Source organism: Stenotrophomonas sp. Steno-Z10-BAI, assembly GCF_056393115.1.
In genome coordinates this window covers 275,761-327,452 of the sequence record NZ_JBWJOZ010000004.1, presented here as the reverse complement: position 1 = coordinate 327,452, position 51,692 = coordinate 275,761, and the positions used below count along the sequence as shown (strand labels likewise).

Annotated in this window: 67 protein-coding genes, 1 tRNA gene, 1 other RNA gene and 2 pseudogenes (2 of these 71 only partly in view); 30 read left to right on the top strand and 41 right to left on the bottom strand. The window is 65.7% G+C overall.

Annotation, left to right across the window (positions count from 1 at the left end; translation table 11 throughout):
• Together tgt and queA are read right to left on the bottom strand one after the other, a co-directional pair.
• Positions 1-108 carry the beginning of a tRNA guanosine(34) transglycosylase Tgt gene (gene tgt / locus AC06E9_RS12910; RefSeq protein WP_121042085.1) on the bottom strand. 1,023 nt of this gene lie to the left of the window's left edge, so the window shows 108 of its 1,131 coding nt (coding positions 1-108); its start codon is at positions 106-108; the stop codon falls past the left edge of the window.
• Between the two features lie 66 nt (positions 109-174).
• Positions 175-1,206, bottom strand: coding sequence for a tRNA preQ1(34) S-adenosylmethionine ribosyltransferase-isomerase QueA (gene queA / locus AC06E9_RS12905; protein WP_478056182.1), 1,032 nt, complete (start codon positions 1,204-1,206; stop codon positions 175-177).
• 247 nt (positions 1,207-1,453) lie between these two features.
• Here queA and AC06E9_RS12900 point away from each other — a divergent pair, with 247 nt between their 5' ends.
• Both AC06E9_RS12900 and AC06E9_RS12895 read left to right on the top strand, forming a co-directional pair.
• Complete coding sequence (locus AC06E9_RS12900; protein ID WP_121042081.1) at positions 1,454-2,950, top strand: aminotransferase class III-fold pyridoxal phosphate-dependent enzyme; 1,497 nt, start codon at positions 1,454-1,456, stop codon at positions 2,948-2,950.
• Between the two features lie 281 nt (positions 2,951-3,231).
• On the top strand, positions 3,232-3,825 hold the full coding sequence (locus AC06E9_RS12895) for an LOG family protein (protein ID WP_019183145.1): 594 nt from the start codon (positions 3,232-3,234) through the stop codon (positions 3,823-3,825).
• A gap of 21 nt (positions 3,826-3,846) precedes the next feature.
• Here AC06E9_RS12895 and AC06E9_RS12890 read toward each other — a convergent pair whose 3' ends face one another.
• Positions 3,847-6,708, bottom strand: a complete 2,862-nt coding sequence (locus AC06E9_RS12890) for an EAL domain-containing protein (RefSeq protein WP_478056181.1) — start codon at positions 6,706-6,708, stop codon at positions 3,847-3,849.
• 224 nt (positions 6,709-6,932) lie between these two features.
• Between AC06E9_RS12890 and AC06E9_RS12885 the strand changes: the two genes are divergently transcribed.
• The 5 genes from AC06E9_RS12885 to AC06E9_RS12865 all read left to right on the top strand — a co-directional run bounded on the left by AC06E9_RS12885 (position 6,933) and on the right by AC06E9_RS12865 (position 11,138).
• Positions 6,933-7,487: an RNA polymerase sigma factor gene (locus AC06E9_RS12885; RefSeq protein ID WP_121042227.1), complete on the top strand. Its 555-nt coding sequence runs from the start codon at positions 6,933-6,935 to the stop codon at positions 7,485-7,487.
• Positions 7,484-8,464 (top strand): hypothetical protein, encoded by a 981-nt coding sequence (locus AC06E9_RS12880; protein WP_461770380.1) that lies wholly within the window; start codon positions 7,484-7,486, stop codon positions 8,462-8,464. The genes AC06E9_RS12885 and AC06E9_RS12880 overlap by 4 nt, the downstream gene beginning before the upstream one ends.
• A gap of 44 nt (positions 8,465-8,508) precedes the next feature.
• The gene (locus AC06E9_RS12875) at positions 8,509-9,117 is read left to right on the top strand and encodes an IMPACT family protein (protein WP_152151615.1); all 609 of its coding nucleotides are present in this window, start codon (positions 8,509-8,511) and stop codon (positions 9,115-9,117) included.
• Positions 9,110-10,876: an ABC transporter transmembrane domain-containing protein gene (locus AC06E9_RS12870; RefSeq protein WP_282259322.1), complete on the top strand. Its 1,767-nt coding sequence runs from the start codon at positions 9,110-9,112 to the stop codon at positions 10,874-10,876. Before AC06E9_RS12875 ends, AC06E9_RS12870 begins: the two co-directional genes overlap by 8 nt.
• A 67-nt stretch (positions 10,877-10,943) precedes the next feature.
• A complete protein-coding gene (locus tag AC06E9_RS12865) occupies positions 10,944-11,138 on the top strand; it encodes a hypothetical protein (protein ID WP_121042071.1) in 195 nt (64 codons plus the stop codon).
• Positions 11,139-11,285: 147 nt separating this feature from the next.
• Here AC06E9_RS12865 and AC06E9_RS12860 read toward each other — a convergent pair whose 3' ends face one another.
• The 6 genes from AC06E9_RS12860 to hrcA form a co-directional block, all read right to left on the bottom strand.
• The gene (locus AC06E9_RS12860) at positions 11,286-12,398 is read right to left on the bottom strand and encodes a prephenate dehydrogenase (RefSeq protein ID WP_121042069.1); all 1,113 of its coding nucleotides are present in this window, start codon (positions 12,396-12,398) and stop codon (positions 11,286-11,288) included.
• Complete coding sequence (pdxY, locus tag AC06E9_RS12855; RefSeq protein ID WP_478056180.1) at positions 12,395-13,303, bottom strand: pyridoxal kinase; 909 nt, start codon at positions 13,301-13,303, stop codon at positions 12,395-12,397. Before pdxY ends, AC06E9_RS12860 begins: the two co-directional genes overlap by 4 nt.
• 189 nt (positions 13,304-13,492) lie before the next feature.
• Positions 13,493-14,626 carry a molecular chaperone DnaJ gene (gene dnaJ, locus AC06E9_RS12850; RefSeq protein WP_088433151.1) on the bottom strand — a complete coding sequence of 378 codons (1,134 nt, stop codon included), beginning with the start codon at positions 14,624-14,626 and terminating at the stop codon, positions 13,493-13,495.
• Between the two features lie 164 nt (positions 14,627-14,790).
• Positions 14,791-16,719 (bottom strand): molecular chaperone DnaK, encoded by a 1,929-nt coding sequence (dnaK, locus tag AC06E9_RS12845; protein ID WP_478056179.1) that lies wholly within the window; start codon positions 16,717-16,719, stop codon positions 14,791-14,793.
• Between the two features lie 175 nt (positions 16,720-16,894).
• Positions 16,895-17,410 carry a nucleotide exchange factor GrpE gene (gene grpE, locus AC06E9_RS12840; RefSeq protein ID WP_121042061.1) on the bottom strand — a complete coding sequence of 172 codons (516 nt, stop codon included), beginning with the start codon at positions 17,408-17,410 and terminating at the stop codon, positions 16,895-16,897.
• Between the two features lie 82 nt (positions 17,411-17,492).
• Positions 17,493-18,560, bottom strand: coding sequence for a heat-inducible transcriptional repressor HrcA (hrcA, locus tag AC06E9_RS12835; RefSeq protein WP_478056178.1), 1,068 nt, complete (start codon positions 18,558-18,560; stop codon positions 17,493-17,495).
• 125 nt (positions 18,561-18,685) lie between these two features.
• Between hrcA and recN the strand changes: the two genes are divergently transcribed.
• Positions 18,686-20,347, top strand: coding sequence for a DNA repair protein RecN (recN, locus tag AC06E9_RS12830; RefSeq protein WP_478049767.1), 1,662 nt, complete (start codon positions 18,686-18,688; stop codon positions 20,345-20,347).
• Positions 20,348-20,473: 126 nt separating this feature from the next.
• Here the strand turns inward: recN and fur are convergent, their stop codons facing one another.
• Positions 20,474-20,881: a ferric iron uptake transcriptional regulator gene (fur, locus tag AC06E9_RS12825; RefSeq protein ID WP_070470227.1), complete on the bottom strand. Its 408-nt coding sequence runs from the start codon at positions 20,879-20,881 to the stop codon at positions 20,474-20,476.
• A gap of 104 nt (positions 20,882-20,985) precedes the next feature.
• Between fur and AC06E9_RS12820 the strand changes: the two genes are divergently transcribed.
• Positions 20,986-21,378: an outer membrane protein assembly factor BamE gene (locus AC06E9_RS12820; protein ID WP_121042056.1), complete on the top strand. Its 393-nt coding sequence runs from the start codon at positions 20,986-20,988 to the stop codon at positions 21,376-21,378.
• A 16-nt stretch (positions 21,379-21,394) separates the two neighbouring features.
• Here AC06E9_RS12820 and AC06E9_RS12815 read toward each other — a convergent pair whose 3' ends face one another.
• The gene (locus AC06E9_RS12815; protein WP_121042054.1) at positions 21,395-21,655 is read right to left on the bottom strand and encodes an RnfH family protein; all 261 of its coding nucleotides are present in this window, start codon (positions 21,653-21,655) and stop codon (positions 21,395-21,397) included.
• Positions 21,656-21,658: 3 nt separating this feature from the next.
• The gene (locus AC06E9_RS12810) at positions 21,659-22,087 is read right to left on the bottom strand and encodes a type II toxin-antitoxin system RatA family toxin (protein WP_026069778.1); all 429 of its coding nucleotides are present in this window, start codon (positions 22,085-22,087) and stop codon (positions 21,659-21,661) included.
• 57 nt (positions 22,088-22,144) lie between these two features.
• On the opposite strand from AC06E9_RS12810, the gene smpB reads away from it, so the two are divergent.
• The gene (gene smpB / locus AC06E9_RS12805) at positions 22,145-22,648 is read left to right on the top strand and encodes an SsrA-binding protein SmpB (protein ID WP_088433158.1); all 504 of its coding nucleotides are present in this window, start codon (positions 22,145-22,147) and stop codon (positions 22,646-22,648) included.
• The gene (locus tag AC06E9_RS12800; protein WP_282259351.1) at positions 22,648-23,076 is read left to right on the top strand and encodes a GNAT family N-acetyltransferase; all 429 of its coding nucleotides are present in this window, start codon (positions 22,648-22,650) and stop codon (positions 23,074-23,076) included. Before smpB ends, AC06E9_RS12800 begins: the two co-directional genes overlap by 1 nt.
• Positions 23,077-23,085: 9 nt before the next feature.
• Here AC06E9_RS12800 and AC06E9_RS12795 read toward each other — a convergent pair whose 3' ends face one another.
• Entirely contained in the window at positions 23,086-23,385 is a 300-nt protein-coding gene (locus AC06E9_RS12795) for an ArsR/SmtB family transcription factor (protein WP_282259355.1), read from the bottom strand.
• Between the two features lie 155 nt (positions 23,386-23,540).
• Here AC06E9_RS12795 and AC06E9_RS12790 point away from each other — a divergent pair, with 155 nt between their 5' ends.
• Both AC06E9_RS12790 and AC06E9_RS12785 read left to right on the top strand, forming a co-directional pair.
• Positions 23,541-23,966, top strand: a complete 426-nt coding sequence (locus AC06E9_RS12790) for a YeeE/YedE family protein (RefSeq protein ID WP_259260385.1) — start codon at positions 23,541-23,543, stop codon at positions 23,964-23,966.
• Positions 23,963-24,358: pseudogene (locus AC06E9_RS12785) on the top strand (DUF6691 family protein); the annotation flags it as partial. The gene AC06E9_RS12790 and the pseudogene AC06E9_RS12785, both read left to right, overlap by 4 nt.
• A 19-nt stretch (positions 24,359-24,377) precedes the next feature.
• Here the strand turns inward: AC06E9_RS12785 and AC06E9_RS12780 are convergent.
• The gene (locus AC06E9_RS12780; protein ID WP_282259361.1) at positions 24,378-25,094 is read right to left on the bottom strand and encodes a hypothetical protein; all 717 of its coding nucleotides are present in this window, start codon (positions 25,092-25,094) and stop codon (positions 24,378-24,380) included.
• A 191-nt stretch (positions 25,095-25,285) separates the two neighbouring features.
• On the opposite strand from AC06E9_RS12780, the gene AC06E9_RS12775 reads away from it, so the two are divergent.
• The 5 genes and pseudogenes from AC06E9_RS12775 to AC06E9_RS12755 all read left to right on the top strand — a co-directional run.
• A complete protein-coding gene (locus AC06E9_RS12775; protein WP_123729003.1) occupies positions 25,286-25,639 on the top strand; it encodes a hypothetical protein in 354 nt (117 codons plus the stop codon).
• A 107-nt stretch (positions 25,640-25,746) separates the two neighbouring features.
• Positions 25,747-26,149, top strand: a transfer-messenger RNA (tmRNA) gene (gene ssrA / locus AC06E9_RS12770).
• A gap of 104 nt (positions 26,150-26,253) precedes the next feature.
• Complete coding sequence (locus AC06E9_RS12765; protein ID WP_336619081.1) at positions 26,254-26,373, top strand: integrase arm-type DNA-binding domain-containing protein; 120 nt, start codon at positions 26,254-26,256, stop codon at positions 26,371-26,373.
• A gap of 15 nt (positions 26,374-26,388) precedes the next feature.
• On the top strand, positions 26,389-26,610 hold the full coding sequence (locus AC06E9_RS12760; RefSeq protein ID WP_478056177.1) for an integrase arm-type DNA-binding domain-containing protein: 222 nt from the start codon (positions 26,389-26,391) through the stop codon (positions 26,608-26,610).
• A pseudogene (locus tag AC06E9_RS12755) lies at positions 26,565-26,756 on the top strand (phage integrase central domain-containing protein); the annotation flags it as partial. The gene AC06E9_RS12760 and the pseudogene AC06E9_RS12755, both read left to right, overlap by 46 nt.
• Positions 26,757-26,804: 48 nt before the next feature.
• Here the strand turns inward: AC06E9_RS12755 and AC06E9_RS12750 are convergent.
• The 8 genes from AC06E9_RS12750 to AC06E9_RS12715 form a co-directional block, all read right to left on the bottom strand.
• Positions 26,805-26,948, bottom strand: coding sequence for a hypothetical protein (locus tag AC06E9_RS12750; RefSeq protein WP_282259624.1), 144 nt, complete (start codon positions 26,946-26,948; stop codon positions 26,805-26,807).
• 225 nt (positions 26,949-27,173) lie between these two features.
• On the bottom strand, positions 27,174-27,512 hold the full coding sequence (locus tag AC06E9_RS12745; RefSeq protein WP_282259623.1) for a hypothetical protein: 339 nt from the start codon (positions 27,510-27,512) through the stop codon (positions 27,174-27,176).
• Positions 27,513-27,587: 75 nt separating this feature from the next.
• The gene (locus AC06E9_RS12740; RefSeq protein ID WP_478056176.1) at positions 27,588-27,824 is read right to left on the bottom strand and encodes a hypothetical protein; all 237 of its coding nucleotides are present in this window, start codon (positions 27,822-27,824) and stop codon (positions 27,588-27,590) included.
• Between the two features lie 2 nt (positions 27,825-27,826).
• Entirely contained in the window at positions 27,827-28,120 is a 294-nt protein-coding gene (locus tag AC06E9_RS12735; RefSeq protein ID WP_282259621.1) for a hypothetical protein, read from the bottom strand.
• Between the two features lie 485 nt (positions 28,121-28,605).
• A tRNA-Tyr gene (locus AC06E9_RS12730) sits at positions 28,606-28,690 on the bottom strand.
• A gap of 243 nt (positions 28,691-28,933) precedes the next feature.
• Positions 28,934-29,176: a hypothetical protein gene (locus AC06E9_RS12725; protein ID WP_282259619.1), complete on the bottom strand. Its 243-nt coding sequence runs from the start codon at positions 29,174-29,176 to the stop codon at positions 28,934-28,936.
• Positions 29,177-29,299: 123 nt separating this feature from the next.
• On the bottom strand, positions 29,300-29,707 hold the full coding sequence (locus tag AC06E9_RS12720) for a hypothetical protein (RefSeq protein ID WP_282259618.1): 408 nt from the start codon (positions 29,705-29,707) through the stop codon (positions 29,300-29,302).
• Complete coding sequence (locus AC06E9_RS12715; protein WP_282259616.1) at positions 29,697-29,933, bottom strand: hypothetical protein; 237 nt, start codon at positions 29,931-29,933, stop codon at positions 29,697-29,699. Before AC06E9_RS12715 ends, AC06E9_RS12720 begins: the two co-directional genes overlap by 11 nt.
• A gap of 428 nt (positions 29,934-30,361) precedes the next feature.
• Here AC06E9_RS12715 and AC06E9_RS12710 point away from each other — a divergent pair, with 428 nt between their 5' ends.
• On the top strand, positions 30,362-31,000 hold the full coding sequence (locus AC06E9_RS12710) for a hypothetical protein (protein ID WP_478056175.1): 639 nt from the start codon (positions 30,362-30,364) through the stop codon (positions 30,998-31,000).
• A gap of 2 nt (positions 31,001-31,002) precedes the next feature.
• Here AC06E9_RS12710 and AC06E9_RS12705 read toward each other — a convergent pair whose 3' ends face one another.
• Positions 31,003-31,146, bottom strand: coding sequence for a hypothetical protein (locus AC06E9_RS12705; protein WP_478056174.1), 144 nt, complete (start codon positions 31,144-31,146; stop codon positions 31,003-31,005).
• Between the two features lie 47 nt (positions 31,147-31,193).
• Between AC06E9_RS12705 and AC06E9_RS12700 the strand changes: the two genes are divergently transcribed.
• On the top strand, positions 31,194-31,868 hold the full coding sequence (locus AC06E9_RS12700; RefSeq protein ID WP_478056173.1) for a hypothetical protein: 675 nt from the start codon (positions 31,194-31,196) through the stop codon (positions 31,866-31,868).
• 104 nt (positions 31,869-31,972) lie between these two features.
• On the opposite strand, the gene AC06E9_RS12695 is transcribed toward AC06E9_RS12700, so the two are convergent.
• The 3 genes from AC06E9_RS12695 to AC06E9_RS12685 form a co-directional block, all read right to left on the bottom strand.
• Positions 31,973-32,398, bottom strand: coding sequence for a hypothetical protein (locus AC06E9_RS12695; protein WP_282259606.1), 426 nt, complete (start codon positions 32,396-32,398; stop codon positions 31,973-31,975).
• A 174-nt stretch (positions 32,399-32,572) separates the two neighbouring features.
• The gene (locus AC06E9_RS12690; RefSeq protein WP_478056172.1) at positions 32,573-32,767 is read right to left on the bottom strand and encodes a DnaB-like helicase C-terminal domain-containing protein; all 195 of its coding nucleotides are present in this window, start codon (positions 32,765-32,767) and stop codon (positions 32,573-32,575) included.
• Between the two features lie 32 nt (positions 32,768-32,799).
• The gene (locus AC06E9_RS12685) at positions 32,800-33,069 is read right to left on the bottom strand and encodes a hypothetical protein (RefSeq protein WP_478056202.1); all 270 of its coding nucleotides are present in this window, start codon (positions 33,067-33,069) and stop codon (positions 32,800-32,802) included.
• Here AC06E9_RS12685 and AC06E9_RS12680 point away from each other — a divergent pair.
• Positions 33,050-33,181: a hypothetical protein gene (locus AC06E9_RS12680; RefSeq protein ID WP_478056200.1), complete on the top strand. Its 132-nt coding sequence runs from the start codon at positions 33,050-33,052 to the stop codon at positions 33,179-33,181. The two genes, AC06E9_RS12685 and AC06E9_RS12680, sit on opposite strands and share 20 nt — an antisense overlap.
• Positions 33,182-33,413: 232 nt before the next feature.
• On the top strand, positions 33,414-33,674 hold the full coding sequence (locus AC06E9_RS12675) for a hypothetical protein (protein WP_478056171.1): 261 nt from the start codon (positions 33,414-33,416) through the stop codon (positions 33,672-33,674).
• Between the two features lie 17 nt (positions 33,675-33,691).
• On the opposite strand, the gene AC06E9_RS12670 is transcribed toward AC06E9_RS12675, so the two are convergent.
• Positions 33,692-34,375, bottom strand: a complete 684-nt coding sequence (locus AC06E9_RS12670) for a hypothetical protein (RefSeq protein WP_478056170.1) — start codon at positions 34,373-34,375, stop codon at positions 33,692-33,694.
• 228 nt (positions 34,376-34,603) lie between these two features.
• Between AC06E9_RS12670 and AC06E9_RS12665 the strand changes: the two genes are divergently transcribed.
• Positions 34,604-34,750, top strand: coding sequence for a hypothetical protein (locus AC06E9_RS12665; protein WP_478056169.1), 147 nt, complete (start codon positions 34,604-34,606; stop codon positions 34,748-34,750).
• 10 nt (positions 34,751-34,760) lie between these two features.
• Here AC06E9_RS12665 and AC06E9_RS12660 read toward each other — a convergent pair whose 3' ends face one another.
• A complete protein-coding gene (locus AC06E9_RS12660; protein WP_478056168.1) occupies positions 34,761-35,417 on the bottom strand; it encodes a hypothetical protein in 657 nt (218 codons plus the stop codon).
• 49 nt (positions 35,418-35,466) lie between these two features.
• Here AC06E9_RS12660 and AC06E9_RS12655 point away from each other — a divergent pair, with 49 nt between their 5' ends.
• Positions 35,467-35,676 carry a hypothetical protein gene (locus AC06E9_RS12655; protein WP_282259595.1) on the top strand — a complete coding sequence of 70 codons (210 nt, stop codon included), beginning with the start codon at positions 35,467-35,469 and terminating at the stop codon, positions 35,674-35,676.
• Between the two features lie 17 nt (positions 35,677-35,693).
• Here AC06E9_RS12655 and AC06E9_RS12650 read toward each other — a convergent pair whose 3' ends face one another.
• Positions 35,694-35,918, bottom strand: a complete 225-nt coding sequence (locus AC06E9_RS12650; RefSeq protein WP_282259593.1) for a hypothetical protein — start codon at positions 35,916-35,918, stop codon at positions 35,694-35,696.
• Between the two features lie 91 nt (positions 35,919-36,009).
• Here AC06E9_RS12650 and AC06E9_RS12645 point away from each other — a divergent pair, with 91 nt between their 5' ends.
• Positions 36,010-36,285 (top strand): helix-turn-helix transcriptional regulator, encoded by a 276-nt coding sequence (locus tag AC06E9_RS12645; protein WP_478056167.1) that lies wholly within the window; start codon positions 36,010-36,012, stop codon positions 36,283-36,285.
• Between the two features lie 139 nt (positions 36,286-36,424).
• Here AC06E9_RS12645 and AC06E9_RS12640 read toward each other — a convergent pair whose 3' ends face one another.
• From AC06E9_RS12640 to AC06E9_RS12630, 3 genes are read right to left on the bottom strand one after another with little or no spacing between them, the layout of a single operon-like run.
• Positions 36,425-36,736: a hypothetical protein gene (locus tag AC06E9_RS12640; protein ID WP_152151603.1), complete on the bottom strand. Its 312-nt coding sequence runs from the start codon at positions 36,734-36,736 to the stop codon at positions 36,425-36,427.
• Positions 36,737-36,791: 55 nt separating this feature from the next.
• The gene (locus AC06E9_RS12635; protein WP_478056166.1) at positions 36,792-37,343 is read right to left on the bottom strand and encodes a TetR/AcrR family transcriptional regulator; all 552 of its coding nucleotides are present in this window, start codon (positions 37,341-37,343) and stop codon (positions 36,792-36,794) included.
• Between the two features lie 3 nt (positions 37,344-37,346).
• Positions 37,347-38,852: an MFS transporter gene (locus tag AC06E9_RS12630; protein ID WP_478056165.1), complete on the bottom strand. Its 1,506-nt coding sequence runs from the start codon at positions 38,850-38,852 to the stop codon at positions 37,347-37,349.
• Between the two features lie 277 nt (positions 38,853-39,129).
• On the opposite strand from AC06E9_RS12630, the gene AC06E9_RS12625 reads away from it, so the two are divergent.
• Positions 39,130-39,333: a hypothetical protein gene (locus AC06E9_RS12625; protein WP_478056164.1), complete on the top strand. Its 204-nt coding sequence runs from the start codon at positions 39,130-39,132 to the stop codon at positions 39,331-39,333.
• A 4-nt stretch (positions 39,334-39,337) separates the two neighbouring features.
• On the opposite strand, the gene AC06E9_RS12620 is transcribed toward AC06E9_RS12625, so the two are convergent.
• Positions 39,338-39,673: a hypothetical protein gene (locus AC06E9_RS12620; RefSeq protein ID WP_226956590.1), complete on the bottom strand. Its 336-nt coding sequence runs from the start codon at positions 39,671-39,673 to the stop codon at positions 39,338-39,340.
• 127 nt (positions 39,674-39,800) lie between these two features.
• Positions 39,801-39,977, bottom strand: coding sequence for a hypothetical protein (locus tag AC06E9_RS12615; RefSeq protein ID WP_478056163.1), 177 nt, complete (start codon positions 39,975-39,977; stop codon positions 39,801-39,803).
• A 270-nt stretch (positions 39,978-40,247) separates the two neighbouring features.
• Between AC06E9_RS12615 and AC06E9_RS12610 the strand changes: the two genes are divergently transcribed.
• A complete protein-coding gene (locus AC06E9_RS12610) occupies positions 40,248-40,658 on the top strand; it encodes a g-type lysozyme inhibitor (RefSeq protein WP_478056162.1) in 411 nt (136 codons plus the stop codon).
• A 55-nt stretch (positions 40,659-40,713) separates the two neighbouring features.
• Positions 40,714-41,382, top strand: coding sequence for a hypothetical protein (locus AC06E9_RS12605; protein ID WP_478056161.1), 669 nt, complete (start codon positions 40,714-40,716; stop codon positions 41,380-41,382).
• On the opposite strand, the gene AC06E9_RS12600 is transcribed toward AC06E9_RS12605, so the two are convergent.
• The gene (locus AC06E9_RS12600; RefSeq protein ID WP_462090847.1) at positions 41,345-41,932 is read right to left on the bottom strand and encodes a GNAT family N-acetyltransferase; all 588 of its coding nucleotides are present in this window, start codon (positions 41,930-41,932) and stop codon (positions 41,345-41,347) included. The two genes, AC06E9_RS12605 and AC06E9_RS12600, sit on opposite strands and share 38 nt — an antisense overlap.
• A 186-nt stretch (positions 41,933-42,118) precedes the next feature.
• On the opposite strand from AC06E9_RS12600, the gene AC06E9_RS12595 reads away from it, so the two are divergent.
• Positions 42,119-42,991 (top strand): endonuclease/exonuclease/phosphatase family protein, encoded by an 873-nt coding sequence (locus AC06E9_RS12595; RefSeq protein WP_462090848.1) that lies wholly within the window; start codon positions 42,119-42,121, stop codon positions 42,989-42,991.
• A gap of 81 nt (positions 42,992-43,072) precedes the next feature.
• Here AC06E9_RS12595 and AC06E9_RS12590 read toward each other — a convergent pair whose 3' ends face one another.
• From AC06E9_RS12590 to AC06E9_RS12565, 6 genes are all read right to left on the bottom strand, one after another.
• A complete protein-coding gene (locus AC06E9_RS12590) occupies positions 43,073-43,345 on the bottom strand; it encodes a hypothetical protein (protein ID WP_265310040.1) in 273 nt (90 codons plus the stop codon).
• A 160-nt stretch (positions 43,346-43,505) separates the two neighbouring features.
• The gene (locus AC06E9_RS12585) at positions 43,506-44,936 is read right to left on the bottom strand and encodes an efflux transporter outer membrane subunit (protein ID WP_478056160.1); all 1,431 of its coding nucleotides are present in this window, start codon (positions 44,934-44,936) and stop codon (positions 43,506-43,508) included.
• Positions 44,930-45,667, bottom strand: a complete 738-nt coding sequence (locus AC06E9_RS12580; RefSeq protein ID WP_455898971.1) for an SDR family oxidoreductase — start codon at positions 45,665-45,667, stop codon at positions 44,930-44,932. The genes AC06E9_RS12585 and AC06E9_RS12580 overlap by 7 nt, the downstream gene beginning before the upstream one ends.
• 25 nt (positions 45,668-45,692) lie before the next feature.
• Positions 45,693-48,863 (bottom strand): efflux RND transporter permease subunit, encoded by a 3,171-nt coding sequence (locus tag AC06E9_RS12575; RefSeq protein WP_478056159.1) that lies wholly within the window; start codon positions 48,861-48,863, stop codon positions 45,693-45,695.
• A gap of 160 nt (positions 48,864-49,023) precedes the next feature.
• Positions 49,024-50,235, bottom strand: coding sequence for an efflux RND transporter periplasmic adaptor subunit (locus AC06E9_RS12570; protein ID WP_121041918.1), 1,212 nt, complete (start codon positions 50,233-50,235; stop codon positions 49,024-49,026).
• Positions 50,236-50,325: 90 nt separating this feature from the next.
• Positions 50,326-51,099, bottom strand: a complete 774-nt coding sequence (locus tag AC06E9_RS12565) for an SDR family NAD(P)-dependent oxidoreductase (protein ID WP_121041916.1) — start codon at positions 51,097-51,099, stop codon at positions 50,326-50,328.
• Between the two features lie 366 nt (positions 51,100-51,465).
• Here AC06E9_RS12565 and AC06E9_RS12560 point away from each other — a divergent pair, with 366 nt between their 5' ends.
• Positions 51,466-51,692, top strand: the start of a protein-coding gene (locus AC06E9_RS12560; protein ID WP_121041912.1) for a LysR family transcriptional regulator. Its footprint extends 796 nt past the window's final position; the window shows 227 of its 1,023 coding nt (coding positions 1-227); its start codon is at positions 51,466-51,468; the stop codon falls past the right edge of the window.

The window sequence follows — 51,692 nt, the reverse complement described above, 5'->3', positions numbered from 1 at the left end:
GCCCACCGGCATGAAGGCCGGGGTTTCCACGGTCCCGCGCGGGAAGGTCAGGCGGCCGCGGCGGGCGCGACCGTCGGTGGTCTGGAGCTGGAACTGGAGTCGGGACATGGAGCGGTCATTCGGGCAGATAGTCTGCCATTGTCGCCGAAAACGGCCGCGCCTGCCCTGCGGCCGTCAGTCCCCCTGCGGGAACAGCAGCATCGCATCGCCATAGCTGAAGAAGCGGTACTTCTCCGCGATCGCGGCCTGGTAGGCCTCGAACACCCGGGCCTGGCCGGCAAACGCCGAGATCATCATCAGCAGCGTGCTTTCCGGCAGATGGAAGTTGGTCACCATCGCGTCCACGCTGCGGATCCGGTAGCCCGGGGTGATGAAGATCTGGGTTTCCCCGGCGTAGGGCAGCAATTCGCCCTCGCGCATGGCGCTTTCCAGCGCACGCACCACGGTGGTCCCGACGCCGATCACCCGGCCGCCCGCGGCCCGGGTGCGGCGCACCTGCTGGACCAGCTCGGCGCCGACGTTCAGCCACTCACGGTGCATCACGTGCTCTTTCAGATCGTCCACGCGGACCGGCTGGAAGGTGCCCGCGCCCACGTGCAGGGTCACGTGGCCGAACGCCACGCCCTTGTCCTTCAACGTGGCCAGCAGGGCTTCATCGAAGTGCAGGCCGGCGGTCGGGGCGGCCACCGCGCCGATCTCGCGGGCAAAGACCGTCTGGTAACGCTCGCGGTCGTCCACGCCCGGCTCGCGCTGGATGTAGGGCGGCAACGGCAGCCGGCCGGCGTGCAGCAGCCACTGTTCCAGCGCCTCGGGCACATGGAACTGCAGCACGTAAAACTCGCCGTCGCGGCCCAGCACCTCGGCCTCGCCACCAGCATCCAGTGCGATCCGGCTGCCCGGCTTGGGCGACTTGCTGGCGCCAACCTGCGCGCGTGCCTGCTGGCCACCGAGCAGGCGCTCGATCAGGATCTCGACACGGCCGCCGCTGGCCTTCTGGCCGAACAGACGCGCCGGGATCACCCGGGTGTCGTTGAAGACCAGCAGGTCGCCGGGCTGCAGCAGGTCGGGCAGGTCGCGCACCTGGCGGTGCTCGAAGGCGGCCGGGGCCGGCGGCACCACCATCAGGCGGCTGGCCGAGCGTTCGGCAAGGGGCGCCTGGGCAATCAGTTCAGGCGGCAGGTCGTAGTTGAAATCGGACTTCTTCAAGGGAGCGCACGGCAACGTGTAGGCAATGTCGGCCATTGTACGACTGGCCCTCGGTGGCAACGAAGGATTCGCCAAACGTCGCGCAAAATGCTGCTTTGCAACAGTTTTTGACGGGGTTATCGCGCGAAAAACCGCGTGCTAGCATCGAGCCGGAAGTCTGATGCACGAGCAGGAATGCCCGAAGCGCGCGCGAATAGACGCGCGTTTTGCTTTTCCGCCGTGCCGCCATCGTTTCAGGAGATCTGCAATGAGCTTCATCGAACGTCTCGCCCCGCTCCGCGCCCAGCCCGGCACCCGCCTCACCTCCGGCCTGGATGACGCCACCCTCGAACGCCTGGCCGCCGGCCACCCCGCCCTGGTCGCCGCCATCGACGCCGCCGCCGTTGAATTCGAGCGCGTGCGCGCCGATCTTGGCGGCCTGCTGGCACTGGACGAGCGCGCCCAGATCGATGCGATGCAGGAGGGCTTCGTCAATTTCTATGCCGATGATGCGGTCACCCCGTACGTTGCCCTCGCCGCCCGTGGCGCATGGGTGGTCACCCTGAAGGGCGCGGTGCTGTACGACGCCGGCGGCTACGGCATGCTCGGCTTCGGCCATACCCCCGAGGCGGTGATGGAGGCCATGGCGGCCCCGCAGGTCATGGCCAATGTGATGACGCCCAGCCTGTCCCAGCAGCGCTTCATCCAGGCCCTGCGCAAGGAGATCGGCCACCGCCGCGGCGGCTGCCCGTACAGCCACTTCATGTGCCTGAATTCGGGCTCCGAAGCGGTCGGGCTGGCTGCCCGCATCGCCGATGTCAACGCCAAGCTGCAGACCGATCCGGGAGCCCGCCACGCCGGTGCGAAAATCAAGCGCGTGGTGGTCAAGGGCAGTTTCCACGGCCGCACCGACCGCCCGGGCCTGTATTCCGACTCCAGTCGCAAGACCTACATGCAGCACCTGGCCAGCTACCGCGGCGAGGACACGGTCATCGCGATCGCGCCCTATGATGAAGTGGCGCTCAAGCGCGTGTTCGCCGAGGCCGAACAGAACCACTGGTTCATCGAAGCGGTGTTCCTGGAGCCGGTGATGGGCGAAGGCGACCCCGGCCGCTCGGTGCCGCCCGCGTTCTATGCGCTGGCCCGCGAACTGACCCGCCAGCACGGCAGCCTGCTGCTGCTGGACTCGATCCAGGCCGGCCTGCGCGCGCACGGCGTGCTGTCGATCGTGGATTACCCGGGCTTTGAAGGCCTGGACGTGCCGGACATGGAAACCTACTCCAAGGCGCTCAATGCGGCGCAGTTCCCGCTCTCCGTGCTGGCCGTGACCGAGCACGCCGCGCAGCTGTATCGCAAGGGCATCTACGGCAACACCATGACCTCCAACCCGCGGGCGCTGGACGTGGCCTGCGCCACACTGTCGCTGCTGACCCCGCAGGTGCGCGAGAACATCCGCGTGCGCGGTGAGGAAGCCGTGCGCAAGCTGGAACAGCTCAAGACCGAGCTGGGCGGGCTGATCACCAAGGTCCAGGGCACCGGCCTGCTGTTCTCCTGCGAGCTGGCCCCGCAGTTCAAGTGCTACGGCACCGGCTCCACCGAAGAGTGGTTGCGCAACCATGGCATCAATGTGATCCATGGCGGTGAGAACTCGCTGCGCTTCACCCCGCACTTCGGCATGGACGGCGAGGAGCTGGACCTGCTGGTCGGCCTGGTCGGCCGCGCGTTGAAAGAAGGTCCGCGCCGGGAGCAGTCGCAGGCGGCCTGAGGCCGGCTTCCTTGCGGGTGTGAACCCGCAGGGGGTCGCCGACCGACGGTACGAGAAACGGCAGGCGACCAACGGCCGGCTCTGCCCCGGTGCGCCATCCCGGTGGAGCCGACCGTTGCTCGGCCGTCGTCACCGATGGCCGATTGGCCCCCGCGCCCGAAACGCGCGATAATCCGCCACCGCACCTGCGGAACGACACCCCGTCACGAGACCAGCGCACCGGTCATCGGCGGGGCTTTTTCGTTTCCGGTCGCTACAGATTCGGACAACAGGAAGATCCAATGAAGTCGATTTGCGTTTACTGTGGTTCCAACCCCGGCAGCAAGCCGGTCTACACCGAGCGCGCCATCGCGCTGGGTGACCGCATCGCCCGCGACGGCCTGCGCCTGGTCTACGGCGGCGGCAACGTCGGCCTGATGGGCACCGTGGCCAACGCCGTGCTCGCCGGCGGCGGTGAAGTCACCGGCGTGATCCCGCAGCAGCTGGCCGATTGGGAAGTGGCCCACCGCGGCCTGACCGAGCTGGAAATCGTCGGTTCGATGCACGAGCGCAAGTCGCGCATGTTCGACCTCTCCGATGCGTTCGTCGCCCTGCCCGGCGGTTTCGGCACCATGGAAGAAATCTTCGAGATGCTGACCTGGCGCCAGCTGGGCATCGGCAACAAGCCCTGTGCGTTCCTGGATGTGGACGGCTTCTATGCCCCTCTGATCGGCATGATCGATCGCATGGTCGAAGAGCGCTTCCTGCACCCGGCCCAGCGCGCGGATCTGTGGTATGGCTCGGACATCGATGAAATGCTGGCCTGGATGCGTGCCTACGAGCCGGCGCAGGCCTCCAAGTGGATCGACGAAAAGCGGGCCAACGCGCTGCGTTGATCCCTGCGGCGCCGCGACGGTTCAGGCCGTCGCGGTGGTTGCCATCGGGGCCGGCCTGCCGAGCAGATAGCCCTGGCCGTAATCGCAGCCGAGCTGCAGCAACGTGTCGTGCTGGGCCTGGGTTTCGATGCCCTCACCCACCGTTTCGATGCCCAGCGTGCGCGCCAGTGACAGCACGCCCTGCACCAGCGCATGCGTGCTCTGCATGTCCTGCCCGTGCAGGCCGGCGATGAAGGACTGGTCGATCTTCAGCGTCGAGATCGGGAACCGGTGCAGGTAGGACAGCGCCGAAAAGCCGGTGCCGAAATCATCCAGCTGCACCAGCACCCCACGCTCACGCAGGGTCTGCAGGATGCGCAGTGTCCGCGGGCCGTCATCGAGCAGCGCCACCTCGGTGATCTCCAGCCGCAACCGGTGCGGATCGGCACCGGCCGCTTCGATGAGGCCGAACAGGCGCGTGCTGAAATCGGCCGAGCGGAAGTGGCGCGGCGATACGTTCACCGAGAGATAGCCACGGCCACCGCGCGCGAGCTGGGTGATCACCTGTTCGTACAGCAGCCAGTCCACCTGTTCGATCAGGCCGCTCTCTTCGCCCAGATCCAAGAACGCACTCGGCAGCAGCAGCCCGCGGCGCTCATGCTGCCAGCGCAGCAGCGCCTCGTGGCCGACCAGTTCGCCGTCGCTGAGCCGCACGATCGGCTGATAGAACGGCATGAAATCCCGGTTGATGATGGCCCGCCGCAGGTCCGCCTCCAGATCCAGGCTGCGCAGGGCCTGCTCGCGCATCGCCTCATCGAATACGGCGCAGCGATCATTGCCCTGCGCCTTGGCGCGGTACATCGCCGCATCCGCATCGCGCACCAGTTCCTCGCCGTTGCGGTAGCGCGGGTTCCACATGGCGATACCCAGGCTGCCCGAGGGGAACAGCTCGCGCCCCTTCACCCACATCGACTCTTCCAGCGCCACCAGCATCCGCTGGGAAAACTCCAGCGCCGAGGCCAGGCCATCACCGCACTGGAGCAGGATCGCGAACTCATCGCCGCCCAGCCGCGCGACCACGTCCTGCGCGGAGATCATCGAGACGATGCGCTTGGCCACCTCCACCAGCATCTGGTCACCGGCAGCATGGCCGATGCTGTCGTTGACCAGCTTGAAGCGATCCAGGTCCAGAAACAGCACGGCAAAGCCCTGGCTCTCGTTGGTGCGCGCACGCACGATCGCGTCTTCCAGCCGATCCAGCAGATGCAGGCGGTTGGGCAGCCCGGTCAGCGCGTCGTGCATGGCCTGGTGGGTGAGGCGCTGTTCGGCACGCAGGCGCTCGCCGATCTGGCCCAGCAGTCTGTCGTTGACGTCGGCCAGCTCGCGGGTGCGCTCGTCCACGCGCTGTTCCAGATCGGCATGCGCATTGCGCAGCCGCTCCTGGTCACGCTGGCGGGACAGTCCGTTGCCGATGTTCTGTGCCACGAAGGTGAGCAGCCGCTGGTCGTGCACGGTGAACACCACCTCCGGCGAATAACTCTGCACCACGATCACGCCGACCACATCGTCATCGCTCAACAACGGCACACCCAGCCAGCAGTTCGAGCGCGCGCCGAACTCGCGCACCACGCCACTGTCGCGCAGCGCATCGATGCGCTCGCGCGTGGCCAGCAGCGGTTGCCGGTTGCGCACGATGAACTCGGTCAGGCCTTCACTGAAGGGGCGCGGTGCGCGCGAGGGGTTGTACTCATCCACCGAGTACACGAACTCCAGCCCATCCCCCCTTTCATTGACCAGCGCGATATAGAAGTTGCGCGCATCCAGCAGCGTGCCCACGACCCCATGCACCTGGCCGTAGTACTGCGACAGCGATTCAGCGCTCATCGCCAGCTCGGCGATGTTGAACAGCGCCAGCTGCAGTTTTTCGGCACGGCGGCGCTCGACCACCTCCTCCTGCAGGTTGCGGTTGGCGCGCTGCAGTTCGACCGTGCGGCGCTCGACCTGGCGCTCCAGCTGCACCTGCGCCTGGCGCCGGTCCATCGCGGTCAGGATGTGCTGGGCGACATAACCCAGCAGGGTGCGGTCGGCCTCGCCATAACGCGCCCGGTGCTCGTAGCTCTGCACCACGATGGCACCACAGACCCGCCCATCGCGCAGCATCGGCACGCCCAGCCAGTCCAGGCTTTCCGGCCCACGCTCGGGGTCGTGCTCGTCATCAAGGACGGCCAGCAGCTCCCGCGAGGGCCCGCTCAATGGCTCGCCATGCCGCAGCAGCGCGAAGGTGAGGCTGCGCGGCATTTCGTGTTCTTCGTAGCTGCGATCCGGGTCTGCAACGAAATCATCTTTCTGGTCGGCGAAATACAGGAAGCGGACCCTGTGGCGGATGTCGTCGTACTCGACGATGAAACAGTTCTGCGCGTACATCAGCGAATTGAGCACGCGATGGAAGTGGCGAAGCATCTCGGCCATTTCCAGATCCGCACCGGCCAGATCGGCGATTTCATAGAGCGCCTGCTGCAGGCGTTTGGACTCCTCCAGGGAGGCGATCTCGCGGCGCTGCCTCGCCAGCAGCAGGGTGCTCTGGAACAGGGAGCGCGCCAACGCCCACCACGTGTCCGGCGGTGTCGTCCCGGCGGCCAGGGTCACCTCCAGCGTCAGGTCGGCGCCGCTGTGGCTCCAGCGCTGCTGAAACGCCGTGCCGGCCGAGGCCGCCTGACGCCGCGCGGGAACAGCGTCCGCCGGCGGGGTGCGGCCCTGAGGGTGGTCCAGAGCGCCCTCGCCCAGCACCGGATCCGACCAGGCCAGCGTGATCGCCGCCCCGGCCGGCAACAGGGCGCACAACGCCGTGGCGACCGCGGCAGGGATCACCGCATCACCGTCCCGTTGCACTGAAGAGGTCACCATCTGGCTTGACACGTCGCTCGTCTCTCGGGCGCCGGCTGCCCGGCACCTCCCCTGTCCTGCGAGCATAACGCGCAGACCGGGGGGCAATGGAAGCGCTTCAACTCCATCCGGCGCTGCTGGACGTTGTTACTGCCGTGCCCCAGGTCATCGCCATGCCATCCCGCTCCGCCGCCGCGCGCGCCGTCGACTATGCGAACACCCCCGCAGCGCTTACTCTGTGCGGCGTGGACGCCCTTGCCCTGCCGACCGATGAAGCGCTGATGCTGGCCTGGGCCGGCGGCGACCTGCGTGCGTTCGAGGCGCTGTATGGCCGTCATCGCAGCCGTCTGTACAGCTTCCTGCTGCGCCAGCTGCGCGATGGCGCGCTGGCCGATGAGATGTTCCAGGATGTCTGGCAGCGCGTGATCGCCGCGCGCGCCGGCTGGCAGCCGGACGCCGCCTTCACCACCTGGCTGTTCCGGATCGCCCACAACCGCCTCAACGACCACTGGCGTGCGGCCAGGCACCGGCCTGCGGCCCCGATCGACGCCGATGAGCGGGTCGCGGCGATCGCCGATGCGCGCACCCCGGAAACGCAGCTTTCAGAGTTCGAACAACGCCGCCAGCTGCAGCTGGCAATGGAGCAGCTGCCGCCGGAGCAGCGCGAGGTCCTGCAACTGCGTCTGGAACAGGAATTGAGCCTGGAAGAGATCGCCGAGATTACCGGCGTCGGCCGTGAGACAGTCAAATCGCGACTGCGTTATGCCATGGACAAACTACGCGCGGGGTTGAGCGGATGAACCGCCCGGATTCGCTGACCCCGGAAGAACGCGAACTGGCCCGGCTGCTGGGTCGGCCGAGCGCGACCGGTCCCGCACCGGCGATCGACGAGGCCGTACTCGCGGCCGCGCGTACCGCCGTGGAAGCACCGGCTGCGGACGCTGCTACCTGGAAGCTGCCGCCGGCTGCGCCGGTGCGGGCAACGCGCCCGCGTTCGCGCCTGCCGGCGGTGTTCGGCCTCGCCGCCTCGGTGATCTTCGCGGTCGGCATCGCCTGGCAGCTCAAGCCTGAAGAACCACCCGCGCCACCGCTGGCCGAACCGGTTGCCGCACCCGTACCGGGCGCCGCCGCATCGAGCACGGCAAGGACGGAGGCTGCGCCGGCGCTGGACGCCGCACCGCCACCGGCCCCGGTCGCTGCACCGCCCGTGGTCCAGCAAGCGCGCATGGCGAAAGACACAGCGGCCGCCACCGCGCCAACCGCGGCGCCTGCGCCCGAGCATGCGCGGACGGCCGCCCCGCCCCGCCCGGAAGTGATCACGGCACCCGCGCCGCCTGTTTCCGCACCAGCGCCGGCCCCGGCCCCGGCGCCAATGATGCCGGCACCGGCACCGGAGGCGGCATCGGCGTATGCCATGGACACAAGCGAACCGGCGCTGGACAGCGTCGTGGTGACCGGCTCCACGATGGACCGCGAAGCACCACGTGCGGCGCTAAAAAGCGCAGCGCCAGCCAAACCCGCGCCCAGCGCTCCCGGCGTGATGCGCCGCGCCGCCGGGCCGATGGCGGCGCCCGCCTCGGCAGACGAGGCGGTACGTGCCCTTCACCAGGCCGTCGCTGCCGATGCCGGACTGCCGCGCAAGCAATGGCTCAAGCGCATCCGCGAGCGACGCGATGCCGGCGATGTGGATACCGCACGTGCCAGCCTGGAGCGTTATCTGCAGCAGTACCCGGAAGTGCGCATCCCGCGCGATCTCCGCCAGCTGCTCGAGAACTGACGCGGCGCGTACGGTGATCAGGCATCCCCACTAGAATGATGGGAATGCCCGATACGCTCGCCACCCCCGTCAGCCACAGCCTGGAGATCAAGCACAGCCGCTTCATCGCCCATGCCGCGCCGATCCAGAATGCGGCGGCCGCGCTGGAGTTCCTGCAGCAGGTCGCCGTCGCCGATGCCACCCACAACTGCTGGGCCTACCGCTACGGCAACGACTACCGCTCCAGCGACGATGGCGAGCCATCCGGCACCGCCGGCCGCCCGATCCTGGCCGCCATCGATGGCCAGGGCTTCGATCAGGTGATGGTGGTGGTGACACGCTGGTACGGGGGCATCAAGCTCGGTGCCGGCGGCCTGGTCCGCGCGTATGGCGGTACCGCCGCCGAGTGCCTGCGGCTGGCACCACGGCTGCCCCTGATCGCCATGGCCGAGCTTGACGTGCAAGCCGGCTTCGAGGATCTGGGCCCGCTGCATGCCGCCCTGGGCGCCCATCTGGCCGAGAAAGTGGACGAAGCGTTCACCGCCGACGGCGTGAACCTGCACCTGCGCTTGCCGGCCGATCAGGTCGAACCGTTGAAAAACCGCCTCCGCGACGCCACTCGTGATCGTGTCCGTATTGAATCCCGCATCGAACCAGGCCCATCGAATGACTGACGCACCCGTTCCGAACGACACGCCGATGCGCCGATTGGGCAGCTTGAACACCTTGTGGCCGTTCGTCCGCCGGCACGTCGGGCTGTTCAGTGCCTGGCTGGTGGCCTTGGCGGTGTCCTCGGTGGCCACCCTGAGCCTGCCGGTCGCGGTGCGCCAGATGATCGACCACGGCTTCACCAGTGGCGGCCAGATCAACAAGGCCTTCGCCCTGCTGTTCCTGGTCGCGGTGGTGCTGGCGCTGGCCACCGCCGCGCGCTTCTTCTTCGTCTCGCTGCTGGGCGAAAAGGTGGTCGCCGATCTGCGCAGCCGCCTCTACGCCCATCTGATCACGCTGGGTGCCGGCTTCCACGACCGCAGCCGCAGCGGCGAGCTGGTCTCGCGGCTGACCGCCGACAGCGAACTGCTGCGCAGCGTGATCGGCTCGACCATGTCGGTGGCCCTGCGCAGCAGCGTGACCGTGGTCGGCAGCCTGGTGATGCTGTTCGTGACCAGCCCGCATCTGGCGGCGTGGTCGCTGGTCGGCATTCCGCTGGCGGTATTGCCGATCATCATCGGCGCCCGCCGCCTGCGCAATATCGCGCGCGCCAGCCAGGACCGCATCGCCGATGCCAACAGCCTGGCCTCTGAAACCCTGGGGGCGGTACGCACCGTACAGGCGCACGCGCGTGAGCCGTATGAGCGCGGCCGTTTCAATGCCGCGCTGGGCGATGCGATCGGTGCCGCCCGCCGCCGCATCCGCGCCCAGTCGATCGTCACCGCCAGCGCCATCGTGCTGGTGTTCGGTGCCATCGTCGGCGTGCTGTGGCTGGGCGCGCACGAGGTGATCGACGGCAACATGAGCGCCGGTACGCTGGGTCAGTTCGTGCTGTATGCGCTGATCGGCGGCGGTTCGGTCGGTGCGCTGGCCGAGGTCTGGAACGAGCTGCAGCGTGCGTCGGGCGGCATGGGCCGCATTGCCGAGCTGCTGCAGGAAGACGTGGAGATCACCGCCCCGGCCCATCCCACCCCGTTGCCGCAGCCACTGCGCGGCGAGATCCGTTTCGAGGATGTGGTGTTCCACTACCCGCAGCGCCCGGATACCGCTGCGCTGGACCATGTGGATCTGCACGTGCGCCCGGGTGAAACGGTCGCGCTGGTCGGCCCGTCCGGCGCCGGCAAGAGCACCATCCTGTCGATGCTGCTGCGCTTCCACGATCCCGCGGCCGGTCGCATCCTGGTCGATGGCGTGGACCTGCGCGAGGTCGATCCGGCGCAGCTGCGCGAACAGCTGGCGCTGGTGCCGCAGCAGCCCACCCTGTTTGCCAGCAGTGCGTTCGAGAACATCCGCTACGGGCGCCTGGAGGCGACCGATGAGGAGGTGCAGCGCGCGGCCGAAGCCGCCGAGGCCGATGAGTTCCTGCAGGCACTGCCCGAAGGCTATGCCAGCGAGCTGGGCGAGCGCGGTGCGCGCCTCTCCGGTGGCCAGCAGCAGCGCATCGCGATCGCCCGCGCCCTGCTCAAGGACGCCCCGATCCTGCTGCTCGACGAAGCCACCAGCGCCTTGGATGCACAGAGCGAGCGCGCCGTACAGCAGGCGCTGGAGCGGTTGATGGCCGGCCGCACCACGCTGGTGATCGCGCACCGCCTGGCCACCGTGCTCAAGGCCGACCGCATCGTGGTCATGGACCACGGCCGCATCGTCGCCCAGGGCACGCATGCCGAGCTGCTGGCCGAGGGCGGTCTCTACGCCGAACTGGCGCGCCTGCAATTCATCGATTGATGACGGGCCGGTAACACCGGCCATCGCATCCTGCAGCCCTCACTGGATGCGCTGCAGGAGGTGTTTCATGTCGTTCCGACAGTTCCCCGCCACGGATGCCAACGGCGACGATTACGTCATCATCGAGTTCAAGGATGAGCAGGCCGATGCCGCTGCAGGCAGCGGCCAGAGTGCGCGTTACGAGCTGGCCGATGGCCGCCATCTGATCCGCGACGGCCGCGAGTTCCGCACGGCCGGCGGCGAGCTCACGCTAGTCACCTGAGGCGTTGAAAAAAAGTTACGCGGATGTTGGTCAATTTTTGACCAAGTATCTTGACAGCCTTTTGTCGCAAGGCGCGCCCACACTTATCCACACGTTTGTGCGCAGATCATCCACACCCCCTGTGGATGAATGCTGCAGCGCATCGTGTCAACGCACCAGCACGCGGCCGATACCGGAGGCATCGATCTCGATGGCCGCCGCCTGCAGTGCGAGGGCATCGCTGCCTGCCACGAAGCCCACCCGGAAGTGCACCTCACCGGCCGGCGTACGCGATGAATGGATCGAAGCCAGGCTGACCCGGTGCCGCTCGAACACGTGCAGCAACTCGCGCAACGAGCCGGGCCGGTCTTCGGGCAGGTGCACACTGATCGCGTTGCGTTCGGTGAGATCGGCCAGCAGGTAGCCGACCCGCTCAAAGGTGTAATTGCCATCGGCCAGCACCTCCGCGCCCAGGCTGTCGCGGTTGTCCAGCAGCAACTGCTGGCGGAACGCCGCGCGTGCCGCGTCATCGCCCTTCTCCAGCTGCGATCGCAGCTGCTGCAACTGGGCCAGCAACCGGTCCAGCATCGGCGCCACATGCGGGTTGCCGAACTGGATGTCTTCGTAGATCGCCGGATTGAGCGAAAGGATGCGCGCGATGATCGCGGTATCCAGCTCGAACGAGGCCGAGCGATACGGCATCAACGCCGGCAAGGCACCCAGGAGCGGCGCGTACTCACGCAGCACACCGGCCTGGGCCAGATGCGTGGCATGCACCATCGCCTGCACCAGCGCCATGACCTGGTCGTGGTGCTCGGGCGTGGCACGCACGCACTCCGCTTCCAGTGCCTCGCACAGCTGCTGCACGAACGGCTGCCACCGCGACAGGCGCGCCTCGCAGACCACCATCACCCTGCCCTTCAGCGTCGGCGCCTTGGGCGGGGCCGTCATCGGATGCAGGCCCACCACCTCGGCCTGCGAGGCGAGCATCGCCTCCACCGGGGCCGATTTCACCGAGGTGACATCCAGCCACAGGCGACCGGCTTCACGACCGGCCGAGCGGGCCACGTAGTCGGCGATCAGCGCGGGCGTGTGCCGGATCGGTGCCGAGAAGATCAATACCTCGGCGCGATCAAGCAGCGTTTCCGGATTGTCCGACGATGCGTCGGCCGGGTCATGGCCGATCACGTCCAGCCCGAGGCGCTGCTCCAGGAACCGGCGCAGCCAGCGCCCGTAGGCACCGTCGCTGCCGACGATGCCCACCACCGGCGTCAGACTCACGCCAGGCGCTCGGGAACGAAGCGATCCGGCAGTGCCAGCGCCGCCGGCGCCGCGGCCAGAACATCGAACTCTTCGTGGCCGTTGGCCAGCGTGGTCTCCAGCGCGACATGCACGCCGGCGATGGCGCGCGAGATCGCCTGTTCGAAGGTTTCTCCCCGCAGCAGGAACGCCACCAACAGCGACATCAGCACGTCGCCGGTACCCGCCACGTCCACCGGTAGATGCGGGGAGGACCAGCGCCAGATCGCGTCGCGGCTCACCGCGAGCGTGACCAGCTGGCCCGGATCGCCGCCGACGCTGTGCGCCAGCACCCACTCCGGGCCACGCGCCAGCAGCGCCTGCGACGCGGCGATCGCATCGTCCTGGGCCAGGCTTGGCATGCCGGTCAGTCGGCCGAGTTCAAAGGCATTCGGCGTGACCAGCCAGGCATGCGGCAGCAGACGTTCGGCGAAGACGTTTTCCAGGCCCGGCTCAACGTAAGGGCCGGTGTGGGTGTCGCCGATCACCGGGTCCAGGCAGTAGCGCAGCTGCGGCGAGGACGGCAGCACCGCATCGAGCCAGTCGGCGAAGGCCGCGCCGTTGCCGACGCTGCCGAAGTAGCCGGACACCAGCATCCGCGCCCGCTGTGGCAGGCCGCGCTCACCGGCGCCGAGCAGCAGATCGGCAAACCAGTCCGAGGGCAGCACGCGGCCGCGCGTGGTCTCGTAGAACGGCGCGTTGCTGAGCAGCGTGGTGGGGATTTCGGCCACGCGCACGCCCAGCGCACGCAGCGGCGGGACGGCCGCGCTGTTGCCGGCATAGCCGTACACCAGCTGGGACTGCACCGAAATGACGTCGACCGGCGACGGACCGTCCGGGCGCTGGCGGCGGCCGTGGACCAGGTGGCTTTCGAGGGATTCGTTCATGCCGACATTTTACGCCTGCGAGTCTCTCCAGGCGCGACGGAAGGTGGGTCGAGCGGTGGACCGTGTCGAGAGCACCGGCGGCCCAGAGAGACACGCTTTTCCGCGCGCGGACCACACACGTACCGCCGCGCACAAAAAAGGCCCCCTGTCGCCAGGGGGCCTTCGGTAGTTCACGGCAACACGTGACGCTTACGACGTCATGCGATCCCAGAAGCCCTTCACGCCATCGATGAACGTCGCCGACTTCGGCGAATGCTTGCGCGCTTCCTCACCGGTGAAGGTGGTTTCGAACTGTTCCAGCAGCTTGCGCTGCTCCGGGGTGAGATTGACCGGGGTCTCCACCACCACGCGGCAGTACAGATCGCCTTCGCTGCGGCTGCGTACCGAGCGCACGCCCTTGCCGCGCATGCGGAACAGCTTGCCGGTCTGGGTCTCGGCCGGGATGCGGATTTCGGCGTAACCGCCCAGCGTGGCCACGCGTACGGTATCGCCCAGCGCGGCCTGCGAGATGCGGATCGGCACTTCGCAGTGCAGGTCATCGCCGTCGCGCTGGAAGATCGCGTGCTCGCGCACCCGCACTTCCACGTACAGATCGCCCGCCGGGGTGCCAGCCGGACCGGCCTCGCCTTCACCAGACAGACGGATGCGGTCGCCGGTGTCGACGCCCGCGGGCACCTTGACCGACAACACCTTGTCTTCCTCGACACGGCCATTGCCGTGACAGGTCTTGCAGGGGTTCTGGATGATCTGGCCACGGCCGTTGCAGTGGTGGCAGGCCTGCTGCATCGCGAAGATGCCGCGCTGGATGCGCACCTGGCCCTGGCCACGGCAGACCGAGCAGGTCTCGACCTTGCCGTCTTCCGAACCGCTGGCGTTGCAGTCATCACACTCGACCAGACTCGGAATCTCGATGCGGCGCTCCACGCCCATCACCGCCTCTTCCAGGTCCAGCTCCATCACGTAACCGATGTCGGCACCGCGACGGGCCTGGCGCGGACCACCACCGCCGGCGCCACCGCCGAAGATGTTGCCGAAGATGTCACCGAAGATATCGCCCATGTCCGGGCCACCCGGGCCGCCACCGCCGCCCATGCCGTGCTCGAACGCAGCGTGGCCGTGGGCGTCGTACATGCGGCGCTTGTTGCCGTCGGACAGGGTTTCGTAGGCTTCCTTGCATTCCTTGAAGGATGCCTCGGCCTCGCTGTCACCCGGATTGCGGTCCGGATGGTATTTCATCGCGCAACGGCGATAGGCCTTCTTCAGTTCTTCATCGCTGGCGGTGCGGGACACGCTCAGCACTTCGTAGTAATCGCGCTTGCTCATAACTTGAATCGGGTTCCGGAAGTCGGGATTCGTCAAAGCGGAAGAGCGGCACCAGGTCCGCTCTTTCGCCGGGCGCCCCGACAGGCCGGGATACGGCTGTCAGGACCAGAAGGGGGATATGACAACGGGACGCTGCCTGCGCAACGTCCCGTGTCGAGTCCGGATCAGGACTTCTTGTCGTCCTTGACTTCGGTGAACTCGGCGTCGACCACATCGTCGTGCGCGCCGTTGTTGGCACCGGCATCCGGGCCCGGCGCCGCACCGCCCTGCTCTGCCGCCGCGGAGGCCGCGAACAGGGCCTGGCCGGCTTCTTCCAGCACCTTCGACTTGGCTTCGATCTGTGCCTTGTCATCGCTCTTCATCGCGATTTCCAGATCGGCCAGGGCCGACTCCACCTTGCCGATCACATCGCCACCGACCTTGCTGCCGTGTTCGGTGATCGCGGTACGGGTACCGTGGATCAGCGCGTCAGCCTGGTTGCGGGCCTGGACCAGCTCATGGAACTTCTTGTCTTCTTCGCGGTTGGCTTCCGCGTCGGCGACCATGCGTGCGATCTCGTCCTCGGACAGACCCGAACCGGCCTTGATCTCGACCTTCTGTTCCTTGTTGGTCTTCTTGTCCTTGGCCGACACGTGCAGGATGCCGTTGGCGTCGATGTCGAAGGACACTTCCACCTGCGGCAGGCCGCGCGGCGATGGCTCGATGCCGGAGAGGTCGAACTTGGCCAGCGACTTGTTGAAGCGGGCCTGCTCGCGCTCACCCTGCAGCACGTGCACGGTCACGGCCGACTGGTTGTCCTCGGCGGTGGAGAACACCTGCGAGGCCTTGGTCGGGATGGTGGTGTTCTTCTCGATGATCTTGGTGAACACGCCACCCAGGGTCTCGATGCCCAGCGACAGCGGGGTCACGTCCAGCAGCAGCACGTCCTTGACGTCGCCGCCCAGCACGCCGCCCTGGATCGCAGCACCCAGTGCCACGGCTTCGTCCGGGTTGACGTCCTTGCGCGGTTCCTTGCCGAAGAACTCGGTCACGGCCTGCTGCACCTTCGGCATGCGGGTCTGGCCGCCGACCAGGATCACTTCACCGATGTCGCTCGAACGCAGGCCGGCATCGTTCAGCGCGATGCGGCACGGCTCGATCGACTTCTTGATCAGGTCTTCCACCAGCGCTTCCAGCTTGGCGCGGGTCAGCTTGATGTTCAGGTGCTTCGGGCCCGACGCGTCAGCGGTGACGTACGGCAGGTTCACTTCGGTCTGCTGGCTGGTGGACAGCTCGATCTTGGCGCGCTCGGCGGCGTCCTTCAGGCGCTGCAGGGCGAGCGGATCCTTGCGCAGGTCGATGCCCTGGTCCTTGTTGAACTCGTCGACGAGGTATTCGATGACGCGGTTGTCGAAATCTTCGCCGCCCAGGAAGGTGTCACCGTTGGTGGCCAGCACTTCGAACTGCTTCTCACCGTCGACGTTGGCGATCTCGATGATCGACACGTCGAAGGTGCCGCCGCCCAGATCGTACACAACGATCTTGCGGTCACGGCCGTCACCCTTGTCCAGGCCATAGGCCAAGGCAGCAGCGGTCGGCTCGTTGATGATGCGCTTGACTTCCAGACCGGCGATGCGGCCGGCGTCCTTGGTGGCCTGGCGCTGGCTGTCGTTGAAGTAGGCCGGCACAGTGATCACGGCCTCGGTGACGGTCTCACCCAGGAACGCTTCGGCGGTCTTCTTCATCTTCTCCAGCACGCGGGCGGAGATTTCCTGCGGGGCCATCTTCTTGCCGTCGCTGGTCTGGACCCAGGCGTCGCCGTTGTCATGGGCCAGGATGCCGTAGGGCACGTGCGCGATGTCCTTCTGGACTTCAGCGTCGGTGAACTTGCGGCCGATCAGGCGCTTGACAGCGTAGAAGGTGTTCTTCGGGTTGGTCACCGCCTGGCGCTTGGCCGAGGCGCCGACCAGGACTTCGCCGTCCTTGGTGTAGGCAACGATGGAGGGCGTGGTGCGATCGCCTTCCGAATTTTCGATGACGCGGGCCTTGCCGCCGTCCATGATCGCCACACACGAGTTGGTGGTGCCGAGGTCGATACCAATGATCTTGCCCATGAGGGAGACTCCTGAAAGTTCTGGGTACATCCGGCAGCTGCCGGGTTATGAATGGGATGTGTGGGACGCTGCGGACACTTTCAAGCCGTCCATCAAACACAGTGTCCGATGGCGACCCAACGCGTTCAGCGTCCGGTCGAACCGCCGGGCCTGGCCCGGCGGACCGACCCGTGGGTCAGTCGCGGGCCACCACGACCAGCGCCGGCCGCAGCAGGCGGTCGTTGAGCAGGTAGCCCTTCTGGAACACCTGCACCACGCTGCCCGGTGCCGCGCCGGGCGCGTCGACCTGGCTGATGGCCTGGTGGTGGTCCGGGTTGAAGGTCTGGCCGGTCGGGTCGAGCAGGGTCAGGCCATTGTCGGCGGCGACCTTGAGCAGCTGCTTGTAGGTCAGTTCGAGACCTTCGCGCAGCGGGCTCGGCTCGCTGCCGGCGGCATTGAGGCCGGCATCGAGGCTGTCGAACACCGGCAGCAGCTCGCCAAGCAGCTTTTCGTTGGCGAAGCGGCGCGCCTGTTCCACGTCGCGGGCAACGCGCTTGCGTTGGTTGTCCAGGTCGGCGCGTTCGCGCAGCGACTCCGAACGCAGCAGGGCCAGCTCGTTGTGCAGGCTGTCCAGCTGCTGCTGCAGGGACGGCTCAGCGCCGGGCTCGCCGGCGGGATTCTGGGATGCGATATCTGACTGATCTTGGTTCATTTCCGGATCCTTGGCGGTGACTCTCCGCCTCCACCCACCCCTATGTGGGCGCGGCTACGGGATTCAAGAGTCCAGGGCCGCTTTATGCGCGATCGCGGGACAATCCGCCGCCAGCGGGCGAGCCCAGCGCGGCCCCCAGTACCTGGGCGGTGGCTTCCACCAGCGGGATCATGCGGTCGTAGGCCATCCGTTTCGGGCCGATGACCCCCAGCACCCCGAGCACCTGGCCATCGGCCGAGTACGGGGCGGTGACCAGCGAGACGCTTTCCAGCGGCATCACCCCGGTCTCTTCGCCGATGAAGATGCGCACGCCCGGGGCCTGGATGGTGCGCTCGAGCAGCTGCAGGATCTCGCGCTTGCTGGCGAACACATCGAACAGCTCGCGCAGGCGCTCCAGATCGGACAGGTCCTGCACGCCCATCAGGCGGGTCTGCCCGGACAGCACCATGTCATCGGCCGGCGGCACCATCGCCTGCTCGGCCAGCTCGATGCTGTGCGCCAGCAACTGCTCCATTTCCGACTGCGCATCGCGCAGCTCCAGCAGCAGGCGGGCCCGGATCTCGGCCAGCGGCCGCCCGGCGCAGTTGGCATTGAGGTAGTTGGCGACCTGCTCCAGCTCCCCGGGATTGAAGCCGCGGCGCGGCTCGATCACCCGGTTCTGCACCTCGTTGTCGGCGAACACCAGGATCGCCAGCACCCGGCGCGCGTCCAGCGCCACGAAATCGATATGCCGGAACGCGAACTGCTCCCGGCGCGGGGCGCTGACCACCCCGACGAAATGGCTCATCGCCGAGAGCAGCTCCGAGGCACTGCCGAGCAGGGCCTGGGTGCCGGTGCCGGTGGCCAGCTCGGTGCGCAGGCGGCTGAGCTCGCCCTCGCCCGGCGGCTGCATCTTGACCAGGCTGTCCACGAACACCCGGTAGCCGTGCGCGGTCGGCACCCGGCCGGCCGAGGTGTGCGGCGAGCTGAGCAGGCCGAGGTCTTCCAGGTCGCCCAGGATGTTGCGGATCGTGGCCGGGCTGACATCCAGGCCGGCATGCCGGGCAAGGGTCTGCGAGCCGACCGGCTCCCCATCCTGGATGTGGCGCGCGATCAGCGTCCGCAGCAGATGGCGGGCGCGCGGGGCGAGATGGGACGCGGAAGGATGCATGGAATCAGCCTGTGAGACGCCCACTTAGATAATGGCTGCACGGCGCGTTGGCAAGTCATTGGAGACGCCCTCGGCCCATGCTAGCGTGCGCGGCTTGGAGACACCCCTCGTGTACAACGTAGACCATGCTTAGACATCTATCGATCAAGGATTTCGCGGTCGTCCGCGCCACCGAGCTGGAATTCGGCGCCGGCATGACCGTGGTCTCAGGTGAAACCGGCGCGGGCAAGTCGCTGATGGTGGACGCGCTGGGCTTTTTGTCCGGGCTGCGCGCCGACAGCGGCGTGGTCCGCCACGGTGCCGCGCGCGCCGAGCTCTCGGCCGAATTCGCGCCGCTGGCCGACGCGCCGGCCCGCCAGTGGCTGCGCGACAACGAGCTGGACGACGAAGAACAGTGCCAGTTGCGACGGGTTATCCGCGCCGACGGTGGCTCGCGCGCTTTCATCAACGGCCGCCCGGTGACGCTGACCCAGCTGAGCGAGCTGGCCAGCATGCTGGTCGAAATCCACGGCCAGCACGAACAGCAGGCCCTGCTCTCGCGCCCCTCGCAGCTCTCGCTGCTGGATGCCTTCGCCCGCAACGACGCCGAGCGCGCCCAGGTCCGCCAGACCGCGGCACGCTGGCAGACGCTGGTCGATGAAGCCGAGGCGCTCTCGCGCCAGGGCGACGTGAGCGACCGGATCGGCTACCTGGAGCACCAGCTCAGCGAGCTCAAGCGTGAGGATCTGGACCCGGCCTCGATCGCCACCCTGGGCAGCAGCCACCGCCGCCAGGCCCATGCCAGCGCGCTGATCGGCGCCTGCGACGTGGCCGTCAGCCGCCTCAATGGGGATGACGAGGTCTCGGTCCTGCAGCTGCTGCAGCAGACCCGCCATGACCTGGCCCGCGTGGCCGAACACGACAGCCGACTCGGCGAGGTCGATGCCCTGCTCGACAGCGCCGCCATCCAGCTGGACGAAGCGCTGTCCCTGCTCGATCGCGTGCATGACGACCTGGATGCCGACCCGGAGCAGTTCGAGGATATCGAGCGCCGTCTCGGCCGCCTGCACGACCTCGCCCGCAAGCACCGCGTACCGATGGAAGCGCTCGGCGAGCACCGCGACGCCATGGAAGCCGAAGTCGAGCAGCTGCGCGGTGCCGACGAGCGCCTGCAGACACTGGCCGGCGAGATCGACCGTGCCGCCGGCCAGTGGAAGACCGTGGCCGAGGTGCTCAGCGCCAGCCGCCGGAAAGCCGCCAAGGCCCTGTCGGACACCACCACCACCCTGATCGGCGAGCTGGGCATGGGCGGCGGTCAGTTCCTGATCGATATCGAGCCGCAGACCGTGGCCAAGCCGGACCCGAACGGCGCCGAGCGGGTCGAGTTCCTGGTCGCCGCCAACGCCGGCCAGCCACCGCGCGCCCTGCGCAAGGTCGCCTCGGGTGGTGAGCTGTCCCGTATCTCGCTGGCGATCGAAGTCGCCGCGCTGGGCCTGGACGCGGTGCCGACCATGGTCTTCGACGAGGTCGATTCGGGCATCGGCGGCGCCGTGGCCGACATCGTCGGGCAGAAGCTGCGCGCTTTGGGCGAGAAGCGTCAGGTGCTGTGCGTCACCCATCTGCCCCAGGTCGCCTCCAAGGGCCACGCCCACTACCGGGTCAGCAAGGCGCCGGTGGACGGCATGACCCAGAGCGCGGTCGAAAAGCTCGATACCAAGGCCCGCGAAGAAGAGCTGGCCCGGATGCTGGGCGGCGTGGAAGTCAGCAAGGAAGCCCGGGCGGCGGCGCGCAAGCTGCTGCAGGCCTGAGGCCCCCGTGATCGGCTAGTGCCGGCCGCTGGCCGGCGCCCCGCCGGAACCGGCGCCTCCCCCTGAAAACGAAAACCCCGGGCATGCCCGGGGTTTTTTGATCGCATCCGGGCGGCCTGCAGGCCGTTACCGACGCTTCTTGCGGACGTAGAGCACCAGCGAGTGCTCTTCCAGCTCGTAGCCATGGTCGGCCGCGATCTTGCGCTGCAGCTCCTCGATCTCATGGCTTTCGAACTCGATGATCTTGCCACTGTCGACATCGACCATGTGGTCGTGGTGGCCACCGCGGTCCAGCTCGTAGACGGCCTGGCCACCTTCGAAATTGTGCTTCAGCACCAGGCCGGCGGCCTCGAACTGGGTCAGCACCCGGTACACCGTGGCCAGGCCGATCTCATCCCCGTGCTCCAGGAGCTGGCGGTAGATGTCTTCGGCGGTCATGTGGTGACTGGCATTGCGCTGCTCGAGCAGCGCCAGGATCCGCATACGCGGATGGGTCACCTTCAGGCCGACTTTGCGCAGGTCGTGGGTTTCCATACTTCTCCGTTCATTGGCGATTTAGCGCCAGCTGCCTCGGATTGGGTCGCGGCGACACGTCAGGAGTGTATCATCGACTCGATTTCCCCAAACGCCATTCCCCGATGCGCAATCTCCTGCTGGTCGCCGCCGTTGCCCTGTCCACCACGGGCTGCGGCATCATTTACAAGCAACCCATCTATCAGGGCAACCTGATCCGGGAGCAGGCCGTCGGTCAGCTGCAGGTGGGCCAGAGCAAGCAGCAGGTCAGTGCCCTGCTCGGCACGCCCTCCGTCGCGGACCCGTTCCACGCCCAGCGCTGGGACTACACCGCCAGCCAGCGCGTGAACCGCGTGGGCAAGACGGACGTGAAGAACTTCACCGTCTACTTCGAGAACGACGCGGTCACCCGCTGGGACGGCGAGTACTTCGCCAGCGATGATGCCCAGCTGGCCCGCAGCACGGTGCGCCAGTTCGGCCGCAACCTGCCCAAGGACAAGAAGAAGCGCGGCCGCTGAGGCCTGACTTCTTCACTCAGCCGCCGGCGCGTGCGCGCCGGCGGCGGTTGTCTTTCGGGTCGGCCAGCAGCGGACGCAGCAGCTCGACCCGGTCGCCCTCGCGCAGCACCTGATCCGGCTTGGCCAGCAGGCCGTGCACGGCCACTGCCGGGCATTGCGCGCTGCCGTCAATGGCGGCCACGGCGATGGCCTGGGCGATCGTAGTGCCTTCGGGCAGCGACAGCACCCGCGACGCGGCCCGATCGGGCCAGGCCAGCACCACCTCGACGGTGATCATGGCTCAGTCCTGGGCGTCGGCGACGCGGACGAAATCATTCACCATGCGGTCGGCCAGGCCCTGGAAGCCCAGCGCCAGGGCCGGACCGAGCAGGCGTGAGGTCGGCTCGAACTCCAGCGTCAGCGTGACCTTGCAGGCGTCCTCGGCCAGCGCATGGAATTCCCAGCGCCCGTGCAGGCGCTTGAACGGCCCGTCCTTGAGCTGCATATCGATGCTGTGCGGGCGCTGCAGCGTGTTCTCGGTCATGAACCAGGTCGAGAACGACCCAAAGCCCAGATCCAGGCGCGCAACCAGGCGGTCCGGGCCGGACTCCAGGATCTGCGAGGCCGAACACCAGCGGAAGCGGCGCGGATAGGCGTCAATATCATTGACCAGGTCGAACATGCGGGCAGCCGAATGTTCGACCAGGGCACTACGTCGGATAGTTGGCATGCGATACAGATGTCTGATGAATCGACCGGGCGTGCCCGAATCGGAGACAATAGGGAAATGAGCAAGAACAGCGGCAAGGATAAAGCAAAGGACGCGACGGCCAACAAAACCATCGCGCTCAACAAGCGTGCCCGTCACGAGTACCACATCGAAGATCGCTTCGAAGCCGGCCTGGCCCTGCAGGGCTGGGAGGTGAAGTCGATCCGCGCCGGGCGCGGCAACATCATCGATGCCTACGCCTATGTGCGTGATGGCGAGATCTACCTGATCGGTGCGCAGATCACCCCGTTGATCCAGGCCTCTTCACACATGGTGGCCAACGACCGTCGCGAGCGGAAGCTGCTTCTGCATCGCAGCGAGATCGACAAGCTGATCGGCAAGGTGCAGCGCGATGGCTACACGATCGTGCCCACCGCGATGTACTGGAGCAAGAACAAGATCAAGCTCGAGATCGCGCTGGCCAAGGGCAAGCAGACCCACGACAAGCGCGATGCCGAGAAGGACCGCGACTGGGCGCGCGAGAAGTCGCGCACGATGCGCCGGCACAACCGCGACGCGTGATGACGCGCACGGTGCCCGCAGCGGGCATCCAGCCGGCCAGCGCCGAGGACACCCGCGCGGTGTTCGCTGGTCTGCTGGCCTTCAACCAGGCCGCCAGTGGCGACGCCCTGGACGACCAGCCGGTCAACCGCGTGATCCACGACGCCGCCGGCCAGGTGGTGGCCGGGATCGCCGCCGATGTCTGCGGGGGCTGGCTGATGGTGCATGCGCTGTGGGTCGACGACACCCGTCGCGGCGAAGGCCTGGGCCAGGCGCTGCTGGCCGATGCCGAACAACAGGCGCGCACGCTCGGCGCACACGCCGTGACGCTGGATACCTTCTCCTGGCAGGCCGAGGGCTTCTATCTCAAGCAGGGCTATGAGGTGTTCGGCCGGCTGCAGGCGTTTCCGCCCGGGCATCAGCGCCTGTACCTGCGCAAGCCGCTCTGACTCTCCGGGTCAGACCGTCTCGGCATCCCCGTCCGGGCAATAGGCGTCATGCAGCGCCGCCAGCACACCCAGTGCCGGGGAGTCGGCCAACGCATAGAAAATCGTCTGCGCCTCGCGCCGCGTGGTCACCAACGCCATCCCACGCAGGACGGCCAGGTGCTGGGACAGCGCCGACAGGCCCAGTCCACTGAGCGGCTGCAGCTCCCCTACAGACGCCTCGCCTTCTACCAACCGACACAGCACCCGCAGCCGCGCGGGGTGCGCCAGCGCCTTGAGCAGCGCGGCGGCTTGGCCAGCTTGGGCGGCCATCTCCGCAGCGCGGGAGGCTGAAGGCGGGTGTCTGGTCGGATTTGAGTCACGCATGGCTTGCACTTTACCTGAGACATCCCTAATTTAGATTTATCTAAATTAAAGGACAGGCCCATGCCATATCAGTACCGTCCTGCCACCGCGGGCTATCAGCCATGACACCTTACTGGGTGACCCCTTTGGCTGGCGGGGTGTTGATCGGCCTTGCCGCCACCGCACTGCTCTGGCTCAACGGCCGCATCGCTGGCATCAGCGGCATCACCGCGGGCGCCTTGTTCCCGAAACGTGGCGAGACGGCGTGGCGCTATGCATTTCTGCTGGGGTTGATCGCGGCGGGTGCACTTGCGCTGCACTGGCTGCCCTCCGCCGCGCCCTCACGCACGGGCTTTGCGCCGGTACTGCTGATCGCAGGCGGCCTGCTGGTGGGCTTTGGCACCCGGCTGGGCGGCGGCTGCACCAGCGGCCATGGCGTCTGCGGCTTGGGTCGCCTGTCCTTGCGTTCGCTGGTCGCCGTAGGGGTGTTCATGGTCACCGCGATACTGACCACCTTCATCGTGCGCCATCTCGCGGGGATCGCATGAGCCGACAGATCCTCGTCGCGCTCGGTGCGGGCGCTCTGTTCGGTCTCGGCCTGGCCGTCTCGGGCATGACCGATCCGCTGCGCATCCTCGGTTTCCTGGATATCACCGGCGCGTTCGACCCGTCGCTGCTGTTCGTGCTCGGCGGCGCCGTCGCCACCACCGCGCTGCTGTTCCGGTTCGTGCTGCGCGCGCCGCGGCCGCGCCTGGCCGATCAGTTCCATCTCAGCGAAAGCCAACGGATCGACACCCGCCTGCTCGGCGGCGCAGCGTTGTTCGGCATCGGCTGGGGCTTGGCGGGCTATTGCCCCGGGCCGGCGCTGGTCGGTCTCGGCTACGGGGCCCACGAAGCCCTTTGGTTCGTGCCGGCGATGCTCGTTGGCATGGCAGTGCACAGGGGTGGGAACGTCAGACTCAGCGCGCGTCGTCCACCTGATACGGTCGCATCTCCACCGGCGGCGGGTCCACGCCGTGCTTCTGGCGGTACAACGCATTGAGATGCAGATTCAGATGCAGCGCCTCGGCCTCGGCCAGCAGGCGCTGCTCGCCGCTCAGCCGCGCCCCCAGCATCATCTCCCGGTGCAGCGCCGTGGTGAGATCGCCACGCATCTCGGCCACGCGGGATATCGCGTAGGCCTCGGGAATCCCTGCCGCATGGGTACCCGCCTTCCAGGACGACAGCAGGCTCAGCGCGAACAGATCGCCTTCCGCGCCGGCGGCCAGCAGACGACTTTCGGCCTTCGGGTCCACGCCCAACCGCCGCGCATCGCGCATCGTTGCCGCCACCGTGTCGCCTGCCAGTGCCGCTTGGTCGAGCTCGGCATCGGAGGCCTGCTGATAGCGGGTCCACTGCGCGCCATTGGGAAAGCCGTGCTGGTCGAGCCAGCGCCGCTCCTCCGGGTGACCGCTGCTGAAGGGATCGTGGTCGATATCCAGGCCGTCCCGCGAGCGGGGGAGATCGGGGAAAGGATGGGGCGGTCTGGTCGAGGCGGTCGGCGCCGCTTCAACCGAAGGCGTGGCCGCCTGTCCGCTCGGTTTCGCCGCCTGCTCTGCCCCGGCCGGCGCCTGCGCACCCGACGTCGACCGCCAAACGCTGGCTGCCCCGAGCATTGCCGCCGCCAGCATCGCCATTGCGATCCATACCTGCCTCTTCAACGCGCCATCCTTGTCTGTAACCACTCTTCCGGGGCCGGATTGTAGTCCGCCGGTGCGCCAGGGCGCCCGCCCCGCCTGACCCGCGGACGCCAGCGGGATAACGATCTTTCCCCGCCAACCCCGCACAACTGTCAGAATCCCCGCATTGATACGGAAAGGATCCGCGCGTGACTCTTGAAACTACCCCGGCACCCGCACAGGCGGCGGACGAACTGACCACCCTGCGCGCCGACGTGGCGGCGCTGGAGTTCATCTTTGACGAACTCGCCCGCGCCATGGACCCGGCCGCGCTGCTCAAGGTGCTGACCTACCTGATCCGCAACGCCAAGCGCGTCGCCTCGGAAACCCAGAGCTACGACAGCCTGGAGCACCGCCGCCTGGTCGCCCAGGTGGAATCGCTGATGGCCCGGGTTGAGCCGCAGGCCAAGAAGCAGGCGATGACCGTGCGCAACGAGCACAATCGCCTGAAAAAGGAAAAGGCCCGCCACAAGGCTGACAGCCGCCGCCAGCTGCAGAAGTAAGGCGCAGAGGGCCAAGGTGACTGTTCAGCTGGATTGGAGTAGCATCCACTCCGTCAAGTAGAGTTCCGGTGCTTTTTTCCGGATGAAGTGCGGTTCTTGAAGAAACCGGGGGTGCATTGGTTTCGACGGGGGTTGTGAAGTTACTTGGTGCATGCCGAGGGGGCAGCTTTCCTCGTTAATCCAGCAGCAAACTTTTAGTTGCCAACGACGACAACTACGGTTCGAACGACTTCGCAATCGCTGCCTAAAAACAGCTTTAGCGTTTAGTTCTACAGCCGCCTTAGGCGAACCCCCGAACCTACTTGTGCCCGTGCTCGTAGATGTAGGGTCATTATCACGGAACCGGTTGTGATGGCTGCCTGTCAGTCACGACTTAACTAAAGCAGGCTGGTCCTGGGGTGCGCTTTGCACACCGTGCTGCCACAGGATGAGATTCAACGGTGAGCTAAGCATGTAGTACCGGGGATGGAGTGCCTTCGGACGGCGGTTCAATTCCGCCCACCTCCACCATTAGACGGTCCCACAAGGACCACAGAAAGCCGGAACCTCCCGTCAAACAAGGGGTTCCGGCTTTTTTGTTGTCCGGGGTTGTCCGGCCTGTTCCGTTGCAGCCTATGACCGACGCTGCCCTTCGTCGCACCAAGCCTGCCGACAAGCCACAGAAGCTTGCTGATGGCGGCGGCCTGCTCCTCCTGATCACTGTTGCAGGCGCCAAGAGCTGGCGCTGGAAGTAACGCGTCGCCGGCAAGGTGAAGCTGCTGACGCTCGGCCCCTACCCCGACGCCAGCCTGGCGAAAGCCAGAGAGGCACGAGAGGACGCGCGGCAACTGCTGGTCAGTGGCGTGGACCCTAGCGAGCACCGCAAGGCCGCGACTGCCACCCGTGCCGTGGCTGACGGCGAGAGGTTCGAGGTCATCACCCGGGAGTGGCTCGCTGGCCGACCGTGGGTGCCGGCCACGGCAAGAAAGTGATTGCCTGGTCCGAGAAGGACGTGTCCCCTTGCGTCGGCGCTCGGCGCGCCGGGGACCTGAAGGCTTCAGATGTCCTGCAGATGGCCCGGCGGATGGAGGCCCTGGCTGCTTTCGAATTAGCTCACCGAGTGATGCAGAACTGCGGGGAGATCATGCGATACGCCGTGGCCACTGACAGGGCCGCCCGGAATCCGTCAGCTCATCTGCCACCTCCACCGCCGGATCGCCGGCATGATGCCCTTGCCTATCAGCGAGACCAGAGTGTTGTAGATGTCATAGTTGACGATGTTGGTGTTGATACCACGCTCGCCGATGCTGCAGACCTTCTTGACGGGCACGTAGGTCAGTGCCCTGAACTCGGTTTTAGGTGAGGTTCTTGTTCTGCGGAAGGACGCAGATGGAAAGCTGGGAACCAGCGTTGGCTTGTGCCTCGGGCATTGCCGTATCTCCTCGCGATGGGCGAACAAAAGCCCGCCACGGGGCGGGGTTCAGGAAAAAACAAAAGGCCCGCAGAAAGCGGACCTTTTGAGGACAAATGGAAGCACTGGGATGGTCGCGAGTGCTTACTTCATGGGCTTGACCTGCTTGATCTCATATTCAAAGGACAAGTCCTTTGTTGTGTGGTCCAGCACAACACGCTCGCCTTCGATCAATTCCTTCGGGCCGCGAACAAAATAAGAACCAAAGTCCTTGTCTCCGGATAGCACAAGCTTGCCGTCGTCGGCGCGGCTGATACTCACCGATGACTCCGCTTGGGAGTAGCCATCGAAATAGCGGCCCGAAAAGCCAACCCAAGACTCAAGCGTGGACGGAGTACTGACGAGGTCTGCAGTGAGGGAGATGATGGCGTCGCTGTGCGGATCATTGCCGCCGAGGAAACGCAAGGTCAGTAGGTAGTTCATGTGATCCCCTGATTGGTCGAGCAAAATTGCCCTGTAACCACTTGGGGATGGAATCGGACTTTCACAAGCTCTTTACTACTTCGCGGGACTAAGCTTCGCCGCCACCAGCTGCATCGCTTGCGGTCGGGTGAACCCAGCTTCCACGTACGCCAGGAAATCTGAGCGGACGAAAGGCGCCTGCCCGCGGTTGAAGGCTTCCAACAAACGCCGATTGCGGCGCATCCGATCAACGGCATCGCGCAACGCCTGCAACTCGCCCTCGGTGGGCGGCGCGGCGCTCCGCACTAGATGGAGCGAGGGTCGGTTGGTCACGTCTAAATTCCAAACATCTTTTCCGCCTGCGTTGGTTCACGGCAGATGTCGTCGACAAGTCTTTTATGGATACCCAGCAATTCATCCAGCAAATTTTTCAGTCGCACACGCGCTTCTGAAATTTGCTTATCCATGCTCTTGAGCTTGTCTGCTTCCCGCTTCTCTTCAGCCAGCGCCTTCCTCTGCGCCTCAAGCAAATCGAGTTGACCGGTGTACCTAATGAGTTCAATCGCCTTTTCAAGGGCAGACCAAGCACGATCAACATAATCTTGCAATGGCCTACTGAATTTACGCAATCTTTGCAAATCACTTCAAACCGCATTTAGCAATCCCTGCCCTTCCGAAGCGCAGGCCGCAGGTAACTCAATCTGGCTCAACTCATTAAACTTAGCTCTAACGTCGGCGAGGGAAACCATTACGAACTCAATTTCGGTGTATTCCACGGTGATCCTAGCAATCAAATCCTCGCCATGGAACGGTTACAGGCTGCATGACCCGCTGCGGACCCTGGATAATGCTCGACGTTCAGGGCCTCCGTTCCACCCACATGCCAGCGGAGATCGTGTCCTCGGCGAAGGCGGCGATGATCTGATCGGTGATGCGCGTGCCCACCATGATCCCTTGCTCTCTCGGCGCCGCGCACGCGCCAGCGCGCCCGCGTCTGGAATCGGGCTGGCTCCCGGCGCGGCAGCTAGCCCGCGCGGTCATCGGAATAAGTCGCCCGGCCCGCGGTCCAGCTCCTCCTGATCTGAGGTCGGTCTGGCGAGGAGCCGGGCAAAGGTGGTGGGATGACGTGGAGTCGAAACACGCGAGTCGTAGACGCCGGATTTACAATCCGGCCCAGAGCCCATCTGGCAATTCACCCCGCATTTAGAGCCGATCACCACCGCTGAATAGGCAGATTGGCCCGGGGTCATGGACGCAGCCCAGTTTCCGCCTGAGAATGGATGTGCCGACCCCTGTCGCCTCACGGCGAGGATGGTGGGCCTGGTCGCACGGCGGTCGATCGGTGTAGGGGTCCCGGAAACGCAGAAGCCCCAGCGCAGGGCCGGGGCTTGATGGTCAATTCCTGACAATCGCGCATTTATTGCATCTATCTGTGCAAATTTTCAAGAACAATAATCGTTGATGTAGACGTGGGGATCGCCACCACCCAAGTTCACATCGATGCCGGTCGCTCGATATCCCTTCGGATGCTCGTCTGCCCAAGCGTTAAACAATGGCCGCCAGTTCGCATCCCGAGGCAGACCCGAACGCTTAAGAAAATCAGGGAGGATCAGCTTCAACGTCTTGCGGTCGTCGTGCTGTTGCCACTCACCTTCCGGTACGTCATCGATCCATCCGAAATTCACCATGCGCTCCACTGTGTCATGCGGCGATCCTGCCGCCCATGAAGTCTACCCCGCGCTGCAGCTCGCGGCGGTACTGCCAGATGGACAGCTCCCCGCCTTACTGCTCGGCCACCATTCGGGCCTTCACCGCCTGGTTGACACCGTGAACTCGGTCCGCAGGATCAGTGCCCGCAGCGGGTACTGCCGGTGCATCGACGCCACGGCGCGATTGACCCAGCGAAGTTCGTCGGGCGTGCCGGTGTCCACCGCAATCTCCGGGTTGTCGTGGGGGTGATCAGCGCCGTTGGCGGAACGGATGGGGCTGACGGCCCACATCGGCAGCATGCTCATCCCCTCGACACCTGAGCGTGCAGCCATGAAACGCCTCCGCCCCGCCACATCCCTGCCCACCAGCTCCCGCGTCAGCGGTGCATGGTCCCGAACCTTGTCCAGGACGTGCACGCTCCGGTCGGCGCGGCTCAGCGCGAAACGGTTCACCTGGGCGTGGCCCCAGCGGCGTAGTCGTTCGGTCAGCGGATCGTCATTGCGCATCGCGCAAGCCCTCGAGTACAGCAGCGTCGAATCGGAACACGGGCAAGCGCCCGTCGGTGTCGCAGCTGCCTTGCCGCGCGGTGAAGGCCTTGCAGTGGTAGCCGTCGGTGCCCTGCTGACGGAACTGGCAGGCCCAGCACCGGCCATGCCGGCGCAGTTGAAGCCGGTACCGCTTGCGCAGCCGCAGGTTGCCGTCGCGCTTGTACCGCTCTGCCTCGGGAGTCACATAATCATCGCGGTCGAGAACGTGGCACCCTTCCGCTTGATCACGCGGGTCGCCCAGTAGCGGTTTGCGCTGATGGGATATAGCAGTGTGAGGTGAATCATCGGGCGGCCTCCTTCAGCTGCAGCCGGGACAGAGCTACGTCGAGTGCGGCCAGCTCGTCCATCTTTATGGATGCGCCACATGAACTTCTCGCCATGCCAGCCATTGTTGCTACCCTGATGGCAGTCCTTGCAAAGCGCCACGGTGAAGTGCCGGCCCTGCTTTATGTGATGGGCATCGCTAGGGGCTGGACCATCGCAGACACTGCAGGCCAGCAGCTTCACCGCTCCGGACATGGCGTTCCTCCGCTGCGGTGAGCGCCTTGGACTTTTTGGTCCTCATCGGCGCCACCCGAGCGGTAGAATCCGCAAAACCACAGGAGGTAACGAATGACACAAGGACGCACAGACCGCGACTGGATTATCGTTGCTGTCATGACGTTTGGAGCCGGGGCGTTGCTTTCGTGGGCGCTCACAACGAACGACGGGGCTTGGCCCGAACTCACCGTCGAGCAAGGCGCGGCGTGGGTCCAGGCAATCGGCAGCATCATTGCAATTTTTGTCGCTATCGCAATCCCGGCAATGCAGCGGTGGTCGGACAAGAAAGCTCGTGAGAAGGAAAAAAGGTCTCAGCAGGTCATTACCGCAGGCGCGATCCAGCCTACGATCGACGCGCTTCGTCGCAGGGCGAGTTTTCTCAAGGAATCCGTAGAGGAAGGAAGAACGGTTGATTGGCTCAAAGGTTCGATCCCCGAGAACGCGTTCGATGCTCCAAGCACCTTGGATAAGTTCCACTCTTCCTTCCACTTGCTCGACGGAACTGGCGAGCTTGCGAACCGTTTCGTTGCGAGCCTGTACTGGCTTCAACAAGGCATGCATGCAATCCACAAACGATCTTTCGGCCCGGAGCTTCGCCGGCAGATCAGAAGGGATTGCGATAACACTATCGAGCTCGCGCAGAACCTTGCCGAAGAGCTGGCGGCTACCTGCGGTCGTCCTGACCGTCGCATCCGTAAGGACAAGCATTGAATTCACGCTGCCCTCCGGTTCTGCACGGCCATGTCCCAGAACTCTGCGCGCACGCAATCGAGCATGATGTCGCCGCGCTCGGCGATGGCGTCCATTCGCTGCCGCTGGGCGATGGTCGGGTTTCCAGTTGAGCGTCTGCGCTTCATGCCACGCGCCCTGACGTTAGAATCGGCGACATAGGAAGGGAGCACTTATGAAGCAAGGACGTAACGACAGAGATTCGACCGTTGTAGCCATCATGGCATTCGCCGCAGGCGCGTTTCTTGTGTGGGCATTGTTGAGCGGCCATCCACCGAGCAAGATCAAGCCCACCGGCGATTTGCCGGCTTGGGTCCAGGCGATCGGTAGCATCTTAGCAATTGTCGTCGCCATAGTTGTTCCGTGGCGGCTTGCTGTCCAAGCGCGAGCTGACCTCCGTGAGCGAGATTTGCGCGACAGGACGGAGCGGATGGAGGATCGAGCAGCGAGAGCACAGAGCTATGCTTTCGTTATGCTGCCGCAGGTCGATCAGATCCGAGGGCAAATCCTTGCTGCGCAGCGGCGCTGGATGCGAAATCCTTTCGGCGAAGAGGACATCATTGAACTCCTCACGATCCCTGATGGCATTACCGAGATGCTCCTGCAGATGCACGAGGTATCCCGTGCCGGCAATGAGATTCGATCTGTGATTGTTGCTGTGAATGACCTGAGAAGAGAGGTCTCGTACTTCAGTGACTATTACCGAAACGGCGGCGAGTACCGAGACCATGAGAATGTACTCCAGGAAGAAATGAAGGAACCCGACGATGTCTCGAAGAGCTTTGGGCATGCATTGGCTAAAGTTGCAAAAGCCCGGATAGCACTTACAGCAATTCTCAGCAGCCGTTGAATGCAGAAGCGCCATTAATGACCTGCCGTCTTTCGAATGATGGATTCCACAGCTTCACGTCTCTCTGCGGGCATGCAGCCGTCGCCGTTACGGCCGTCCCACAGTTAGTTCCAGCGGCCCTCGTCCATGTCGACTAAGTTCAGCGACTCGGTCTCGGTGCGGGCCAGCCTCCCGATGCCAGGCAGGTCACACTCGACGGCCTCGCAGCCGATGCCGGACTCCTCCTGCAGCTTCTTCAGGGCATCTTGCTGGGACAGGCCCGTGAACATCTCGACGTTGTCTGCCAGCCAGCCGGAGAGGACGTGCGCTTTGCGGTAGAGCATCGGATTACGGTCTTGGCGCAGCGTCGCGCGCAGCAGCAGGCCGGTGCCGAACTTGCGCTCGCGCAGCGACAGCTGGTCCACCGGGTGCGCCGGCACTAGGGCACCGATCAGCTCGCAAGTTTCCGGATCCACCAACTGCCGCACCTCAATGTTCATATCCCTGTTGCGCAGCTTCCTCTTTGCCTTGGCCAGCGCGGTCGTGTTCATTCATCGTCTCCGGCTGCTCGATCGCGGCTGCTACGGCAGCGGCAGATCGAACTCGTCCTCTCCCCCGGCGGCGGCCGCGATCGCCTTGGCCGTGTAGTTGGGTGGCGTCCCGGTGTAGTCGTGGAAGGAGCTGCACTGCAGTCGGTGCTGTAGGTGGCAGGTGGCTGTCTCGCCCTAGCGGTTCTTCGCCACGATCAGTTCGGAGATCCCCGGGGCGCCGCAGGCATCCTTGGTGTAGTAGTCGTCCCGGTAAAGGGAGGCGACCACGTCGGCGTCCTGCTCGATGGCGCCCGACTCGCGCAGATTGGCCATGCCGGGGCGCTTGTCGGTCTTCGTCTCCAACCCACGATTGAGGTGGGACAGCGCCATCACCGGGCAGTTTAGATCCTTGGCCAGCCGCTTCAGCTGCCGCGAGATGTATACACGTCCGCCGTGCGGCTCTCGGACTTGGCCTTGCCAGTGAGCGGCTGCAGATAGTCCACAACCAGGCTGCCCGCCACCTTGGCGTGCATGCGCGACCCACGGGGAGCCAGCGCGTCCACGGACAGCAAGCCGCAATCGTCGATCACCAGCGGCAGCGCTTGTAGATATGCGCGGGCCACCGATGTAACGCGGCGGCTGAAGATCGACGCGCACGCAGCGTTCGACCCGATGTGGGAATCGAGGTCCATGAAGCAAAAGCAGGCGCACGCCTGGCCCGGAAAGCGGTTGGGCCTGCCCCACCGTGACTGCCACATCGGCTGGATGAGCGATGAGGACCTGCGCTGGGTTGTCGAAATCTGAGAAGGAGCAGCAGCCTGACCAGCATCCACGCACAGACCGTGTTAGACGCCCCCACCGCGCGGCAGAAGGACGCCGAGGCAGAGCAGCTGGCCGCCTAAGTCGCTGTCTTCCGAAAGACCGGCGGCAAGGTCCAGGTAGTCGGTAACACCGGCATCAACGAGAAGGGCATCAGCCGCCGGCAGGTGGTCGAGGGTGGCGCGGAGCGGCGGAAGTCCGCGAAGGCAGGCAAGCCGTGAGCCGCCGCCCCGTTGTCCGCCGCTCGCCGACGAAGAACACCGGCTTCTCCTGGGGCAGGTTCCGCATGGGCCCGCCCGGCATCGTCGTGTACCGCCTGTTCCGCCGCGACCACGCCGGCGCCCTGCACTTCATCGGCCTGAACTTCTACCGCCGCGACACCCCTCGGGACATGGCGATCGCGCTGCGCGCCTCCTGCCACCGCCTGCGCGACCAGGTGGATTGGATCGATTTGGTGGCATTGGGGCTGGGGGCGTAATCAAACCCGCCTTCAGATCATCTGAGGTTCGAGGCGCCTTCTGCCGCCGTGCCTAGAACCTCTACCCGGAACTCCGAAATGAAGCCGGGTGCAAGTTCTGCTGTGAATTGGAGCAGCTCTTGAAGGGATTTAAGGGCGTGGGGTCGACCGCTATAGCTGAACGTCGTTGCAAACCCAGACGCGATGGGCGGGGCCGTATGAACACTTTCGACAATATGGGTGGCCAGCTGGTTAATGTCCCGGCTGAGACTGATAACTGTGGCGGCGTCGGCACCCAAGCTATCTCGGAGATTGTGCAGATGCTCCTGCATGCTTTCCGCGCTTGGGAGAAGAGAATCCATTAGTGGAGTAATCGCTGTCGCTACACGGCGCCAGTTGGTCGTCTTCTCGCCGGAGTCGTCGATCACACTTTTGAGCGTCTGCGCGTAATAAGTCACTCGTGCTTCAAGTGCCGTGACCTCGTGAAGCAGAAGACGACCGATGATCCGAGCGTGAGCCTCTCGGGCCTGTACCGCCTCGCCATGTTGCTGCTCCGCGATCCGTTTCGCTTCTTCTGCGATTCCGGCTGCTCGTTCAGAGGTCTTGTAAGCCATGACTGCAACCACTGTCGTCGCCAGCGTGGCGAGTCCGCCCACGGCGACGGCCATCCAATCGGCCAAGTTTCCCACTTCGTCCGCAAGCGGACAGAACTCGATTCCCATAACCCCTCCCTGTTGGAGCGTATTCTGCCGTGACTGCATCCATCCCAACGACCGTGCCTATGCGCTGGAGCGCGCCTTTTGCCGCCGCAGTCGCCCAAGGGCTGCGACGCAGCCTGGTTGCGCGAGCATCCCCACGGCCCGCGCATCCGAGCCCCCCCCCACGCCGACCACGAGGCCAGAGCCCTGAAAGTCGGCAGCGTGACCGTCTACTCGATCCTGCGGGACTGAGTGAAAGGCCAGCTCACCGCGATTGAGATCGGCATACTGACCTTCGAGGCGGCGTTCCTGTCGCACAACCTGCTTCCTAGCGGCGAGACCGTGATTGAAAACGTGCAGCAGCAGAAGCTGTTGCCGCGGGAGGTGGACCGTGGCTAAACCGAATTCGCTAACCGACGGGGGACGCCTTTTTTTGGGCGTCCACCCAAGCTTGTCGGTCCTGACCCGCAGTCAAACGAAGTATCTCGGCAAGCCTTATGCCGCCTTTCGATTCATCTTCCACCTTAAGGTTCAGCCATTTGCAGAGTTCTTTGCGCAGTCCAAGCAAGCTCTCGCATACCTCTTCGTACCAAGCAACATCGCCAGCAAGGTTGTATATAACGCCCGCCTCAGGAACCAGAAGAAAGCCTCGCCGTTGCTCCGCAGCTGCGACACTGGACACAGCCTGAGCAATCGCAGTCCGGACCTTTGGCGGAACAAATTCACTGAATGCAATCAATTCCACCGCGGATCGTGGATTGAGCATCTGAACGCACTTATTGACCTGCTCGTATTCCCAAGAGGTAACAACTTTGTTCGCCGTGGTCGGCACTCGAACAGCTGCCCGGAGATGAAGCTCCTGCACGAGGAGGTCATCGACGGCAACCATACCCAGCAATTTGGCTTGCCCTCTCCGCGAATGGTAGTTCAACGCCACAGGAAGAATGCCCACCAACAACGCGACCACGACAGCGATGAAGGTCGCGACCGCGGAGAGTGCTGCCCAGTCAAGGCGACAGGTCGGTGCCCAGGAAATGCAAGGAACCATCACTTCTGCAGCGATCATCGGACCATCTCCATATGGGTGCGGCGGCATTGTGCCATGGAGGTTACCAATGGCTGACGGTCCTAAGATCACCTTCGGCGATGCGCTCAGGCGAGCCGCCCTTGAGCTTGCCGGTATGTCCGGCGTGGATCTGGCCAAAGCAGGGCCTAAGACCGTTCGCCTATGGCAGGCGCGGGGCTTGGCCCTGCACCACCTCGCCGCCGGCGACATGGATGAAGCCGTGAAGGTGATGGCCAACCTAATCCGCGGTGCTTTATGAGCCTGGGTGGAGTCTGCCTAGAACTCGATCTCGAAGTCAGGACCGACTGCTTTGACCTCTCTCAGGCGTTCGTCGGCGTAATTGGCGGCTGCGATCGGGTCGTCAGACGCAGCTTCATCAAGGGCATGAACGTATGCCTCCCCCGCCCGGTTCGTCACCGTGATTGTTCCGACCCACTTGGCGGCAACCCCCATCTTTTCGGAACCAGACCACAGTTTGTAGCCGTCGAGCTCTCGGTCCATGTTCGTGACGTCCATTCTCTGGAGGATGGCCGATGGTAGACAAACTGCACTGCAAAGCAAATCAGCCACACATTAATGCGAAGGAGATCAGATGACCAGCAACGTGCAACCGTTCACCCCGCGCCGCCTGCTCCGCAGAAGCGAGGTCCAGGACCGGGTCGGCCTGTCGAAATCGACCCTCTATTCGCGCATTTCGGTCGGATCGTTCCCGAAACCGGTCACCTTGGGGAGCTCGGTTCGGTGGGTGGAATCCGAGGTCGAGGCGTGGATTTCAGAGCGCGTTTCGGAGCGCGATCATGCAAACGAAACTAGGGGTACGGCTGGGGGTACAGACCCCGCTTCCGGCGCTCCGCCCCTTGCCGCATAAAGCTCGACGGTGGAAGGCAGAGCCCACCTCCACCAATTAGCCGTTTCGACGGTGCATCAAAGGCTGGAACCCTAGAGAAATCGAAGGTCCCGGCCTTTTTTGTGCCCGTCTTCCGCATCCGACGCAGACGCTCACCCCCTCACGGCAACGTAAACTTCCGCGCCATCCGCAGCGGCCACACCGAGGTGAACTGCGCACCGCCCACCAGCCGGTACGCCGCGGACACGCTGTGCAGCACGCCCATCGCCTCCAGCACATCCTTGGTCTTCCGGAACGTCGGGCGCGGATCCGCGGTGAACATGAAAAGGTTGATCTCTTTCGCGCTGACGTCGTAACCGTCCAGCGTGGCGGCCTTGCCGAGCGCGTTGGTCAGCTCGGCCTCCAGCGTGGCCAGAAAGGCCTCGTCGTCCAGCGACTTTCGCCAGAACTTGATCACAAGCTGGTAATCCATCAGGCGTTCCCGTCGTTCAAGAAGTGAACCGCCAAGGGTACCCGCATGGCAGGCATCACGCTGTCTTTGAGGCGGCCGCAATCATCTGCGCCAGCCGGTCGGCGATGGCCTGCCGCACCTTCGGCGCCAGCCGCGAGCGCGACAGCGCTTCGAACACCCACATGCCGTCGGCGGCGAGCTTGGCGATGAACAGGTCCAGCGCAGCCGGGTCGCTCAGGTCCTGCGGCGTGGGCGGCGACCAGCGTTCGACCACATCGGTCCACGGCTGCATGTTCTCGTCGGTGGCGGCCGCGTCGAACATCAGCTGCAGTTCGGCCCGGGTGGCCGTCTGCGCGCAGGTGAGCGCGTAGGCCTGGTAGCGCTCAGTGGTCTCCGCCTCGTCGGCAGGTTTGCCCGCGGCATCGATCATGCTCGCCTCCCACACGCCGGCCAAGTGCTGGTGGATGCCCTGCAGCAACGCATCACGCGAGGGGAAGTGATACAGCAACCCGCCCCGGGCGATGCCGGATTCGGCAGCGACGGCTTCGAAAGTGAGCGCTGTGATGCCGTCGCGTTCGATCACGCGGACGGCGGCATCGAGGATGTTGGTTCGGTTACTCGGGCGCATGGGTCAGTGGGCGTGGGAGACGGTGGTGGCCGTGCCGGGGCCATGGCGGCGCAACAGCACGCCGGTGGTGACGGTGCCAACCAGCAGCACGGCGGCGATCACATACAGTATCCAGACATAGCTGGCATCGTAGGCGCTGGCGGCAGCACGTAGCCAGCCTGCATCGGCACCGGGCTGCGCGGCCAGTGCGAACGCCTGCTGGATGCTCTCGCCCGCCGCAGCGTCCACACCGTCCGGCAGCGTCACGGTGGCCGAGTACAGCGCAGCGATCAGGCTGCCCAGCAGGGAGACCGCGAACAGGCTGCCGAATTCATAGGACACCTCCTCCACCGAGGAGGCCATGCCGGCGCGGTGCGGGGGCACGTTGCCGATGATCGCAGTGGAGGCCACGGAGATGGTGGCGCCCATGCCCAGCCCGGTGAGCAGCAGCCCGGCGATGGTCCAGCCGAGGTCGCTGCCGAACGTCATCGCCACCAGCAGCACGCCCGCGGTGCCTGCGCCCAGCCCACCGGTGATCAGCGGCAGCAGCCCGACGCGGTGAAGGAACATGCCACCGAAAATGGCGCTGGGCAGGCACCCGATCGCCACCACGGACACCAGCAGGCCCGCCTGCAAGGGGGTGTAGTCGGCGACCAGCTGAAAGCGCTGGGTGGTCAGCAACTGCAGGCCGGCGATCGCGAACATCGCAAACGCCGCAGAGAGCACACCGGCCAGGAACGGCGCATTGCGGAAGATGGCCACGTCGAGCATCGGATACGGCAGGCGGCGCTGGCGGCGCAGGAACAGCACCAGCCCCACCACGAATACCAGCGCCGCACCGGCTGCGAGCAGCCCGTTCGGCGGCGCATGCGCGACCTCCTTGATCGCCACCACAAGGCCGGACAAGGCGATCAAACTGAGCAGCGAGGAGATCAGGTCCCATGGCTTGCTTGCATCAGGCCGCCCGTGCGGCGCGAACAGCACGGCCCCGACCATGGCCAGCAGCACGATCGGCACATTGATCAGAAACACCGCGCCCCACCAGAAGTGCGCCAGCAGCACGCCACCGACGATCGGGCCGAGGGCCGCGCCGACGATGGAAATGCAGCCCCACACGGCGATGGCCAGGTTGCGCTCGCGCTCGTCTTCAAAGGTCAGGCTGATCAGCGCCAGCGTGGCGGGCATCATCGCCGCCGCGCCCACGGCCAACAGCGCGCGCGCGGCGATCAGCAGATTGGCGTCCGGCGCGAACGCGGCCAGCAGCGAGGCGATGCCGAAGATCGCCAAGCCGATCAGGAACATGCGGCGGTGCCCCAGGCGATCGCCGAGGGTACCGGCACCCAGCAGCAGGCCAGCCATCACCAGGGGATAGGCGTTGATGATCCACAGGCCCTGCAGCGGGGTCGCACCCAGTTCCTTGGTCAGCGTGGGCAAGGCGGTGTAGAGCACCGAGTTGTCGAGCGTGATCAGCAACAGGCCGGCGGCAACGGTGAGCAGCAGGCTCCAGCGCTGGGTCTTGGTCGGGGTCATGGGGCGTCAGGAGGGGCAACGGAATCGTAACTATACAGGACGTCCTGTTTTGTTTGGCCCGTGTACCGCCGACGCGTTCAGCCTGCGGCGACGCACCGTGTGCGCACTGCGCGCTGGCCGCTGCGCCGCCCCAACTGCGTTTACCTCATTGCAGGGGGCTCACCCGGGCAGGCGGGCGCCTGTCCGGTATGGACTGTGTTCGGGGAACGCTATGGACGGACAGAAAGAGGCTTTTCGGCTGGCGCAGGCCGAGTTGGCGCAGTGCTGGACAGGCGGGATGTCAGCCGCTGAGCGCTGGGCGGTGTATGACGCGATCCACGATCGACTGATCGCGCAATGGCCTGCCGAGGCCCATCGCATCGTCGGCATGATGGTGATGTGGGTGACCGAGATCCGCGGCTCCTGCCCGGCTCCGTATCGCACGGCAGATGCGGGCATGAGTGACAGCGCGCTGCTGCGCGCGTGCCGTATCGATTCGTGAGGGGCTACGGCGCCGTCGGCTGGAACGGATCGGTGTGACCGGCCACTTCCATGTTGATGGCATTGATCAGGGCCGACACGGCAGTCGCCAGGCGGCGGCTGTCCGCGATGGAGCCGAAGAACAGAATCGAGGTGCCGTCCAGTTCGACCCCAGCCAGGCCGAGTTCGCCCTTGAGCGCGGCCACGCGTTCGTCGAACAGCGCCAGCCAGTGGGCATCGGGCACAACATCAAGCATGGCCACAATGGCCTCATCCGCGCCGTGATCGACAATGGTCTGCAATGTCGGGACGTCGAAACCCAGCAGGCGCGGCACGCTGCTGTCCGGTACGGGGATGCTCATGCGGGCATGGTAGTCGGTCAGCCGGGCGGGTGCCCGAAGACGTTCAGGAACACGCGATGCTTTCTCGCTGGCCGCAACACAAACGGCCCGGCCCACCCGGCCGGGCCACGGTGCGTACGGACCCGTTTTATTCTTCCTGATCGCTCTGCTGGCCCGAGCGCTGACCCTGCTGATTCTGGTCCTGCTGTTGCTGCTGCTTCTGGGCATCGCGATCGCGCTGATCCTGCTGCTCCTGCTGACCCTGCTGCGGGGCGTTGCGCTGCGGATCATTCTGACCCTGCTGCGGGTTCGGGGTGTTGGCCATTGCCGTATCTCCGGTGTTCGGCATCGAAGCGGTGCCGGTGAATCCACGCTAGGCCTGCCGGCGTTACCCATGTGTGCGTGATGGGCGCTTGTGCATGCACGCGCCGGGCACCTGCGTAAACAATTCAGAACGCACTGGAAAGCGACACCGATAGAGCACATTGCGTTCATCACCCGTCGGCGGTGAACCACAGCGCCTCGACAATCCCTTGATCGGGTCGCGCTCATGCTCGAGACGAAACACCCATGTCGGGGCCACCAAGGACATGCCATGACGCCGCTCCGCTCGCTGCTGTTGACCACCCTGCTCGCCCTGACGCCGATGCTGGCCACCGCGGCGGACAAGGTCACCACCCCCCCCGTGCACTTCACCAAGGGCGCCAGCAGCGCCACCGTGCGCGGCACGTTGTCCGGCTATGACACCGTCCGCTACACGATCGCCGCGCGCGCCGGCCAGACCATGGCGGTGACCATCGACGGTAGCCCGAATGCCAACTTCAATGTGTTTGCGCCCGGCGTGACGCCCGGCCAGGGGGAGGCACTGGGCAGCAACAACGAGAAGCGCCGCTGGAGCGGCACCCTGCCGACCACCGGCACCTATGTCGTACAGGTCTACCAGATGCGTGCCCAGGCGCGTCGCAATGAAAAAGCACCGCACAGCCTGACGGTCGCGATCCGCTGAGCCCTGCCCCGGGTATCCTCGGCGTTGTCGGCTTCTTCCTCGCAAGGACCCCGGGATGGACTTCCTCAAACTGCTGCGGTCGCTGGAAGAGTTTCTCTACGAGCTGTGCACCTGGTTCCTGTTTTTTCCGCGCACGCTGTACCGCGTGATCGTGCATCCGCGGCGGATGGCCCAGTACGTGGATACCGAGCTGAAGGAAAAACTGGAGCGCCAGTTCGACGATGCGATCAGCCCGCCCATGTTCCTGATGCTGGCGGTGCTGGTCGCGCACGGGGTGGAGCTGATGCTGCACCAGCAGGTGGTCGGCACCGGGGCGTTGTCGCGCTCGATCTTCGGCAATGAAGAGAGCCTGCTGCTGTACCGCTCGATCACGTTCGCGATCTGGCCGCTGGTGACCACCACGCACCTGCTGCGTCGCAAGCACGTGCCGATGACCCGCGAGTCGCTGCGACGCCCGTTCTTCATGCAGTGCTACCTGACCGCGCCGTTCGCGGTGGCGCTGTCCACCAGCATGGTGTTCGTGCGGCTTCCGGGCCAGTTGTCGACCACGCTGGGCATCGCGGTCGGCGTGCTCGCCGCGCTGTGGTATGCGGTGGTCCAGGCCGGGTGGCTGAAGGTCGCGCTGCAGCGCTCGTGGCTCAACACGATCCTCTCGACCCTGTGGGTACTGGTACTCGGCGCTGCGATCAACATGACGATCGGCGTGATCCTGCTGTCGAATTGAGTGCGTCGGTGGGCGCCTCCGGAAGACGCGAATAGAGGTCGAAATCGCGCGACACGCCCGCGACCAGACGGTACCGGCGAAGCCGCCCCTCATGCTCGAAGCCACAGCGGCGAAGTACACCCGCCGAGGCGACATTGGTATCCAGTACCGAAGCCTGGATCCGATGCCAGCCGAACTGCCTCCACGCCCACGCTACCACTTCGTTGCACACGGCACTGGCGATACCGCGTCGCCAGTACTGCGGCGCAAGCTCGTAAGCTATCTCGGCCGTTCCATGCTGAGCATTGATACTGTGGAAACCGATGCTGCCTGCCAGCACACCCTGGGCGTCAAGGATGCCCAAGCGGACCTGAGATGCGGATGCATCGTCGCCGCAGGCCTCCAGGATCGGCATCAGATCCTCGGCCGAGGACAGCGACCAGCTGGTCTGGGCGGTCACCTCAGGCAAGCGCAACACCGCATACCACGCATGGGCGTCTTCGGGCCGTAACCAGCGCAGGGAGACGCCGGGCAGACCAATGGAGGGCAAGGCAACAGGCGACGGGGTCACAGCGTTCTCCAGCGAGGCATGGCACCATTCAAGCGAACAGCAGCGCCGTGTACAAGCGTACAGGCGCACACTTCATGACGCCGGACCCGGCCTGTTCCCCCGACCAACCGCCATGTCCCGCATATCCTTCCCCCGCCCTTCCATGCGACCCTTTGGGAACGTTTTCATGGAATGGAGGGATTCCACATGCTGTCTCGTTTCCATCGGCCCGCGCTGCTGGCCCTGATGATGCTCGCCGCCCCGCTGGGCAGCGCCTGGGCGCAGGCACCGGATGCGTTGAAGGTGATGTCGTTCAACGTACGCACACCGGCCGACACCGATCCGGGCAAGCGCTGGGAAGACCGCCGCGATGCGATGGTCACGCTGATCCGCGAGCAGAAGCCCGAGGTCATCGGCACCCAGGAACTGGTCAAAAAACAGGGCGACTATCTGGTCTCGCACCTGCCCGGCTATACCCTGTTCGGCAGGGACCGGCGCGGCGGCAGTGGCGATGAACACATGGGCGTGCTGTACGACAACACGCGCCTGAAGGTGATCGAGTCAGGCGACTTCTGGCTCTCCGATACACCGGACGTGCCGGGCAGCATCACCTGGGGCAACCTGTTCCCGCGCATGGTGACCTGGGCGCTGTTCCAGCGTCAGGCCGACGGCCAGCGTTTCTATCTGTTCAACACCCACCTGCCCTACCGCGATGAGGATGAGCCACGCCGCGTGCTCGGTGCCAAGCTGATCGTCTCCCGTCTGGCTGCACTGCCCAAGGACATCCCGGTGGTCGTCACCGGCGATTTCAATAGCGAGCCGGGCAGCGACACCTACACAGCCTTTACCGCCGCGCTGGGCGATGCTCGCAAACTCGCTGCCAAGGTCGATGGTCCGCGCCTGACCTTCCATGATTTCACCGGCAAGCCCACGGTGGAGCTGGACTGGATCCTGGTGCGCGGCTTCAGCGTGGACAGCTTCAGCACGCTGGACCAGAAGCCCGGTGGCGTATTGCCGTCGGATCATTACCCGGTGCAGGCGGAACTCCGGTTCCCCGCGGGCACGACGACGGGCAAGTAAGGAAACGCGCGATGGGCGGTCACAGCACCGTCCATCGGCTTCAGCATGGCCGCCCGGCGGCCATGCGCGTCCATCACCGCATCATGTCTGCCGCTCATCGATCTGCTGCAGCAGCCGGTACAGCGCTTGGTGCTGCTCACGTGCCTGGCAGATCCGCGCGCCGATGGCGATGAACACACCGGTGGCGATCAGGCCGATCTCGAATAGACCTTCGGTCAGGCAACAGAATCCCGTGACCACCGCAAGGATCGCCACCACCAACAGCGCGATCACGCCACGGGAAAGTCCCGCGCCGGATGCAGGTCCCGGGTCGTGCAGATGCAGGCGGACAGGACGCCACGGATTGGGTTGCATGCGGGCCACTCCAGAAAACGACCCACGCTTTTAGCACCGTGCGCAGAAACCGTGCAGAGGCAAAGCCGTCAACCGCGACGCACTGCGCAGCGGATGTGACGGCTGTTGCCTTTCGTGCTGTCGGGACGGCGCCCTCGCCGCCCCCTGACCCACGCGCCGGTCAGCGTTGCGTGACCGCCACCGGGGTGTTGGCCGCATCCTGCTGCTGGCCCCAACCACCCAAGGCCTTGTACACACCGACCACGCTGACGTTGACCGTGGATTCGGCCTCGGCGAGCGCATCATTTGCGGCCAGTTGCGTGCGCTGTGCATCCAACAGGGTCAGGAAGTCTTCCGAGCCCTCGCGGAAGCGGATCTGCGCCAACTCCTCGGCGCGGCCTGCCGCCTGGGCCTGCTCGGCGACAATCGCCAGGCGGGCCTGCTGCTTGGCGTAACGCGTCAGCGCGTTCTCGGTGTCTTCCAGTGCCAGCAGCACGGCCTTTTCGTACTCGGCCGCAGCGCCGTCAGCCTGCGCCTTGCTCGCGCGCAGACGTGCCTTCACCGTGCCGAAATCGAACGCGGCCCAGCTGATCGACGGGGTCACCGACCAGGCTTTGTTGCTGCCGTTGACCAGCCCGCTGGCATCGCCGGAGAGGAAGCCGACAAAGCCGCTCAGGCTGATCCGCGGGAACAGGTCAGCCGTGGCCACGCCAACGCGCGCGGTCGCCGCAGCCAGCCGACGCTCGGCCACGCGCACATCGGCGCGCTGACGCAGCAGATCGGTGGTGTCACCGAGCGGCAACGCCTTGGCGTACGGCCGCGTCTCGCGCGGCTGCAGCAGGCTGTCCAGTGCATCCGGGCGCTGGCCCAGCAGCACCGCCAAGCGATGACGCGACTGCACTTCGGCCACTTCCAGCAGCGGGATGTCGGCCTCGATCGCCTTCAGACGCGCGCGGCTGCTCTGCACATCCAGTTCGCTGCCGGCGCCCAGTTCCCACCGGGTTTCGGTGAGTTTCTGAGTGTCGCGCAGGTTGACCAGCGTGCGTTTTGCCACCGCGATGCGCTTCTGGGTACCGCGCAGTTCGAAGTAGTTGCGGGCCACTTCGGCGGCGACGGTGACCTGTGCATCGGCGAGGTTGTCCTGCTCGGCGCCCAGGTCCGCGCGCGCTGCTTCGGCGGCACGGCGCTGGCGGCCGAACAGATCCAGTTCCCAGCCGGCATCGAAGCCGAGCTGATAACTTTCGCTGAAGACACGCTCGCCACCCACCGTTGCATCGGGCTGCTTGCGACGGTCGTAGCTTCCGCCGCTGGTCACGTGGGGCAACTGGTCCAGGCGCTGCTCGACAAACACCGCGCGGGCCTCGCGCACGCGCGACATCGCGATGCGCAGGTCCAGGTTGGTGCCCAGTGCTTCATGTACCAGCTGCTCCAGCACCGGGTCGTCGAACTGGGCCCACCAGCTCGCCACCGGCGAGGTGGTGGTGAACACCGGCGCGGCGGCGCCCTGCAGGGTCACCGGCTCGGCCGGCGGCGCCTGGTAGTTGGGGCCGACGCTGACGCAGCCGGCCAGCAGCGCGCTGGTCACGGCCACGGTCAACAGGCGGATCACCATGGCAGCACCTCGCCGAGGTAGGTGAAGCTGCCGTTCGGGCCATCGGCATCGATCAGTGCCATACCGACGCTGGAACGCGCGCCGTCGCTGATCTCGATCTCACCCTCGCCACCGTTCATGTCGGTTTTGACGTAGCCCGGATGCACGGTGTTGACCTTGGTGGTGCTCTCGCGCAGCTCATAGGCCAGCTGCACGGTCCAGGCATTCACAGCGCTCTTGGAGGCGTTGTAGGCCGGCACCGCGAAGCCGTAGATCGGCGAGCCCGGCTGGCTGTGCAGGGTCAGCGAGCCCAGGATGCTGGACACGTTGACGATGCGGCCGGCCGACGAGGCGTTGAGCAGCGGCAGGAACGCCTGGGTGACAGCGATCACGGCGAACACGTTGGTGTCGAAGGTGTCGCGCCAGGTCTGCAGGGTCTGCGCCGAGGGGGCCAGTTTGATGTCGTCGAGCAGGATGCCGGCGTTGTTGACCAGGATGTCCAGGCGGCCGTGACGCTCGGTCACGGTCTGCACGGCGGCGGCGATGCTGGCGGCATCACCGACGTCGAGCTGGATCGCTTCCACCGGCAGGCCCTCGGCCTGCAGCTTCAGCGCCTCGGCCACGGCGACGTCGCGCTTGCGCCCGGCCAGCAGCGTATGCACGCCGGCCTGGGCCAGCTGACGGACGGTTTCCAGGCCGATGCCGCGGGTGGCACCGGTGACCAGGGCGATCTTTTGGGTAGCGGTATTCATAGGAAAAACCTCGCGGGGGAAGGAATCAGTGGTGGATGGTCGGTTCGCCGTGGGTCACCAGCTGCCCGCCGCCATTACGGCTGACGAACTTGCGCAGGGCCACGTAGAACACCGGGGTCAGGAACAGGCCGAACAGGGTGACGCCCAACATGCCGGCGAACACCGTGATACCGGTTACTGAGCGGACTTCCGCACCGGCGCCATGCGAGATCACCAGCGGAATGGTGCCGGCGATGAACGCGATGGAGGTCATCACGATCGGGCGCAGACGCAGGCGGCACGCTTCCAGTGCAGCCTCCACGATGCCCTTGCCGCCCATTTCAAGTTCTCGGGCGAACTCGACGATCAGGATGGCGTTCTTGCATGCCAGGCCCATCAGCACCACCAGGCCGACCTGCACGAACACGTTGTTGTCACCGCCCGTCATCCATACGCCGAACAACGCAGACAGCAGGGTCATGGGGACAATCAGGATCACCGCCAGCGGCAGCGACCAGCTTTCATACAGCGCGGCCAGCACCAGGAACGCCAGCAGGATCGCCACCGGGAACACGATGAAGGCGGCCTTGCCCTGGGTGGCCTGCTGGTAGCTCAGGTCGGTCCACTCGGTCTGCATGCCCACCGGCAGCACCTTGCCGGCGATTTCGGTCAGCTTGGTCATGGCCTCGGCCGAGGACAGCATCCGCGGGTCGGCTTCGCCGGCCAGATCGGCCGCCGGGTAACCGTTGAAGCGCAGCACCGGGTCCGGGCCGTAGGTCTGCTTCACGGTGACCATGGAGCCGATCGGCACCATCTCGCCGCGGTTGTTGCGGGTGCGCAGGCGACCGATGTCTTCCACGCTGTCACGGAACTGGCCGTCGGCCTGGGCGATCACCTGCCAGGTGCGACCGAACTGGTTGAAGTCGTTCACGTACGCCGAGCCCAGGTAGGTCTGCAGCGTGTCGAACAACTCGGTCAACTCCACGCCCTGGGCCTTGGCCTTGACGCGGTCCACTTCGGCATCCAGCTGCGGCACGTTGGCCTGGTAGCTGGTGATCGGGAACGCCATGCCCGGGGTCTGCGCGACGGCGCCCTGCATCGTGCTCACTGCAGTCTGCAGTGCGCCGTAGCCGAGGTTGCCGCGGTCCTGGATGAACATCTGGTAGCCGTTGCCGTTACCCAGGCCGAGGATCGGCGGCGGCATCATGGAGAACGCGAAGCCCTCCTGCAGCCCGGCGATCTTGGCGTTGATCTCGGCATTGATCTGCGCGGCGGTGCGTCCCTTGCGCTCACTGAACGGCTTGAGCGGAACGAACGCTACACCGGTGTTGGGCGTGTTGGTGAACTGCAGCGCGTTCAGACCCGGGAACTGGATCGTGTGCGCCACGCCATCGGTGTTGCGCGCGATCTCGGCGACCTTGGCCAGCATGGCGTCGGTACGTGCGATCGAGGAGCCTTCCGGCAGCTTCACACCGGCGATCAGGTACAGCTTGTCCTGGGTCGGAATGAAGCCGGCCGGCACCGCCTTGAACATCAGGCCGGTGGCCAGCAGCAGGCCGGCATACACCACGAACACCAGGCCACGGCGGCCCAGCAGGCGGCCGACCGAACCGTGGTACTTCTCCGAGCTGGTCTTGAAGAAGCGGTTGAACGGACGGAAGATCCAGCCGAACAGACGATCGATCAGACGGGTCAGGCCATCCTTCGGTGCACCGTGCGGCTTGAGCAGACGTGCGGCCAGGGCCGGCGACAGGGTCAGCGAGTTGATCGCCGAGATCACGGTCGAGATGGCGATGGTGACGGCGAACTGCTTGTAGAACGCACCGGTCACGCCCGACAGGAACGCCATCGGCACGAATACGGCACACAGCACCAGCGCGATCGCCACGATCGGCCCGGAGACTTCACGCATCGCCTGGTGTGCCGCGGCCAGCGGGGTCAGGCCTTCTTCGATGTTACGCTCGACGTTCTCCACCACCACGATCGCGTCATCGACCACGATGCCGATCGCCAGCACCAGCCCGAACAGGGTCAAGGTGTTGATCGAGAAGCCCAGCACGTACAGCGCCGCAAACGTACCCACGATGGACACCGGCACGGCGATCAGCGGAATGATCGAGGCGCGCCAGGTCTGCAGGAACAGGATCACCACCAGCACCACCAGCGCGATCGCTTCCAGCAGCGTGGAGACCACGGCCTTGACCGAATCGCGCACGAAGATCGTGGTGTCATACACCGCTTCGTATTTCACACCCGGCGGGAACTGCTTGGTCAGCTCATCCATGGTGTGGATGACCGAGTCACGGATCTCCAGCGCGTTGGCGCCCGGGGCCTGGAAGATACCGATACCGACTGCGTTCTTGCCGTCCAGCTGCGAGCGCAGCGTGTAGTCACCGGCACCCAGTTCCAGGCGGGCGACATCGGACAGGCGCACCACTTCACCGTCGTCACCGGCCTTGAGCACGATTTCGCGGAATTCCTGTTCGGTACGCAGGCGGCCCTGGGCGTTGATCAGGGTCAGGAAGTCGCTGCTCGGCATCGGCTCGGCACCGAGCTGGCCGGCCGAGACTTGGACGTTCTGCTCGCGCATCGCACGCACCACGTCGCTGGCGGTCAGGCCGCGCGCGGCGATCTTGTCCGGGTCCAGCCACGCACGCATGGCGTAGTCGCCGCCGCCGAACATCTGCGCATCACCGACGCCCTGCAGGCGTGCCAGGGCATCCTTGACGTGCAGGCGGGCGTAGTTGCGCAGGTACAGCGAGTCGTACTTGCCGTCCGGCGAGGTCAGGTGGACCACCATCAGGAAGGTCGGCGACTGCTTCTGGGTGGAGACACCCTGGCGGCGCACGTCTTCCGGCAGGCGCGCCTGCGCCTGGGCGACGCGGTTCTGCACCTTGACCGCCGCCTCGTCCGGGTCGGTACCCGGGCGGAAGGTCACGGTCATCTGCAGTACGCCGTCAGAGCCGGCGACGGACTTGATGTACATCATGTCCTCGACGCCGTTGATCGCTTCTTCCAGTGGCGTGGCCACGGTTTCAGCGATCACCTTGGGGTTGGCGCCCGGGTACACCGTGCGCACCACCACCGATGGCGGCACCACTTCGGGGTACTCGCTGATCGGCAGCATGGGGATCGCGATCAGGCCTGCGGCGAAGATCACGATCGACAGCACCGCCGCGAAGATCGGCCTGTCAATGAAAAAACGGGAAAAGTCCATGGGTGGATTCCTGGGGTTTCACCAGCGCCGGCGTGCACGACCCCGGCCGCTGTCGCAGGCGACAGCGGTGGCGGGTTCCCCTGCACGGGGCGATGGCAGTCACGGTAGAGCCGACCGTTGGTCGGCTGCTATGTAGAACCGACGGTCAGTCGGCTGCCCTTCAATTCTTTGCAACAGCCGGCGCGGCTACCGGTGCGGCAACCGGCTGCATCGCAACGGCCTTGGCCTGAACCGGCATGCCGGGCATGAAGACTTTCTGCACGCCGTCGATGATCACGCGGTCACCGGCCTTCAGGCCCTGCTCGACGATCCGCAGGCCGTCGGCGTTGCGGCCGAGCTGGATATCACGGCGCTGTGCCTTGTTGTCCTTGTCGACCACGTAGACGAACTTGCGGTCCTGGTCGGTCAGCACGGCCTTGTCATCGATCAGCATGGCCTGGAACTGGCCGCTGCCCAGCAACTGCACGCGGGCGAACAGCCCCGGGGTGAAGGCGCGGTCGGCGTTGTCCAGCAGCGCGCGGACCCGGATGGTGCCGGTGCTGCGGGTGACCTGGTTGTCCAGGAAATCGACCTTGCCTTCATGCGGGTAGCCGTCCTCACCGGACAGGCCGACCTTCACCGGCAGTTCGCTGTCGCGCTCGCTCGGGCGTTCCCCCTTGCGGGCCATCTGGGCGTAGCGCAGGAAGGTGCCTTCATCGGCATCGAAGTACACATGCACCTTGTCCAGCGAGACCAGCGTGGTCAGCACGCTGGCGCTGTCGCCGGCGGTGACCAGGTTGCCGGCGGTCACCATCGCGCGGCCGGCACGGCCGTTGATCGGGGCGCGCACCTGGGTGAATTCCATGTTCAAGCGCGCTGCATCAACCGCCGCCTGCGCGGCCTGCACCTGCGCCAGGGCCTGCTCGGACACGGCACGGCGCTGTTCCCAGGTCTCCGTGGAAATCGCCTGCTGGTCGGACAGGCGGCGGGCACGGTCGGCTTCGCTGCGGCTCACCTGGGCCTGGGTGCGCGCGCGGTTGAGCTCGGCGGTGGCGCGGTCCAGCTCGGCGCGGTAGCTGCGTGCGTCGATGGTGAACAGCACATCGCCCTTCTTGACCTCCTGGCCTTCGACATAGTTGACCTTGTCGATGTAGCCGGAGACGCGCGGGCGCAGTTCAACGCTTTCGACCGCTTCGACGCGGCCGCTGAAGTCGTCCCACTGGCTGACCTGCTTGACCAGCACCGGGGCGGCACTGACCGAGGGCGGCGGCGGCATGCCGGCTTCCTCAGCGTGGCTGCCACTGCAGGCGGTCAGCACCGCGGCGGCAAGGATGGAAACGCCGGCCATGGCCAGCCGTCGGGTGAAACGATGCGGGGAGGAGTTGGAAGTCATGTCATGCATCCGTACGTAGGGGTGGTGATACAGAATCGAAAACGTGGGCGACGTGGGGGGCGTAGCCTGGGACCTGAACCTTGGTAGAGGTCAAGCAGTGCCGGCCGTGTTGCGCGACATCGGCGGAGGGCGGTCCAGATGCAGCAGCCCGCGCGGCAGTTCGGCATCGCGTGCATCGCAGCGCACGATGGCGCGGTTGTCGGTGCAGTTGTCGAGCAGCGAGACCACACGCCGGCCAACCAGCAGCGCGCTCGGCCATTCGATGCAGGCCTTGGCGGCATTGGCCGGGGTGCACACCGGATCGCACACTTCCAGCATCTGCGCGCGCACGCCCAGTGCCTGGGCTTCCTGGTGCAGCACCTGCGCGTACATGCGGGTGGCGGACATGGTGATGGAGGACTCACCGTGCCCGGCCCACGGTTTGAAGCCGGCCGGCCCGCCAACCAGCACGTAGCGCCGTACCTGGGCGCCACCGCGCACCAGCGGCAGCAGATGGCGGCCGGCATGCACGTGCGGCATCACGTCGGCCTGCAGCGCCTGCAACAGCGCATCGCCGCTGCGGTCGGTCACCCGCCCACGGTTGTACGGCCCGCCCATCGCATCCACCACCGCGGCGAGCGCGCGGGCACGTCCGCCGACGCGCTCGGCCACGGTCCGCGCCGAGCCGTCGTCGCCCAGCGAACCGAGCAGGACCTCCAGCCCCGGCTCATCGGCGAACTGCTCCTGCAGCGCGGCCAGCCGGCCGGGGTCGCGGCCGACCACCAACACGGGGCTGCCGGCCTCCAGCAAGGCCGCCACGATCCCCTGGCCCACGCTGCCGGTGCCACCGAGCACCAGCACCTCGGGGGCCAATGTCCCATTCATGGGACTTTCACTCCCGTCGCCGGGATAATCCCAATTCGGCCCAGTCGGTCGCCGTTGCGGGCGCCCAGCCGGAAGCTGCCGCCGCGCTGCATGTTGGCAGGCGGGGTGAACTCCCGAAAAGCCTTACGGGACAAGGAACCCGGACGGACTTCCACGGTCATCGCGAGGTCCAGCGGGGCGTTGGGGCCGCTACGCAGGCGGCCAAGAATGTTCCGCAACCACATGGTTGTCGTCCTTCATATCTGGAATGGCGCCAGATTAGTCCTCAAACTCCCCCTTGATTAGTCCGGATTTAGGGGAATAATCATCCCGTGCCCGGCACAATCATTTGCGGCACTCTCTCCCTCCCCGACTTTGGATCCCGTCATGGCCCACGATCTCAACGACACGCTGATCTTCGTCAAAGTGGTCGAGCAAGGCAGTTTCATCGCCGCCGCCACTGCACTGGGGTTACCCAAGACGACGGTCAGCCGCAAGGTGCAGGAACTGGAAACGCGCCTCGGCGCGCGTCTGCTGCACCGGACCACCCGCCGCCTCGGCCTCACTGAAGCGGGCTCGGTCTATCACGAGCACTGCCAGCGCATCGCACGCGA

Excerpts from the sequence above, each read along its gene's own strand:
- AC06E9_RS12620 (WP_226956590.1), bottom strand. The coding sequence starts at position 39,673 with ATGAGCATCCCCGTACCGGACAGCAGCGTGCCGCGCCTGCTGGGTTTC.
- dnaK (WP_478056179.1), bottom strand. The coding sequence starts at position 16,719 with ATGGGCAAGATCATTGGTATCGACCTCGGCACCACCAACTCGTGTGTG.
- AC06E9_RS12790 (WP_259260385.1), top strand. The coding sequence starts at position 23,541 with ATGACACCTTACTGGGTGACCCCTTTGGCTGGCGGGGTGTTGATCGGC.
- pdxY (WP_478056180.1), bottom strand. The coding sequence starts at position 13,303 with ATGAACGAATCCCTCGAAAGCCACCTGGTCCACGGCCGCCGCCAGCGC.
- fur (WP_070470227.1), bottom strand. The coding sequence starts at position 20,881 with ATGGAAACCCACGACCTGCGCAAAGTCGGCCTGAAGGTGACCCATCCG.
- AC06E9_RS12655 (WP_282259595.1), top strand. The coding sequence starts at position 35,467 with ATGGCTGACGGTCCTAAGATCACCTTCGGCGATGCGCTCAGGCGAGCC.
- AC06E9_RS12580 (WP_455898971.1), bottom strand. The coding sequence starts at position 45,667 with ATGAATACCGCTACCCAAAAGATCGCCCTGGTCACCGGTGCCACCCGC.
- AC06E9_RS12875 (WP_152151615.1), top strand. The coding sequence starts at position 8,509 with ATGCCCGATACGCTCGCCACCCCCGTCAGCCACAGCCTGGAGATCAAG.
- AC06E9_RS12695 (WP_282259606.1), bottom strand. The coding sequence starts at position 32,398 with ATGAACACGACCGCGCTGGCCAAGGCAAAGAGGAAGCTGCGCAACAGG.
- AC06E9_RS12615 (WP_478056163.1), bottom strand. The coding sequence starts at position 39,977 with ATGGCCAACACCCCGAACCCGCAGCAGGGTCAGAATGATCCGCAGCGC.
- AC06E9_RS12670 (WP_478056170.1), bottom strand. The coding sequence starts at position 34,375 with ATGGGAATCGAGTTCTGTCCGCTTGCGGACGAAGTGGGAAACTTGGCC.
- AC06E9_RS12680 (WP_478056200.1), top strand. The coding sequence starts at position 33,050 with ATGTGGGAATCGAGGTCCATGAAGCAAAAGCAGGCGCACGCCTGGCCC.
- AC06E9_RS12865 (WP_121042071.1), top strand. The coding sequence starts at position 10,944 with ATGTCGTTCCGACAGTTCCCCGCCACGGATGCCAACGGCGACGATTAC.
- AC06E9_RS12590 (WP_265310040.1), bottom strand. The coding sequence starts at position 43,345 with ATGCAACCCAATCCGTGGCGTCCTGTCCGCCTGCATCTGCACGACCCG.
- AC06E9_RS12880 (WP_461770380.1), top strand. The coding sequence starts at position 7,484 with ATGAACCGCCCGGATTCGCTGACCCCGGAAGAACGCGAACTGGCCCGG.
- AC06E9_RS12900 (WP_121042081.1), top strand. The coding sequence starts at position 1,454 with ATGAGCTTCATCGAACGTCTCGCCCCGCTCCGCGCCCAGCCCGGCACC.
- recN (WP_478049767.1), top strand. The coding sequence starts at position 18,686 with ATGCTTAGACATCTATCGATCAAGGATTTCGCGGTCGTCCGCGCCACC.
- AC06E9_RS12630 (WP_478056165.1), bottom strand. The coding sequence starts at position 38,852 with ATGACCCCGACCAAGACCCAGCGCTGGAGCCTGCTGCTCACCGTTGCC.
- AC06E9_RS12610 (WP_478056162.1), top strand. The coding sequence starts at position 40,248 with ATGACGCCGCTCCGCTCGCTGCTGTTGACCACCCTGCTCGCCCTGACG.
- grpE (WP_121042061.1), bottom strand. The coding sequence starts at position 17,410 with ATGAACCAAGATCAGTCAGATATCGCATCCCAGAATCCCGCCGGCGAG.
- AC06E9_RS12710 (WP_478056175.1), top strand. The coding sequence starts at position 30,362 with ATGACACAAGGACGCACAGACCGCGACTGGATTATCGTTGCTGTCATG.
- AC06E9_RS12705 (WP_478056174.1), bottom strand. The coding sequence starts at position 31,146 with ATGAAGCGCAGACGCTCAACTGGAAACCCGACCATCGCCCAGCGGCAG.
- AC06E9_RS12795 (WP_282259355.1), bottom strand. The coding sequence starts at position 23,385 with ATGGCCGCCCAAGCTGGCCAAGCCGCCGCGCTGCTCAAGGCGCTGGCG.
- AC06E9_RS12780 (WP_282259361.1), bottom strand. The coding sequence starts at position 25,094 with ATGGCGATGCTGGCGGCGGCAATGCTCGGGGCAGCCAGCGTTTGGCGG.
- AC06E9_RS12890 (WP_478056181.1), bottom strand. The coding sequence starts at position 6,708 with ATGGTGACCTCTTCAGTGCAACGGGACGGTGATGCGGTGATCCCTGCC.
- AC06E9_RS12635 (WP_478056166.1), bottom strand. The coding sequence starts at position 37,343 with ATGCGCCCGAGTAACCGAACCAACATCCTCGATGCCGCCGTCCGCGTG.
- AC06E9_RS12810 (WP_026069778.1), bottom strand. The coding sequence starts at position 22,087 with ATGCCAACTATCCGACGTAGTGCCCTGGTCGAACATTCGGCTGCCCGC.
- AC06E9_RS12685 (WP_478056202.1), bottom strand. The coding sequence starts at position 33,069 with ATGGACCTCGATTCCCACATCGGGTCGAACGCTGCGTGCGCGTCGATC.
- AC06E9_RS12645 (WP_478056167.1), top strand. The coding sequence starts at position 36,010 with ATGACCAGCAACGTGCAACCGTTCACCCCGCGCCGCCTGCTCCGCAGA.
- AC06E9_RS12700 (WP_478056173.1), top strand. The coding sequence starts at position 31,194 with ATGAAGCAAGGACGTAACGACAGAGATTCGACCGTTGTAGCCATCATG.
- AC06E9_RS12585 (WP_478056160.1), bottom strand. The coding sequence starts at position 44,936 with ATGGTGATCCGCCTGTTGACCGTGGCCGTGACCAGCGCGCTGCTGGCC.
- AC06E9_RS12820 (WP_121042056.1), top strand. The coding sequence starts at position 20,986 with ATGCGCAATCTCCTGCTGGTCGCCGCCGTTGCCCTGTCCACCACGGGC.
- AC06E9_RS12745 (WP_282259623.1), bottom strand. The coding sequence starts at position 27,512 with ATGAACTACCTACTGACCTTGCGTTTCCTCGGCGGCAATGATCCGCAC.
- hrcA (WP_478056178.1), bottom strand. The coding sequence starts at position 18,560 with ATGCATCCTTCCGCGTCCCATCTCGCCCCGCGCGCCCGCCATCTGCTG.
- AC06E9_RS12720 (WP_282259618.1), bottom strand. The coding sequence starts at position 29,707 with ATGCGCAATGACGATCCGCTGACCGAACGACTACGCCGCTGGGGCCAC.
- AC06E9_RS12595 (WP_462090848.1), top strand. The coding sequence starts at position 42,119 with ATGCTGTCTCGTTTCCATCGGCCCGCGCTGCTGGCCCTGATGATGCTC.
- AC06E9_RS12765 (WP_336619081.1), top strand. The coding sequence starts at position 26,254 with ATGACCGACGCTGCCCTTCGTCGCACCAAGCCTGCCGACAAGCCACAG.
- AC06E9_RS12815 (WP_121042054.1), bottom strand. The coding sequence starts at position 21,655 with ATGATCACCGTCGAGGTGGTGCTGGCCTGGCCCGATCGGGCCGCGTCG.
- AC06E9_RS12565 (WP_121041916.1), bottom strand. The coding sequence starts at position 51,099 with ATGAATGGGACATTGGCCCCCGAGGTGCTGGTGCTCGGTGGCACCGGC.
- AC06E9_RS12690 (WP_478056172.1), bottom strand. The coding sequence starts at position 32,767 with ATGGCGCTGTCCCACCTCAATCGTGGGTTGGAGACGAAGACCGACAAG.
- dnaJ (WP_088433151.1), bottom strand. The coding sequence starts at position 14,626 with ATGAGCAAGCGCGATTACTACGAAGTGCTGAGCGTGTCCCGCACCGCC.
- AC06E9_RS12575 (WP_478056159.1), bottom strand. The coding sequence starts at position 48,863 with ATGGACTTTTCCCGTTTTTTCATTGACAGGCCGATCTTCGCGGCGGTG.
- AC06E9_RS12660 (WP_478056168.1), bottom strand. The coding sequence starts at position 35,417 with ATGATCGCTGCAGAAGTGATGGTTCCTTGCATTTCCTGGGCACCGACC.
- AC06E9_RS12640 (WP_152151603.1), bottom strand. The coding sequence starts at position 36,736 with ATGGATTACCAGCTTGTGATCAAGTTCTGGCGAAAGTCGCTGGACGAC.
- AC06E9_RS12650 (WP_282259593.1), bottom strand. The coding sequence starts at position 35,918 with ATGGACCGAGAGCTCGACGGCTACAAACTGTGGTCTGGTTCCGAAAAG.
- AC06E9_RS12625 (WP_478056164.1), top strand. The coding sequence starts at position 39,130 with ATGTCAGCCGCTGAGCGCTGGGCGGTGTATGACGCGATCCACGATCGA.
- AC06E9_RS12570 (WP_121041918.1), bottom strand. The coding sequence starts at position 50,235 with ATGACTTCCAACTCCTCCCCGCATCGTTTCACCCGACGGCTGGCCATG.
- AC06E9_RS12605 (WP_478056161.1), top strand. The coding sequence starts at position 40,714 with ATGGACTTCCTCAAACTGCTGCGGTCGCTGGAAGAGTTTCTCTACGAG.
- AC06E9_RS12895 (WP_019183145.1), top strand. The coding sequence starts at position 3,232 with ATGAAGTCGATTTGCGTTTACTGTGGTTCCAACCCCGGCAGCAAGCCG.
- AC06E9_RS12800 (WP_282259351.1), top strand. The coding sequence starts at position 22,648 with ATGACGCGCACGGTGCCCGCAGCGGGCATCCAGCCGGCCAGCGCCGAG.
- smpB (WP_088433158.1), top strand. The coding sequence starts at position 22,145 with ATGAGCAAGAACAGCGGCAAGGATAAAGCAAAGGACGCGACGGCCAAC.
- AC06E9_RS12870 (WP_282259322.1), top strand. The coding sequence starts at position 9,110 with ATGACTGACGCACCCGTTCCGAACGACACGCCGATGCGCCGATTGGGC.